At 55.0% G+C, this 57,671-nt stretch carries 53 protein-coding genes and 1 riboswitch (2 of these 54 running past the window's edge); of the genes, 28 read left to right on the top strand and 25 right to left on the bottom strand.

The window, feature by feature from the left end; translation table 11 throughout:
- Together AUQ41_RS02910 and AUQ41_RS02905 are read left to right on the top strand one after the other, a co-directional pair.
- Positions 1-353: the 3' portion of a GFA family protein gene (locus AUQ41_RS02910; RefSeq protein ID WP_063086584.1), read on the top strand. The gene continues 46 nt to the left of window position 1, outside the view; 353 of the gene's 399 nt are visible here — the last part of the coding sequence; the start codon falls outside the window, past its left edge; the stop codon is at positions 351-353.
- 171 nt (positions 354-524) lie between these two features.
- Complete coding sequence (locus AUQ41_RS02905) at positions 525-797, top strand: hypothetical protein (RefSeq protein WP_063086582.1); 273 nt, start codon at positions 525-527, stop codon at positions 795-797.
- 76 nt (positions 798-873) lie between these two features.
- Here AUQ41_RS02905 and AUQ41_RS02900 read toward each other — a convergent pair whose 3' ends face one another.
- Positions 874-1,338: a heme-degrading domain-containing protein gene (locus tag AUQ41_RS02900; protein WP_063086580.1), complete on the bottom strand. Its 465-nt coding sequence runs from the start codon at positions 1,336-1,338 to the stop codon at positions 874-876.
- Positions 1,339-1,469: 131 nt separating this feature from the next.
- Complete coding sequence (gene lepA, locus AUQ41_RS02895) at positions 1,470-3,275, bottom strand: translation elongation factor 4 (protein WP_063086579.1); 1,806 nt, start codon at positions 3,273-3,275, stop codon at positions 1,470-1,472.
- A 533-nt stretch (positions 3,276-3,808) separates the two neighbouring features.
- Between lepA and AUQ41_RS02890 the strand changes: the two genes are divergently transcribed.
- Positions 3,809-5,884, top strand: a complete 2,076-nt coding sequence (locus AUQ41_RS02890) for an ATP-binding protein (protein ID WP_063086577.1) — start codon at positions 3,809-3,811, stop codon at positions 5,882-5,884.
- A gap of 100 nt (positions 5,885-5,984) precedes the next feature.
- Entirely contained in the window at positions 5,985-6,458 is a 474-nt protein-coding gene (locus AUQ41_RS02885) for a hypothetical protein (RefSeq protein WP_063086575.1), read from the top strand.
- A gap of 79 nt (positions 6,459-6,537) precedes the next feature.
- On the opposite strand, the gene pheT is transcribed toward AUQ41_RS02885, so the two are convergent.
- From pheT to rpmI, 4 genes are all read right to left on the bottom strand, one after another.
- Positions 6,538-8,946: a phenylalanine--tRNA ligase subunit beta gene (gene pheT, locus AUQ41_RS02880; protein WP_063086573.1), complete on the bottom strand. Its 2,409-nt coding sequence runs from the start codon at positions 8,944-8,946 to the stop codon at positions 6,538-6,540.
- Between the two features lie 4 nt (positions 8,947-8,950).
- The gene (gene pheS / locus AUQ41_RS02875) at positions 8,951-10,021 is read right to left on the bottom strand and encodes a phenylalanine--tRNA ligase subunit alpha (RefSeq protein ID WP_063086571.1); all 1,071 of its coding nucleotides are present in this window, start codon (positions 10,019-10,021) and stop codon (positions 8,951-8,953) included.
- Positions 10,022-10,135: 114 nt separating this feature from the next.
- Positions 10,136-10,492, bottom strand: a complete 357-nt coding sequence (gene rplT / locus AUQ41_RS02870) for a 50S ribosomal protein L20 (RefSeq protein ID WP_008888574.1) — start codon at positions 10,490-10,492, stop codon at positions 10,136-10,138.
- Between the two features lie 17 nt (positions 10,493-10,509).
- Positions 10,510-10,707, bottom strand: a complete 198-nt coding sequence (gene rpmI / locus AUQ41_RS02865) for a 50S ribosomal protein L35 (protein WP_008888575.1) — start codon at positions 10,705-10,707, stop codon at positions 10,510-10,512.
- A gap of 253 nt (positions 10,708-10,960) precedes the next feature.
- On the opposite strand from rpmI, the gene AUQ41_RS02860 reads away from it, so the two are divergent.
- Positions 10,961-11,911, top strand: coding sequence for an AEC family transporter (locus AUQ41_RS02860; RefSeq protein ID WP_063086569.1), 951 nt, complete (start codon positions 10,961-10,963; stop codon positions 11,909-11,911).
- A gap of 64 nt (positions 11,912-11,975) precedes the next feature.
- Here AUQ41_RS02860 and AUQ41_RS02855 read toward each other — a convergent pair whose 3' ends face one another.
- The 4 genes from AUQ41_RS02855 to AUQ41_RS02840 all read right to left on the bottom strand — a co-directional run bounded on the left by AUQ41_RS02855 (position 11,976) and on the right by AUQ41_RS02840 (position 15,434).
- Positions 11,976-12,380, bottom strand: a complete 405-nt coding sequence (locus AUQ41_RS02855) for a response regulator (RefSeq protein WP_008888577.1) — start codon at positions 12,378-12,380, stop codon at positions 11,976-11,978.
- Between the two features lie 51 nt (positions 12,381-12,431).
- Complete coding sequence (infC, locus tag AUQ41_RS02850) at positions 12,432-12,947, bottom strand: translation initiation factor IF-3 (protein WP_008888578.1); 516 nt, start codon at positions 12,945-12,947, stop codon at positions 12,432-12,434.
- Positions 12,948-13,170: 223 nt separating this feature from the next.
- Positions 13,171-14,061 carry a glycosyltransferase family 9 protein gene (locus AUQ41_RS02845; protein WP_198155610.1) on the bottom strand — a complete coding sequence of 297 codons (891 nt, stop codon included), beginning with the start codon at positions 14,059-14,061 and terminating at the stop codon, positions 13,171-13,173.
- Between the two features lie 140 nt (positions 14,062-14,201).
- Positions 14,202-15,434 (bottom strand): glycosyltransferase family 4 protein, encoded by a 1,233-nt coding sequence (locus tag AUQ41_RS02840; RefSeq protein WP_232308290.1) that lies wholly within the window; start codon positions 15,432-15,434, stop codon positions 14,202-14,204.
- Between the two features lie 39 nt (positions 15,435-15,473).
- Between AUQ41_RS02840 and AUQ41_RS02835 the strand changes: the two genes are divergently transcribed.
- Positions 15,474-16,283 (top strand): alpha/beta fold hydrolase, encoded by an 810-nt coding sequence (locus AUQ41_RS02835; RefSeq protein ID WP_063086565.1) that lies wholly within the window; start codon positions 15,474-15,476, stop codon positions 16,281-16,283.
- Between the two features lie 38 nt (positions 16,284-16,321).
- Here the strand turns inward: AUQ41_RS02835 and AUQ41_RS02830 are convergent, their stop codons facing one another.
- The 5 genes from AUQ41_RS02830 to tsaD all read right to left on the bottom strand — a co-directional run bounded on the left by AUQ41_RS02830 (position 16,322) and on the right by tsaD (position 19,583).
- Complete coding sequence (locus AUQ41_RS02830) at positions 16,322-16,657, bottom strand: Rieske (2Fe-2S) protein (protein WP_063086563.1); 336 nt, start codon at positions 16,655-16,657, stop codon at positions 16,322-16,324.
- On the bottom strand, positions 16,654-17,067 hold the full coding sequence (locus tag AUQ41_RS02825) for an EVE domain-containing protein (RefSeq protein WP_063086561.1): 414 nt from the start codon (positions 17,065-17,067) through the stop codon (positions 16,654-16,656). Before AUQ41_RS02825 ends, AUQ41_RS02830 begins: the two co-directional genes overlap by 4 nt.
- A gap of 3 nt (positions 17,068-17,070) precedes the next feature.
- Complete coding sequence (locus AUQ41_RS02820; protein ID WP_008888584.1) at positions 17,071-17,349, bottom strand: YciI family protein; 279 nt, start codon at positions 17,347-17,349, stop codon at positions 17,071-17,073.
- A 102-nt stretch (positions 17,350-17,451) separates the two neighbouring features.
- On the bottom strand, positions 17,452-18,456 hold the full coding sequence (locus AUQ41_RS02815) for an NAD(P)H-dependent glycerol-3-phosphate dehydrogenase (RefSeq protein WP_063086559.1): 1,005 nt from the start codon (positions 18,454-18,456) through the stop codon (positions 17,452-17,454).
- Positions 18,457-18,524: 68 nt separating this feature from the next.
- Positions 18,525-19,583, bottom strand: a complete 1,059-nt coding sequence (gene tsaD / locus AUQ41_RS02810; RefSeq protein WP_063086557.1) for a tRNA (adenosine(37)-N6)-threonylcarbamoyltransferase complex transferase subunit TsaD — start codon at positions 19,581-19,583, stop codon at positions 18,525-18,527.
- A gap of 289 nt (positions 19,584-19,872) precedes the next feature.
- Between tsaD and hemC the strand changes: the two genes are divergently transcribed.
- Genes hemC through AUQ41_RS02790 form a run of 4 tightly spaced genes read left to right on the top strand, consistent with a single transcriptional unit; the run spans position 19,873 to position 24,554 of the window.
- Positions 19,873-20,817, top strand: a complete 945-nt coding sequence (gene hemC, locus AUQ41_RS02805) for a hydroxymethylbilane synthase (RefSeq protein WP_063086556.1) — start codon at positions 19,873-19,875, stop codon at positions 20,815-20,817.
- A gap of 24 nt (positions 20,818-20,841) precedes the next feature.
- Positions 20,842-21,561 carry a uroporphyrinogen-III synthase gene (locus tag AUQ41_RS02800; RefSeq protein WP_063086554.1) on the top strand — a complete coding sequence of 240 codons (720 nt, stop codon included), beginning with the start codon at positions 20,842-20,844 and terminating at the stop codon, positions 21,559-21,561.
- 57 nt (positions 21,562-21,618) lie between these two features.
- Positions 21,619-23,133 (top strand): COG4223 family protein, encoded by a 1,515-nt coding sequence (locus AUQ41_RS02795; RefSeq protein WP_063086843.1) that lies wholly within the window; start codon positions 21,619-21,621, stop codon positions 23,131-23,133.
- On the top strand, positions 23,130-24,554 hold the full coding sequence (locus tag AUQ41_RS02790; protein WP_063086551.1) for a heme biosynthesis protein HemY: 1,425 nt from the start codon (positions 23,130-23,132) through the stop codon (positions 24,552-24,554). Before AUQ41_RS02795 ends, AUQ41_RS02790 begins: the two co-directional genes overlap by 4 nt.
- Positions 24,555-24,630: 76 nt before the next feature.
- Here AUQ41_RS02790 and purH read toward each other — a convergent pair whose 3' ends face one another.
- The 4 genes from purH to AUQ41_RS02770 form a co-directional block, all read right to left on the bottom strand.
- A complete protein-coding gene (gene purH / locus AUQ41_RS02785) occupies positions 24,631-26,208 on the bottom strand; it encodes a bifunctional phosphoribosylaminoimidazolecarboxamide formyltransferase/IMP cyclohydrolase (RefSeq protein ID WP_063086549.1) in 1,578 nt (525 codons plus the stop codon).
- Positions 26,209-26,551: 343 nt separating this feature from the next.
- Entirely contained in the window at positions 26,552-27,964 is a 1,413-nt protein-coding gene (locus tag AUQ41_RS02780; protein WP_063086547.1) for a VOC family protein, read from the bottom strand.
- 199 nt (positions 27,965-28,163) lie between these two features.
- On the bottom strand, positions 28,164-30,113 hold the full coding sequence (locus AUQ41_RS02775; protein WP_063086546.1) for a nucleoside-diphosphate sugar epimerase/dehydratase: 1,950 nt from the start codon (positions 30,111-30,113) through the stop codon (positions 28,164-28,166).
- Between the two features lie 124 nt (positions 30,114-30,237).
- The gene (locus AUQ41_RS02770; RefSeq protein ID WP_063086544.1) at positions 30,238-31,251 is read right to left on the bottom strand and encodes a glycosyltransferase family 4 protein; all 1,014 of its coding nucleotides are present in this window, start codon (positions 31,249-31,251) and stop codon (positions 30,238-30,240) included.
- Positions 31,252-31,474: 223 nt separating this feature from the next.
- Here AUQ41_RS02770 and AUQ41_RS02765 point away from each other — a divergent pair, with 223 nt between their 5' ends.
- Together AUQ41_RS02765 and rpe are read left to right on the top strand one after the other, a co-directional pair.
- On the top strand, positions 31,475-32,821 hold the full coding sequence (locus AUQ41_RS02765; protein WP_063086542.1) for an RsmB/NOP family class I SAM-dependent RNA methyltransferase: 1,347 nt from the start codon (positions 31,475-31,477) through the stop codon (positions 32,819-32,821).
- Positions 32,822-32,953: 132 nt separating this feature from the next.
- Positions 32,954-33,619: a ribulose-phosphate 3-epimerase gene (gene rpe, locus AUQ41_RS02760; RefSeq protein ID WP_063086540.1), complete on the top strand. Its 666-nt coding sequence runs from the start codon at positions 32,954-32,956 to the stop codon at positions 33,617-33,619.
- Positions 33,620-33,705: 86 nt separating this feature from the next.
- Here rpe and AUQ41_RS02755 read toward each other — a convergent pair whose 3' ends face one another.
- Positions 33,706-33,969: a DUF1674 domain-containing protein gene (locus tag AUQ41_RS02755; protein ID WP_063086538.1), complete on the bottom strand. Its 264-nt coding sequence runs from the start codon at positions 33,967-33,969 to the stop codon at positions 33,706-33,708.
- A gap of 246 nt (positions 33,970-34,215) precedes the next feature.
- Here AUQ41_RS02755 and AUQ41_RS02750 point away from each other — a divergent pair, with 246 nt between their 5' ends.
- The 5 genes from AUQ41_RS02750 (at position 34,216) to AUQ41_RS02730 (ending at position 39,713) form a co-directional block, all read left to right on the top strand.
- Positions 34,216-36,579: a Tex family protein gene (locus AUQ41_RS02750; protein ID WP_063086536.1), complete on the top strand. Its 2,364-nt coding sequence runs from the start codon at positions 34,216-34,218 to the stop codon at positions 36,577-36,579.
- Between the two features lie 116 nt (positions 36,580-36,695).
- Positions 36,696-36,802: riboswitch (TPP riboswitch) on the top strand.
- 70 nt (positions 36,803-36,872) lie between these two features.
- Positions 36,873-37,682 carry a hydroxyethylthiazole kinase gene (thiM, locus tag AUQ41_RS02745; RefSeq protein WP_063086534.1) on the top strand — a complete coding sequence of 270 codons (810 nt, stop codon included), beginning with the start codon at positions 36,873-36,875 and terminating at the stop codon, positions 37,680-37,682.
- A complete protein-coding gene (gene thiE, locus AUQ41_RS02740) occupies positions 37,679-38,326 on the top strand; it encodes a thiamine phosphate synthase (protein WP_063086533.1) in 648 nt (215 codons plus the stop codon). Before thiM ends, thiE begins: the two co-directional genes overlap by 4 nt.
- 179 nt (positions 38,327-38,505) lie before the next feature.
- Entirely contained in the window at positions 38,506-38,811 is a 306-nt protein-coding gene (locus tag AUQ41_RS02735; RefSeq protein ID WP_008888602.1) for a hypothetical protein, read from the top strand.
- 296 nt (positions 38,812-39,107) lie between these two features.
- Positions 39,108-39,713 (top strand): superoxide dismutase, encoded by a 606-nt coding sequence (locus AUQ41_RS02730; protein WP_008888603.1) that lies wholly within the window; start codon positions 39,108-39,110, stop codon positions 39,711-39,713.
- 134 nt (positions 39,714-39,847) lie between these two features.
- On the opposite strand, the gene AUQ41_RS02725 is transcribed toward AUQ41_RS02730, so the two are convergent.
- Genes AUQ41_RS02725 through AUQ41_RS02715 form a run of 3 tightly spaced genes read right to left on the bottom strand, consistent with a single transcriptional unit; the run spans position 39,848 to position 43,943 of the window.
- Entirely contained in the window at positions 39,848-41,347 is a 1,500-nt protein-coding gene (locus AUQ41_RS02725) for an aldehyde dehydrogenase family protein (RefSeq protein WP_063086531.1), read from the bottom strand.
- Between the two features lie 60 nt (positions 41,348-41,407).
- Entirely contained in the window at positions 41,408-42,724 is a 1,317-nt protein-coding gene (locus tag AUQ41_RS02720; protein WP_083952703.1) for an aspartate aminotransferase family protein, read from the bottom strand.
- A 31-nt stretch (positions 42,725-42,755) separates the two neighbouring features.
- Entirely contained in the window at positions 42,756-43,943 is a 1,188-nt protein-coding gene (locus tag AUQ41_RS02715; RefSeq protein WP_063086528.1) for an FAD-binding oxidoreductase, read from the bottom strand.
- Between the two features lie 279 nt (positions 43,944-44,222).
- Between AUQ41_RS02715 and gcvA the strand changes: the two genes are divergently transcribed.
- Positions 44,223-45,155, top strand: a complete 933-nt coding sequence (gcvA, locus tag AUQ41_RS02710) for a transcriptional regulator GcvA (RefSeq protein ID WP_063086526.1) — start codon at positions 44,223-44,225, stop codon at positions 45,153-45,155.
- Positions 45,156-45,188: 33 nt separating this feature from the next.
- On the opposite strand, the gene AUQ41_RS02705 is transcribed toward gcvA, so the two are convergent.
- Both AUQ41_RS02705 and AUQ41_RS02700 read right to left on the bottom strand, forming a co-directional pair.
- Positions 45,189-46,445, bottom strand: coding sequence for an MFS transporter (locus tag AUQ41_RS02705; RefSeq protein ID WP_063086524.1), 1,257 nt, complete (start codon positions 46,443-46,445; stop codon positions 45,189-45,191).
- 75 nt (positions 46,446-46,520) lie between these two features.
- Positions 46,521-47,153: a LysE family translocator gene (locus AUQ41_RS02700; protein ID WP_063086522.1), complete on the bottom strand. Its 633-nt coding sequence runs from the start codon at positions 47,151-47,153 to the stop codon at positions 46,521-46,523.
- 159 nt (positions 47,154-47,312) lie between these two features.
- On the opposite strand from AUQ41_RS02700, the gene iadA reads away from it, so the two are divergent.
- The 10 genes from iadA to AUQ41_RS02650 all read left to right on the top strand — a co-directional run.
- On the top strand, positions 47,313-48,482 hold the full coding sequence (iadA, locus tag AUQ41_RS02695; protein ID WP_063086520.1) for a beta-aspartyl-peptidase: 1,170 nt from the start codon (positions 47,313-47,315) through the stop codon (positions 48,480-48,482).
- Positions 48,483-48,684: 202 nt separating this feature from the next.
- Positions 48,685-48,918 (top strand): hypothetical protein, encoded by a 234-nt coding sequence (locus tag AUQ41_RS02690; protein WP_008888617.1) that lies wholly within the window; start codon positions 48,685-48,687, stop codon positions 48,916-48,918.
- Entirely contained in the window at positions 48,915-49,502 is a 588-nt protein-coding gene (locus AUQ41_RS02685) for an RT0821/Lpp0805 family surface protein (RefSeq protein WP_063086518.1), read from the top strand. Before AUQ41_RS02690 ends, AUQ41_RS02685 begins: the two co-directional genes overlap by 4 nt.
- A gap of 234 nt (positions 49,503-49,736) precedes the next feature.
- Positions 49,737-50,033, top strand: a complete 297-nt coding sequence (locus AUQ41_RS02680) for an SCP2 sterol-binding domain-containing protein (protein ID WP_063086516.1) — start codon at positions 49,737-49,739, stop codon at positions 50,031-50,033.
- Positions 50,034-50,066: 33 nt separating this feature from the next.
- Positions 50,067-50,735, top strand: coding sequence for a DUF6134 family protein (locus tag AUQ41_RS02675; protein WP_063086514.1), 669 nt, complete (start codon positions 50,067-50,069; stop codon positions 50,733-50,735).
- 54 nt (positions 50,736-50,789) lie between these two features.
- A complete protein-coding gene (locus AUQ41_RS02670) occupies positions 50,790-52,100 on the top strand; it encodes an OmpP1/FadL family transporter (RefSeq protein ID WP_063086512.1) in 1,311 nt (436 codons plus the stop codon).
- 96 nt (positions 52,101-52,196) lie between these two features.
- Positions 52,197-53,888, top strand: coding sequence for a long-chain fatty acid--CoA ligase (locus AUQ41_RS02665; protein ID WP_063086510.1), 1,692 nt, complete (start codon positions 52,197-52,199; stop codon positions 53,886-53,888).
- 104 nt (positions 53,889-53,992) lie between these two features.
- Positions 53,993-54,397: a MerR family DNA-binding transcriptional regulator gene (locus AUQ41_RS02660; protein WP_063086508.1), complete on the top strand. Its 405-nt coding sequence runs from the start codon at positions 53,993-53,995 to the stop codon at positions 54,395-54,397.
- Positions 54,398-54,442: 45 nt separating this feature from the next.
- Positions 54,443-55,579, top strand: a complete 1,137-nt coding sequence (locus AUQ41_RS02655; protein ID WP_063086506.1) for a thiolase family protein — start codon at positions 54,443-54,445, stop codon at positions 55,577-55,579.
- A protein-coding gene (locus tag AUQ41_RS02650; RefSeq protein WP_063086504.1) for a 3-hydroxyacyl-CoA dehydrogenase/enoyl-CoA hydratase family protein crosses the window boundary here: on the top strand, positions 55,579-57,671 show its 5' portion. It continues 232 nt past the right edge of the window; 2,093 of the gene's 2,325 nt are visible here — the first part of the coding sequence; it begins with the start codon at positions 55,579-55,581; its stop codon lies off the right edge, out of view. The genes AUQ41_RS02655 and AUQ41_RS02650 overlap by 1 nt, the downstream gene beginning before the upstream one ends.

Genomic DNA, 57,671 nt, shown 5'->3' with positions numbered 1-57,671 from the left:
CGGTGCGCTTTGTTGCATCCGGGGACCCGATTGGCAGCAATCACTGCCATTGCGACATGTGCCGCAAGGATAGCGGTTCGGGTGTTTCGACCTTTGTCGCGTTCCCGACCAATGCCGTCACATGGGATGGCAAGCCGCGCGAATATGAAAGTTCGCCCGGCAAATATCGCGGATTTTGCCCAACATGCGGATCAAGCATCACCTGGCGCAAGGGCGATGATGACAGCTTCATCGATTTCCGATTGGGCACCTTTGATGACCCAAGCCGGTTCAAGGCCAAAAAGCATCTTTGGATGCGCACGGCACTGCCGAGCTTTGCCGGAATTGATCCGGAGATTGAGCATTTCGATTAAGCGCGACGATCCTTGGGGCATTTAAAGTACTGAAGCTCGTTTCTGCCAAACTGGTGACATTACAGGTACCGGACAAAAGAAACTTGTCTCTGGCCCTCGGGGCTCAATCATGACAGGCTGCAAAATTCTACCAAGAGTAGAATTCGCACATATCACCATCAGGGGAACGAAATGAGCGACCAGGATCAGGACGACCAACCGAACAGCCGCCGAAAAATGAATATGCGCAAACTGATGCTGTTTGGATCAGGTACGCTTCTGCTTGGAACCTTACTGATGATGGTGACATTCCAAACCACCTTTCAGATGATGATGCATGGACGTTCTGCCGGCAGCTTCATCATTGTCATTGGTACAGCGGTTGCGATCGGCCTTTTGGTCGCTGGTTCGACCATCATATCGAAATGGGTGTCCCGCAAGGTTGAGGCTATTCTGGAAGAGTAAGCTTGGCCTCTTGCGCGGCTTCGCCGTTCGACGTCAAGTATTTCACAAATATAGCGTCTAGAAGTTCGGCTATGTCTTAGAGCTTCACCGACACGCCAAGGTGCTCGGCCAAAACGCTCACGATCATGCCGTGATCTTCGTGCGATGCGAGGCCGGATACTGTAATCGCGCCTATCACGCCGACACCGGCAACACGGACCGGGAAGCTGCCGCCGTGATCGGCATAGTCGGCAAAATCGATCCCGTGATCGGCAAGGGTTTTGCCCTTGGCCTTAAGCTCCGCCCCAAAGCGCATCGAGCTTTGATGTTCACGTAGCACCAGATTGCTTTTGCGCCGTGCCCAAGCATCGTTGGCCGGTTTGGCCCCGGCAAGCGATGCGTGAAACAGGGTGCGGTCCGGGGTGCGGATATTGATGGTAACCGGAGCGTTTTTGGCCTGTGCGACGCCGACGAGTTTGGAGCCGATTGACCAGGCGGTGTCTTCGTCAAAGCGATCAAACACCAGAATTTCTTCCTGCTTGGCGAGCAATTCCAGATCCATCGGGGCCTCCTTGGGCAATTGGTTGGGCTGCGTCCATCCATAGCGCAGCAGGTTAGCCTCTGAAAACAGCAAAGAAAAAAGGCTGCATCAACAATGTGATACAGCCTTTGTTTAGAAATCGTAATTTCGACTTACTTGTCGTCGCCCATCTTGAGCGCGTTGATAAAGGCCGATTGCGGAATTTCGACCTTGCCGAACTGACGCATCTTTTTCTTACCTGCCTTCTGTTTTTCAAGAAGCTTACGTTTACGCGAAACGTCACCGCCGTAACATTTCGCCGTCACGTCCTTACGGAGTGCTGATACGGTTTCACGGGCAATCACCTTGCCACCGATGGCGGCCTGAATGGCGATGCGGAACATCTGGCGAGGGATCAGGTCCTTGAGACGCTTACAGATCTCACGACCACGGTATTCAGCCGCCGAACGGTGAACCATCAGGGCCAGTGCATCGACCGGTTCTTCGTTCACAAGGATGGAAACCTTGACCAGATCGCTTTCATCGTAACCCGCGATCTCGTAATCGAAGCTGGCATAGCCGCGAGAAATCGACTTCAGACGGTCATAGAAATCAAACACCACTTCGTTGAGTGGCAGTTTATAAACCGCCATCGCGCGGTTACCAACATAGGTCAGGTCAAGCTGAACACCACGGCGTTCGGTGCAAAGGGTCAGGATGCCGCCAAGATATTCGTCCGGCACCATGATGGATGCCTTGATCCATGGTTCTTCAATGGCCTTGATCTTGGTAACGTCCGGGAAATCAGCCGGGTTATGCAGCAGGATTTCTTCGCCCTTGCTCAGCGTGATCTTGTAGGACACCGACGGTGCGGTGGTGATCAGATCAAGCTCGAACTCGCGTTCCAGACGTTCCTGAATGATTTCCAGATGCAAAAGACCCAGGAAACCACAACGGAAACCAAGACCAAGTGCGGTCGAGTTTTCCGGTTCGAACTGGAAGGACGCGTCATTGAGATGCAGCTTTTCAAGCGCATCGCGCAGCACTTCATATTCACTGGTATCAACCGGGAAAATGCCACAGAACACAACCGGGATGGACGGTTTGAAGCCGGCCAACGGCTTTGCGCAGGGACGTTTTTCTTCGGTAATCGTGTCACCGACTTCACATTCGGCCACGGTTTTCATACCGCAGTTGATAAAGCCGATTTCACCCGGCCCCATTTCATCAATCGCAAGCGGCTTTGGCGTGAACACACCAACGCGTTCGATCTGATGGGTGACCTTGGCGTTCATGAAGCGGACTTTCTGACCCTTTTTCAGGGTGCCTTCCTTCACGCGCACCAGAATCATCACACCGAGATAGGTGTCATACCAGCTATCAACCAGAAGAACTTCAAGCGGTGCGTTCGCATCGCCAGTCGGCGCCGGAAGACGGTGCACCAGTGCTTCAAGCACATCAGGCACGCCCAGGCCGGTTTTGGCCGAGATCATCACAGCATCAGAGGCATCGATGCCGATCACTTCTTCGATCTGTTCCTTGACCTGATCGGGTTCGGCTGCCGGAAGGTCAACCTTGTTCAGGACTGGGACGATCTCGTGATTGTTTTCAATTGCCTGATAGACGTTGGCAAGGGTCTGGGCTTCCACACCCTGTGCTGCATCAACCACAAGAAGCGACCCTTCGCAGGCAGCGAGCGAGCGTGACACTTCATAGGCGAAGTCAACGTGGCCCGGCGTGTCCATCAGGTTGAGCGTATATTCCTGCCCATCCTTGGCGGTGTATCTCAGTCGCACGGCCTGGGATTTGATGGTGATGCCACGTTCACGTTCGATATCCATCGAATCGAGAACCTGATCGGCCATTTCACGTTCGGTCAGGCCACCGGTCAACTGGATCAGGCGGTCGGCCAGGGTTGATTTACCGTGGTCGATATGGGCGATGATCGAAAAGTTACGAATGTTCTTAAGGTCAGTCATTTTTGGCTGCTTCTGGCACTAAAATTGGCTGGCATTTCGCCGCGTGGCACATTGTTTCGAAACGGTGTGATCACCAGATACCCGGTTGATACATAACGCGCAAATCGCATTCTTTCCAATATCCCCTGCCCCGTCAGCCAGCCAATTTCGGCAGCGACATCAGGCCTTTCGCATCACGGATGCGAAAGAGCACGATCGGAAAAACCAGCATTGCGTGATCATTGCATCATTCGGGAAATCGGTTCTGATATATCCCGGATCAATCACCAGCGGGTTTATAGGGGTTTTTGCACGGAATTAGAAGCGTTGTGTTATGTTCACGGCGTCTGCGAATAACCTGCAGTCTGGCACGGCCATCACTTGTCGGAACGTGATCACGTTATGGGTCCTGGTCACAAGATGTCGGGTGCATCCCAAAACAAGCCTTTAACGCTTACATTCATTTGTTTGCATCCTTTTCAACCGCGCGAAAAGGTCTTAAATTTCAAGGTTGAGGAAACCATAACTCTGTCTGGCAGGGGCACGCCAATAACATGTTCATAATGTCAATCGAGCCATCCCTGTCCCGGCGCAGTCTTGTCAAGTTGCGCAAACGGCTAGCCGCCTTGACGCTGACGGGTGTGTTTGTCCTGCTGTTTTCCTTCTTTTTCATTCAGAAAACGCTTTATGACAGCGCGGTCGAGCACGCCAGTGCCCAACTTGAAGCAACCGCCTTTCGGCTGGGATCGATGTTGTTGCTTCATAATGATGTCGACCTGCAAAAGATCGTGGCGGACAATTCCGACATTACCGTTGGGCTGCTTGATAACCAGCTTAACCAGATCAAGGGCTTTATCCCGCCGCATCTGATCGGTGATCTGGGCGACTATATCAGCACCCAACAAACTGATCGCGATTCCCTGGTCTGTGTTCACAGCAGCGAAGTCATGGTTCTGGCTTATAGCAAACTGCCACAAATCGACCGGATCGTGGTGGCCTATACGCCGCGCAGCGCGCTTTTGAATAACTGGCGCGATGCTTTTATCCTGCACGCGCTGATGTTTGTCATGGCGATGACCATTCTTTGTGGCCTGGCGGTCTGGTTATGGCATCGCCTCAAACGGCAGCACATGCGTGCTGCCCATCTTGCCGAACATTTCAGCGACACGGAAAATACCTTGGCGGAATGCGGCTGTGCCGTGATCAGTTGGCCGGTGGAGACCACCGACGGAAAACTGACGGCGCAACTGAACTGGCCGGAAATCCTTGGTCCGACAGCCGAAAACATCGAACCGACCATGACGGATTTTCTTGACCGGTTGTCATCGGAGTCCCGCACAAAGCTTCGCGGACCGCTGATTGACAATGTCTGGCAGGATGCCCGGATTGGCACCATGGTCGATATCCGCACAGCCAAAAACCAGATGCAGCGTTTCTATCTGATGGCGCATCGCTACAGCGAAGACAGTCGGGAATTTATTTCGGTTTTGCTTCTGGAAACTGCGGCCCAACAGGAACTGTGCCATCCGTTTGAAACCTACCTGCGCCATACACCGGAACCGGCCATTGTGGTCAATCAGGATGGCATCCTTAAGGGGTTTAGCCCCGCCCTGGAAGAGCTGATGGGTTTGCCGGTGCATGACATCGTCAACAAACCTTTCTTTATGCTGTTCGTTCCCGAGGACCAACAAACCGCGATGACGGCCATGCGCCAGAAAAACGGCACTGCGACGATCAGTGATGGCAAATCAATCCTGCGCGTACTCGACCGCAAGGGCAATGTTCGCTGGCTGGCGTGGCATTGCGTGGGCCCATTTGACGAGATGATCTTTTGCAGTGCGCGTGATGTGACGGAGTTTGTCGAAAATGCCAACAAGCTGCGCGACACACTTGATCAGCTCAAGCGCAGCAACGAAGACCTCGAACAGTTTGCCTATGTGGCATCCCACGATCTGCAACAACCGCTGCGCATGGTCGCCAGCTATACGCAACTTCTGAAGCAGCGTTACAGTGGCAGCCTTGATCAGGAAGCCGACGAATATATCGACTTTGCCGTCGATGGCGCCAAGCGCATGCACAAGCTGATCAGCCACCTGCTTGAATATGCCAAGACCGGAACGCGCGAAGATTTCGCACCGATTGACTGCAATCAGGTGCTCAACGAGGCGCAAGCGGACCTCAAGGACGTGATTGGCCGTGAACATGCGACCATCACCCATGACGATCTTCCGACCGTCAAAGGTGACCGGATTGCCCTGTCGCGGCTGTTCCAGAACCTTTTATCCAATGCCATCAAGTATCGCCGCCCGGGCGTATCACCGCACATATCCATCACGGTCGAACCCGACCCGGTGATGCGCGACTATTGGCGTTTTTCAGTGCGTGATAACGGTATTGGCATTCACCCCGAGCATGCACAACGGATTTTCCGCCTGTTCCAGCGCCTGCATAAGGACGAGTTTTCCGGAACGGGACTTGGCCTGTCTCTGTGCCGCAAGATCGTTGAACAGCATGGCGGCCGCATCTGGCTTGATACCAGCCGACCGCTCAGCGACCCGGGCACGACCATCATCTTTACGCTTCGGGTTTACCAAGCCGAGGCATCCCGCATTGGGCAAAACAATCCTTGAACGGCTCATAACATTGCAGCATGGCAAGCATATTGCTTGAGACTGAGAGTTAGACGGGCAGACAGGTAAAAGCTGCCCTGTGCCTGTTATGGAGCGTTAGATGTTCAAGACCATGATCCTGTGCCGCCCTGTATTCAAATCTGTTCCGGTGATGCTGGGCCTTTTGGCGCTCAGCGCATGTGGATCGGACATGCGCACCATGAATGACAGCCACATGCAGAAACTGGCTTATTACTTCGCTGAACATGAGCCGAGCGAGCCACTGCCGCGGGGCTGGCGCCGGCTGGATGGCGCAGAAATCAATTACCGTTTTGCAAACGAAACATATGCCGTCTATTCAATTGACGAGGACGAGCAGCTTCTGGTTATGCATCTGTATGACGATGGTACGGGTCGACTGGAAGCCGATGATGATCGTGAACGTTGCGAATGGAACAGCATGGTCGATCAGCTGACCATCGAATGCGACGACACCGATATGGAATGGCATGTCTTTACCAATGGGCCGGATCTGATCGCGCTTGATCTGGATGAGGACGAATACGCCATCCTGCGCAAACGCCCCGGTCGGTAAATTTGACCGATACCCCACAAACAAAACGGGCTGCCCAACATTGGAGCAGCCCGTTTTTATTTGTATCTTTGGCGAAAGATCAGGCGCGCAGAGAGCCAGCCGTGGCTTTCTCAACCGCTTCGACAACCTTTTTGCAGACCGCTTCAATTTCTTCTTCGGTCAGAGTTGCCTTGGTCGGCTGCAGCGTGATCGAGAAGGCGAGTGATTTCTTGCCATCCTCAATCCCTTTGCCGGCATAAAGGTCAAAGATCGTCACATCCGTGATCAGATTACGATCGGCACCTTTGGCGGCCTTGATGATCGCCTCTGCCTTCACAGCTTCATCGAGCAGGAAGGCAAAGTCGCGTTCGACCGACTGGAAGCTTGATGCGTTCAAGGCCGGACGGGCCGTGCCCTTTTTCTTGGGCATCGGTACGTTTTCAACAAACAGTTCAAACGCGACAACGCGGCCTTTGACGCCAAGCGCCTTAAGCACTTTTGGATGCAATTCGCCGAAATAGCCAAGAACATTTTTCGGACCCAGCTGCAGGGCTGCCGAACGGCCCGGGTGATACCATTCCGGTGCACCATCGGTGTTGACCTGAACATTGGCGGCACTGGTACCCAGTGCTTCGATCAGGGCTTCGGCATCGGCCTTGACGTCAAAGACGTCGACATCACGGCGTGAACCGGTCCAGCTGCGCGGGGTTGTTGCACCGGAACGCAAGCCTGCGGCCACCAGACGCTGATCGCCCGGCTGATCGCCAAAGAATTCCGGACCAACTTCAAACAGCGCCAGATCGGAAAAACCACGGGCCTGGTTACGACCGGCCGCCGCAATCATGTTGATCAGGGCGTTCGGACGCATGATATCAAGGTCGGAACTGATCGGATTGGCCAGATACAGACCGTCTTTGAGTTCACCAAACAGCTTGGCCCAACGCGAGTCGGTAAATGACCAGGTCACGGTTTCATAAAGACCGCGTGATGCCAGAACGCGGCGGGTCAGGCCAACGCGTTTCTGGAACGGCGACAAAGCCGGAACTGGCAGGCTGGTTTCACGTTCCAGCGGGACAGTCGGGATTTTGTCATAACCGACAATGCGCAAGACTTCCTCTACCAGATCGGCTTCACCGATGATGTCCGGACGCCAGGTCGGTGCGACGGCGGTAACAACTGGTGCAGAACCGCTAATCTCAAAGCCCAGCGATTTCAGGATTTCAATCGCACGATCTGCTTCAACGGTCACGCCGCCCAGCTCACGAATACGATCAAAGCGCAGATCAAAGGCGTTGCGCGGATTTGGTACTTCGCCCGCCTTAACGACATAGGATACTTCACCCCCGCAGATCTCGGTGATCAGATGGGTGGCAACTTCCATGCCCCAGGCAACCGACTGCGGATCAACGCCACGCTCAAACCGATAGCGCGCATCGGAATTGATCTGAAGCTTACGACCGGTCTTGGCGATGCTGATCGGATCGAACAGTGCGCATTCGACAAACACATTGGTCGTTTCTTCAAGGCAGCCAGTTTCTTCACCACCGATGATACCACCAATGCCCAGTGCCTTTGCCTGATCGGCAATCACCACCATGGAGTCGGAAAGCGCGTATTCCTTGTTATCAAGGGCTGCGATCTTTTCGCCATTGGTCGCGTAACGCACATTGATGTCGCCCGACAGTTTGTCGGCATCAAACACATGCAGCGGACGGCCAAGGTCATGAGTCACAAGGTTTGTGATATCCACCAGAGCGGAAATCGGACGCAGCCCAATGGCTTCCAGACGGGCTTTCAGCCATTCCGGGCTTTCGGCGTTTTTCACACCGCGGATGTAACGGCCATAGAAGGCCGGAACTGCATTGTTGGATGCGATTTCGCTGCTGATCGTAACGCCAATCGGGCTGTCAAACGCACCAGTGACCGGCTCTTGGCGCGGATCGGCCTTAAGCGTTCCGATGCCCGCAGCCGCCAGATCGCGGGCGATCCCGCGCACACCGGTGCAATCCGGACGGTTCGGGGTCAGGCCGATTTCAAGGATCGGATCATCCGCACCAAGGACAGACGCAACCGGCGCACCGATTTCGGCATCTTCAGGCAGTTCGATGATGCCGTCATGGTCTTCACCAAGGCAGAGCTCACGGGTGGAGCACATCATACCCTGGCTTTCGACACCACGGATCTTGCCCGGCTTCAGTTTTGAGCCATCAATCGGAATGATCGCGCCCGGCTGTGCCAATGCGACCTTAAGTCCGGTACGGGCATTCGGCGCACCACAGACAACCTGAATGATCTTCTCGCCAGTATTGACGCGGCAAAGCTTCAGGCGATCAGCATCCGGATGTTGTCCGGCTTCTTCAATGTGGGCAACACGGATGTCGGCAAGGGCTGCCGCGCGGTCGGTCACGCCTTCGATTTCAAGACCGATATCGGTCAGTTTTTCCGCAACCACCTCAATCGACGCATCGGTATCAAGGTGCTGTTTCAGCCAATTCAGTGTGAATTTCATAGTCTCAGCCCCTTACCATGTTCGGTACATCCAGCGGCACGAAACCATAATGTTTCAGCCAGCGCAGATCGGTATCGAAGAAGGTGCGAAGATCGGGAATGCCGTATTTCAGCATGGCGATACGTTCGATCCCCATACCAAAGGCAAAGCCCTGATATTCTTCGGGATCAAGGCCACAGGCGCTCAGCACGCGCGGATGAACCATGCCGCAGCCAAGAATTTCCAGCCAGTCGTCGCCTTCACCAATCTTGAGCTCCCCACCTTTGCGCGAACAACCGATATCCATTTCGGCACTCGGCTCGGTGAAGGGGAAGAAGCTTGGACGATAGCGCACCGGCACATCATCAAGTTCGAAATAGGTTTTGACGAACTCAAGCAGACAGCCCTTGAGGTGACCCATATGGGTTTTCTTGTCGATCACCAGACCTTCGACCTGATGGAACATCGGCGTATGAGTCATATCGCTGTCAGAGCGATAGGTACGACCCGGCGCAATGATGCGGATCGGCGGAGTTTTGGACTGCATGGTCCGGATCTGCACCGGCGAGGTGTGCGTTCTCAGCACAAGGCGCGATCCATCTTCCTGTTCGGGCAGATAGAAGGTGTCCTGCATTTCACGCGCGGGATGTTCCGGCGGAATGTTCAGTGCGGTAAAGTTATGGAAGTCGTCTTCAACATCCGGGCCTTCGGCCAGGGCAAAGCCCATTTCGCCAAAGATCGAAACGATTTCATCAATCGTCTGGCTGATCGGGTGAATGCGGCCCGCGGTTTCATCCGGACGCGAGGACAGGGTGACGTCAATCCGCTCGCCCGACAGACGCGCCTCGAGGGCGGCATCTTCAAGGGCAGTTTTACGGGTTTCGATTGCGCCAGCGACCTGGTCCTTGACGGCATTAAGCGTCTGACCAAATTCACGACGCTGGTCAGGGTCCATCTTGCCAAGGTTTTTCATCAGGCCGGTAATGCGGCCTTTCTTGCCAAGGGCGCTGATGCGGACGTCTTCAAGCGCGGTCAGATCCGCTGCCTTTTCGACTTCCGCCAGAACCTCTTCGCGCAATGCTTCGATGTTTTCCATAACTTCCGACGCTTTGGCTTGGGTTTAAAAATCACAAAAAGAAAAGGGACGGCCAATATGGCCGCCCCTGATCAAATCAGGCAAGTGCCGATGAAACCTTTTTACAAAGGTTTATCAGTCCAGTGCAGCCTGCGCCTGGGTGACCAGAGCTTTGAAAGCTTCCGGCTCACGCACTGCGATGTCGGCAAGAACCTTACGGTCCAGTTCAACACCAGCCTTTTTCAGGCCATTCATGAACTGGGAATAGCTCAGACCGTTCTCACGTGCGCCAGCGTTGATACGCTGAATCCAGAGCGAGCGGAACTGGCGTTTCTTAACGCGACGATCGCGGTATGCATACTGCAGACCTTTTTCCACAGCCTGAACGGCGGTGCGGAAAGTATTGTTGCGGCGACCGCGGTAACCCTTGGCAGCCTTAATAACCTTGCGGTGACGAGCGTGTGAAGACACGCCCCCTTTTACACGAGCCATTTAACTCTCCTTCAACCTTAACCGTACGGCAGGAATTTTTTGACGATGCGGGCATCTGCGTCACAGAGAATCTCCGTGCCACGTGCCTGGCGCTTCATCTTGGTCGGTTTCGCAGTCAGAAGGTGGCGCTTGTTTGCCACGTTGTGACGGACTTTTCCGCTGGCGGTCAGGCGAAAGCGTTTTTTCGCACTCGCTTTGGTCTTCATCTTGGGCATTTTTCTATCCTTGCAAAAGCAATGAAAACGAAATCCCCTACGGCGGCTGGGCATGCCCTGAAGGATTTATATAAACCTTCCAGCCTCACCACCTGTTTTGGGGACGGGTGGTTATAGACTCCGACTTTATCTTTTTCAAGGGCCAATTCAGCCCTTTCCCCTTGCTTTTTGGGACATTGAGCCGCCATTGTGCGCAGGCACCACTTTTTCAGACCCAATCCATCATCGCGCATTTTGCCATCTGACTGATCACATGTCGCAAATCACATCAATCATTTTGCCATTCTTTGCACTGATCGGCCTTGGCTGGGTTGGCGGCAAGTTCAAGATCGTATCACCCGACGGGATGCGCGGCATCAACGGGTTTGTGTTCTATTTTGCGCTGCCCGCCCTGTTGTTCAAGGCACTTGCAACCCGAAGCCCGTCAGAGATTTGGCAGCCTGACATCATCCTCGCCTATGGCGGCGGTACTCTTGTGGTTTATGGCATTTCGCGGCTCATCGCCTCGCGCGTGTTCCACCTTGATCCGGCCAGCCAGACGCTATTTTCCTTTGCCGGAACCATGGGCAATGTCGGCTTCATGGGGCTTCCGCTTATCATCGGGTTGCTTGGCCCACTGGCGACTGTGCCGCTGATTGTCGCGCTTGCAGTTGATTTGATTGTGATGCTGCCGCTCTCCCTTTTGTTGCTGGAAGGGACAAAGCACGCCAAGGGCAGCCATCCGACAGGCAAGATCATCAGAGGCACCCTGACGAACCCGGTTGTGCTTGCAATTATCATCGGCGTCCTTGCAAGCTTGCTTGATCTTGAATGGCCCGACGGCGTCGACTACTTACTGGATTTGTTGGGGCAAAGTGCAGGCCCGGCGGCATTGTTTGCCATTGGCGTTGCGCTGGTTGGGCGACCGATTGCCGAAAAGCGCGCCGAACTTGCCACCATGTCGGTTGCCAAACTGATTGTGCATCCGATTGCGGTATTTATCGGGTTTTGGATTGTTGGCTCAGCAAGCGGGCTTGAAACAAAGGCCGTCTTGTTACTGGCAGCTCTTCCGACAGCGGGAAATGTGTTCGTGATAGCAACGACCTATGACCGCTATATCGTGCGCAGTTCCTCGATCGTGCTGGTGACCACCGCACTTGGCGTGGTCAGCTTTTCCATCTTCTCGGTCTATATTGAGACGGTTGTCGGGTGGCTTGGCCAGTAAAAGGGTCGAAGCAGCCTGAGATCAGAAAGAATATCCGAAAACATCATGAGGCTTCAGGCAACGGTCAGATTGCGGTCTTGATGGTATGAGCCCGACCGATCCATTTTTCGATTCGGCTCATCAGTTTTTCGCGATTGATCGGTTTCAGTACGAAATCATTGCCGCCGGCGGCAACACCACCCCGCAGGTCTTCTTCACCCTGACGCGCCGTGACATAAATGATTGCGCAGGCCAGATCGGGAAACTGGGTCCGGACATTAATTGCGGTCTCGAACCCGTTCATGTCAGGCATCATGATATCCATCAGAATGATGCGCGGACGTTTGGTCTTGAGAAGTTTGAGAAGATCCTTGCCAGAGGAAACACCCTGAAACGTAAACCCGCCGCTTTCGACGATTCGTTTCAGAAGAACCAGACTTTTGGGGTCATCATCGACGCCCACGATCAAAAGATCATTTCCGACTGGCATGGCATTCCCTCTTTGGCTTGAACCTTGGGGTAAAAGGCAAAACGCCGCGTCTTAACGCGGCGCCAGTACCATAATCATAACACGGCCTTCCATCTTTGGCATCATCTCCGGTTTTGCGAGGTCCTCAAGGTCCCCCGAAAAACGCTGGAGCATGCCAAGACCGAGGTCCTGGTGAGCCATCTCACGTCCGCGGAAACGCAACGTGACTTTCACCTTGTCTCCACCGCCAAGAAACTTCTGCGCTGCACGCAGTTTGACGTTGTAGTCATGGATATCGATGTTCGGACGGAGTTTGATCTCCTTGACCTCGATAACCTTCTGTTTCTTTTTGGCCTCGTTCTGCTTCTTGCTTTGTTCGTATTTGAACTTGCCGTAATCAATCAGCTTGCAAACTGGCGGCTCGGCATTCGGAGCGACTTCGACAAGATCAAGTCCAGCTTCCGCTGCCATTTCAATGCCTTCACGCACCGTCATCGGGTCGGACATGTTGCCTTCAGAGTCAACAACACAGATGGAACGGGCTTTGATATCCTCATTGACGCGCGGACCTTCCTTGGTCGGCTGCATCGGTTTGCGTGGTCGTGCTATGGATAATCTCCTATGGTCATCAAACAAATCGGTTAGAAACAGAAAAACACGCAAGGACGTTCAGGGATGTTTTCCTTGAAACCTGACCTAGCATATCCACGTGCGTTCAGAAAGCAATGATTTTAGGCAATTACAGCGCCCTCAAAGCGCCATTTTCCGCGCCTTTGTCCGAGATCGCCAAATTACGCGGAAACCTGAATTTTTAGTCTGTCAAATCGAGACGTTCGCGAATGACTTCCATCACCCGGTTAACTGTGAGTTGGCGCAGATCACTCTCGCGTACAATACTGACTGCATTCGGCCCATGACCGCGTGGCGCACTGAGTTTCGGATCTGAGTCACGCGAAAACAATACAACTGATGGAGCTCCGGCAGCGGCGGCGATATGCATTGGCCCTGTATCATTGCCAATCGCCAGAACCGAACGCGCTGCAAGCGATGCAATATCAAGAAACCCGGTACGACCCATCAAATTGCGTGCCTTCGGGCACATCTGATCAATCCGGTTCAGAACATCTGCTTCGCTATTGGTTCCGATCAGAACCGGGGTCAACCGATAGTCTGCAAGTTTCTTGGCAAGAAGACCGAACCGCTCAGCCGGCCAGCGTTTTGCAGGGCGATGCGGCGCGCCGCCTGGGCATATCAGAACAAACGGGCTTCGAATGCCAAATCGGTCAAGATCGATGTCCGGGCCAGAAATAAACGGCGCCGGAACATTCTTGATACCGGCGTCCGCAAGTTGCTCTGCAACGCGGTCAATCGTATGCATGGTGTCGCGGGTCGGATTGGCGTGCGGGTGAGAGCATCCGCGCGCAATCCCTGACCACTCAGGCCTGGGTCCCGGCCAAAACAGTTTATAATAAAAGCCGGTCCGGTCGGACGTTTGCAGATCGTACACCCGGTCAAAATTACCGTTCCGAAGAAAACGTCGCAGCGCCAAGACTTCACGCACGTTGCTCAGCTTCGGGCGACGGTCGATGGCGATTGAGTCAAAAAAACCACAGGCCTTTACCAGATCGACATAAGGCCGCATGGTCAGCACCGTGATATGCGCATCTGGATGGGCGGCACGGATGGCCGCAAATGGACCCATCGCCAAGACGACGTCGCCAAGGGCAGAAAGTTTGATGACAAGTATGCGTTCGCGTTTGTATTCTGCTTTTGCGACAACAGCGGAATCATCCCGATTGGAATTTTGCACGTCCTCAGACGAAGTTTCGGCCTTATTATCCATTATGCGGCGTTCCTACTGACGCGCTTCAGTGCCTTGGCATAGACGTTCAACGTTCTCTCAGCCATTTGCTCAAGCGAAAACTCGGCAATAACATGATCACGTCCCTTGGCCGCCAGCTTGGCACGTTTTTCAGGGGTCAGATTCAAGACTTGGACAAGAGCCCGTGAAAGTTGATCAACCTCACCCGGGCTAACCAGCCAACCGGTCTCTCCAGGCAAAACTGTTTCCATCGCCCCACCATGCGCCGTTGACACAACCGGGCGGCCCATAGCCTGCGCTTCAGAGGGGATACGACCAAAAGCCTCCGGCTGAGTTGATGGACAGGCCACAACATCAGCAAGCATGTAGGCAGCTGGCATATCGTTGCAGTGATCAACAATGTGAACGACATCTTGTAAACCAAGCTTACGCGTGATCTCCAAAACTTCCTCGCGATAGCCTGTGCGGCCCTGATCGGATCCGACAATGAGACAGCGAACCTTGCGGTGTCCAAGTGCCTCAAGAACGGCCGGCAGTGCCTTTATCAGGAAACCATGCCCCTTCCAGCGCGTGATCCGCCCCGGCAGCATGATGACATATTCCTCACCATTCAAACGCCACTGGTTGGAAAGCGCAATCAGGCGTTCCTGACTGACATTTTCCGGATTAAACAGATCCACATTCGTCCCACGCGGTACGATATTGAGGCGATCCGGATCGACCTTGTAATATTTGTTGATGTGATTGGCGATGTGCTTGGAAATCGCAATCACCTGATCACCCATGGTCATGATCGCGTTATAGCGACGCTTGAACGGGTTGTTGTATCCGGAATAGGTTCCGTGGAAGGTCGTCACAAACGGAATGCCGGTCTTGCGCGCCGCAAAATACGCACTCCAGGCCGGGGCACGTGAACGGGCGTGAATGATATCGACACCCTCTTCACGTATCAGCTTGACCAACGCATCGATATTCTTGCGCATGGTCAGGATGTTCTTTGATTTAAGCGGCAGGGTGATGTGCTTGGCTCCAAACCGATCCAGTTCGCGTTCGAGCCGGCCACCCTGGGATGCGACAAGCGCCTTGCCACCGCCATCAACAATTGCGCGCGCGATATCAACTGTTCCGCGCTCCACACCACCGGCATCAAGTTCGGGAAGCACCTGTAAAATAACGGCAGGCCGATAGTCCCCACCTTGCGCTTGGGGCTCTGATCGATAGACTGTTTCTGTCATTACTTCTGACGCGCTCATGCAACTCCAACCATCAACACCCAAGGACATACGCCCCGGATGACCCATGACCTGCCAACGCCACAGCCTGCAAAGCCCGAATATCTCAACCGTCCAGATGGCTTAAAAATCGCATACCATCACGTGCCGGGCAAGCCATCTGACGTACAGGCGCACAATACACCCAGTGTAATGTTCCTCGGCGGGTTCATGTCAGACATGACCGGCACCAAGGCAACCCACCTTGAGGCGCACTGCATTCGGCAGGGGGTGGCTTATACCCGCTTTGATTACACTGGTCACGGACAATCGTCGGGCAAATTTGCCGACGGCACCATCGGTCAGTGGGCACATGATGCCATTGCAGTTCTTGACGAAATCACCTCTGGCCCGCAGATTCTTGTCGGTTCTTCGATGGGCGGCTGGATCATGCTTCTCGCAGCCCTCGCCCGACCGGAACGCATTGCTGGATTGGTTGGCATCGCCGCTGCCCCTGACTTTACCGAAGACCTGATGTGGGCGCAGTTCAGTGAAGAACAGAAAAACACCATTACGGATAAAGGCGCACTGATCGAGCCGACCGAATACGGTGATGATCCTTATACGATCACTCACGATCTGATTGAGGATGGCCGAAACCAGCTTTTGCTGCGCAAGCCGATTGACCTGAAATGCCCGGTTCGACTTGTTCAGGGCATGCAGGACCCGGATGTGCCGTGGCAGACAGCGATCCGCCTGACCGAGGCGCTGGTATCTGAGGATGTCCGCGTGGATTTGATCAAGACCGGCGATCACCGCCTTTCTGAGCCAGATCAGCTTGACGTGATCACCAAGCATATCGACGACGTGATCGCAAAGACGGCGGGATAATGCGCCGTCTCGCATAAATTACGTATGGCGATAGACGATCAGGCCAGAACGACCTGATCGTCTTTTATTTTCACTGCAACCGGTTCAAGCGCATCGCCCGTGCACGGACCTGAAACGCATTCGCCATCCTCGATGCGAAAGCGTGCGCCATGGGTTGAACAGATGATTTCATCGCCAAAGTCGCTGATGAATTCGTCGGGCTCCATATCCAGCGGCACACCGATATGCGGACAGCTGTTGATGTAGCAAAAAACGTCATCGCCACTGCGGACAACGAAAATACCGGTACCACCAAGATTAAGACCCTTGGCGCCGGTGGCATCGAGATCGCTGAGCGCGCAAAGTACCGTGCCGGACGCAGGCAAATCACTCATGGGTCGACCCCGCCCATCTCGCAGATCGCCGCCCAAGACGCGTCATCAATTGGCATGACAGACAATCGTGATTGTTTGAGCAGGGCGAGATCAGAAAAGCGCGGATCGGCCTTGATATCGGCAAGGGTCACCGGCGTTTTCAACGGTTTGACCGTTTCGAAATCCACTTGAACAAACTTGCCCTTTTCGTCGGTCGGATCCGGGTAATATTCCCGGACCACTTTAACAATGCCGACAATGCGTTTTTCATTCACCGAGTGATAAAAGAACGCCTTGTCGCCGATTTTCATCGCGCGCAGGTTCTTGGCTGCCTGATGGTTACGTACACCATCCCAGCCTTCGACACCCTTCTTGACCTGATCGTCCCACGACCAGCTTCCCGGTTCGGTTTTGACCAGCCAATACGCCATGGATCAGAAGACCTTCTTGAACGGACGAATGACAACGGATTCGAACAGGCCAGCCTTGGCATAAGGATCATTGGCAGCAAATTCGCGCGCATCTTCGATGGCATCAAACTCGATGATAAAGACCGAGCCATTCATGCCTTCCATATCGGGATCAAGGGTCGGACCCGCTGCAACGATACGATCAGCAAAACCGCCCTTGATATAGGCCAGATGGTCTTCGCGATTGGCCTTGCGCACATCAAGATGGCCGGGCTTGTCAACACAACGGATGTAGAAATGCATGAACGGTTTCCTGCTTCTTTATGGGTTCAATATTCATAAATTGACAGAAGCCCCGCGCATTCTCAAGCCGAACTGCGCGGTCAATAACCGCAAGGCCAGAATTTAATCGGCGTTTTCAAGCTCATCACGGAACGGGCGCTGCAACAGGGCATTGATCGTACTGCGCAGATCCGCATTGTGATTGGCAACCTGATCAACCGCCGCACAAATCGGCATTTCGACACCATATTTGCTGGCAACAGCGGTGATGGATGCCGCGGTATGCACGCCTTCGGTCACGGACCGACGTTCGGCCAGAATGTCCTGTGCCTTGCGACCTTCACCAAGTGCGACGCCAAAGGTGTAATTGCGTGATAACGTGCCGGTGCAGGTCAGGGTCAAGTCACCAAGACCCGCAAGTCCCAGCATGGTTTCAACCCGGCCACCCATGGCAACCGCCAGACGTGACATTTCGGCAATACCACGGGTAATCAGGGCTGCACGGGCGTTGTCACCCAATTTCAGTCCGGCCACCACGCCACTGGCAATCGCCAGAACGTTTTTGATCGCACCAGCCACCTCAACACCAGCGACATCGGTACTGAAATAGGGACGGAATTCCGGCGTGCCGATCAACTCGACCAGGCGTTTGCCCAGGGCACGATCTTCACAGGCCAGCGTGATTGCGGCTGGCAGGCCGATTGCAACCTCCTTGGCAAAAGTCGGCCCCGAAAGGACCGCCACCGGCACGTTTCCGAGGGTTTCAGAAACGACCTGTGCCATCAGCGCACCGGTTTCCTTTTCAATGCCCTTGCAGCAAATTACCGCCGGGAGCTGATCTGGCCAATGCGATGACAATTTGATCAGGGTTTCACGCAAATGCTGCGCAGGCGTCACCAGCAAGACCGCATCAGAATCACGCAGACCTTCGTAATGCGTAGTGGCCCGCAAGGCACCCGGAAGCTCTATACCTGGCAGGTAAAGATCGTTCTCACCTTTGGTGTTGATCCGATCAGCCAGTTCTTCGTTGCGCAAAATCAGTTCAACGTCTTCACCGGCCCGCACAGCCTGCACAGCCAGGGCCGTTCCCCAAGCACCGCCACCCACAACTGTAATGCGCTTTTTCATGATGTTTGTCCGGCAAAAATGAAGTTGTTTCGAGGATCGGCAAATACGTCAAACGCGCTGGATGGGCCTTACGCCTTGACCCCGGCACCCGGGCGTTTGGGGGCCTCAGGATCCAGTGGCCAGCGCGGACGCGGCTTGAAATCAAGATCATCGCGCTCACCCAGACGGAACCGCTCCAGACCGGCCCATGCAATCATCGCGGCATTGTCGGTGCAAAGATGAAGCGGCGGTGCGACCAGTTCCATCCCGGCCTGATCGGTCAGTTCCACAAGACGCCCACGCAGATACTTGTTGGCCGCAACCCCACCGGCAAGCACCAGCGTTTTGCCACCGGGGTAATCGCGCATGAATTCAAACACGGCATTGCGCGCGCGATCAATCAGGGTATCACCCACCGCACGCTGGAAAGATGCGGCAAGGTCGGCTTTGACTTCTTCCGTCTGTTGTTCGACTGGGAAGCCATCCAGATAAGTCCGAACGGCTGTTTTGAGGCCCGAGAAGGAGAAATCGCACCCCGGCCTTCCACGCAATGGGCGCGGCAAACCGAACCGGTTCGGATCCCCCTTCGCGGCGATCTTTTCAAGCGCCGGACCACCTGGGTAACCAAGCCCCATCATCTTGGCGGTTTTGTCAAACGCCTCTCCGACCGCGTCATCAATGGTTGTGCCGATGCGCTTGTACTTGCCAACGCCCTCGACAATCAGGACCTGACAATGCCCACCGGACACCAGCAACAGCAGATACGGAAATGCGACGTCGTCGGTCAAACGCACAGTCAGCGCGTGACCTTCCAGATGATTGACGGCAAGAAACGGTTTTTGGGCGGCAAAGGCAATCGCCTTGGCCGTCATGGTACCAACCATCACGCCACCGATCAGCCCCGGCCCCGCGGTGCAGGCCACGGCATCAAGATCATCAAAATCAACACCGGCATCATCCATGGCCTCGGCCACCAGACGATCAAGATGTTCAAGATGGGCACGTGCGGCAATTTCCGGCACCACCCCGCCATAGGGTCGATGATCGTCAAGCTGGGACAGCACACGGTTAGCCAGAATTTCGCGCTTGTCGTTCACGACAGCAGCGGCCGTTTCATCACAGCTTGTTTCGATACCCAGAACGATCATGATCCTGATCCGTTTTACCAACTCTGCCGACACGGACGGCAATCGGAATCCTATTACAGGTGTGACGATGATGTAGCGGAAAGTTCATGCGCTTTCCACCCCCGTGCAGCGCAAATGCCATATGCAGTTATCGCGCTTCACGAAGGCAGCGAAGATTTTGAACCGCGACCTAAATCAATGCAGCCCAGTTTCGAGCGATTACAATAACCGAAAATTCAGCCTTTTGCCGATGGCAATAGGCTGCCCGCAGACCTTGTTTTTAAACAGTTTTAAGACTAAGACTTCACTCATGACAGATACAGTAAAACTTCGCATCGGTACCCGCGGTTCGCCCCTGGCTTTGGCACAGGCGCATGAGGTCCGTGACAAACTGGCAAATGCCCATCCGGAACTAGCCGAAGAAGGCGCAATTGCCGTCACCGAGATCACCACAACCGGCGACAAGATCCTTGATCGTGCCTTGTCGGAAATCGGCGGCAAGGGACTGTTTACCAAGGAAATCGATGACGCCCTTCTGGGTGGCGAGATCGACCTTGCTGTTCATAGCATGAAGGATGTGCCAACTGTTCTGCCCGATGGCATGATCCTGCCAACCATCCTGCCACGCGAAGATGTCCGCGATGCATTTATTTCGCTGAAATATAAAAGCTTTGCCGAAATGCCCGCCGGGTCCGTGATCGGATCAGCGAGCCTTCGTCGTCAGGCCATGATCCTGAACAAATATCCCGACCTCAAGGTCGTGACGTTCCGCGGGAATGTGCAAACCCGTTTGCGCAAACTCAGCGAAGAACAGGTTGATGCCACACTTCTGGCAATGGCCGGCCTGAACCGATTGGGGCAACCTGACATCGCCACAGCCCCGATTTCCGAAGACGATATGTTGCCGGCGGTTGCGCAAGGCGCCATTGGCATTACCATCCGCGAAGATGATGCACAGTGCAAAAAATGGGTTGCTGCGCTTCATTGCGAAACCTCTGCCATTCGCGTGGCAGCAGAACGTGCAGCGCTTAAGGCACTTGATGGATCATGCCGCACCCCGATCGCAGCACTGGCAGAGTTTCAGGATGATGGCTGCCTGCGCCTGCGTGTATCGATTGTGCGCCCGGACGGCAGCGAACGCCTTGATACCGAACGCATGATCGCCAAACCCGATATCGCAACGGCGATGGCGGCTGGCACGGATGCCGGTGAAGAACTCAAGCAACGTGGCGGACCGGACTTCATTTCCGCCTGATCTTGGTAACAGACTGGGACGCAGATGGGACCCTTGGTGCTAAATACCCGGCCCGATACCGACTCTGCCGACCTGTTGGCAGCACTTGATGAGCGCGGCTATCGTCACCTGTCTGCGCCAATGCTGAATATTATCTTTCGAGTGCCGACAAGCCTGCTTGATATCAAGAAATACCAAGCAGTGATTTTCACATCGGCGAACGGGGTCCGGGCATTTGCCAAACTGACCGGGGATCGGTCGCTTCCGGCTTATTGTGTTGGCGACGCGACAGCCAGAACGTGCGCCACATTTGGCTTTGATGATGTTTGTTCGGCAAATGGTGACATCAACGATCTGGCAGCCTTAATTCGCAAAGAAGTTGATTCCGCACATGGACCACTTTTCCATCCGGCCGCGCGTAAAACGGCAGGTGATCTTGGCCAGATGCTTTTGACTGATGGATATGACGTCGATCGGCAAACCGTTTATGAAGCACAAGAAAGCAAGTCGTTCCCAGAAGTCGTTTTAGAGGCGCTTCGTAATCATCATATTGAAGCTGTTTTATTTTTCTCTCCCCGCACTGCGGAAACCTTTGTTAAGCTGGTCCGCAGCTATAAGCTGGAAAGAGACTTGTCCGGAACAAGCGCGATTTGCCTAAGTCCGGCGGTGCAATCGAAGCTATCCGATCTTACATGGTATAGAACACGCGTTGCATCACAACCGACACAAGAATACCTTCTTTCCGAGCTAGGGTCCCTGTCGTAATGGCTTCCTGCGCCTGACGCCGTCTTGGGAATAACCGCAAACTGCAATGGTCTGATCGTGAAAACACCAGAAACGCCAAAAACCAATGCTTCCGCAAAATCGGCCGACACCAAAGAGTCGTCCGACACCATTTCCGTAGATAGCAAAGGCAATGCGAAATCGTCGGCCAAAGCGGCCGATACCGGCACAACTGCCAAATCCAGCGTGCCAAACTCAGGCACGGTCAAATCTGGTGACACCACTGCGAAAAAGGACGGAAGCCCTGCGGACAAAACCGCAAGCAGCACAACTACCGCAGCAACTGGCACGTCAAAACCCGACACCAAAGCCGGTGACGATAAAAAGGCATCGGCAACGAAATCGAGCGCGCCCGCAAAACAGAAAAGCGGTGGTGGCAAAGCGCTGTTTTTGTTTGTGATTATTATCGTCGGTGCCCTGGCAGCAGGCTGGCTGACACGCGCAATCTGGTGGCGCGATGCAGAACCGGTTCTGACCCAGTATGTACCAAGCAACATTCTTGCCGAAATCGCACCTGAGGGCTACGGCCCGGATGCAAGCAATGGCAGCGAGATTACAGTCACCAACACCCCGTCAGACAATGGTTCATCTGATGGTACAACTCCTCCTGCCCCCAACGAAGATGCCGCCATGACCGAAAAGGATGACGGCGTGTTGGCGACCGAGGGGATGCTTCCGACTGTTACGGATGAAAGCGCCTCAACCGCGAACTCCCAGCCCATCCCGGATGGGTCTGTCGTCATTGACCCGGACCTGACCGAACGCCTTTCGCGTTTGGAAGGCACGATTGATGCGCTTCGCGAACGTCTGAACAATGAACGTGGCGATACACTGAACAACACGGTTGCACGTCGCATGGCAGAGATCGAAACCCGTACCGCCCCGATTGAGGAGCTGGCACGGGTCGAAAGCGAACTGGCTGGTGTCGCCAATGAAATGCGCGAGCTGTCTGCCCGCCTGTCGACCATGGAGGAAGAAATCCGTGCGACCAGCGGCCTGCGGGTTGAAAGCCGTGGTCAGGCCATTGCCATGGCCGTTACCATTCTGCGTGATGCCCTTCAGCGTGGCGGGCCGTTTGTCATTGCCCTGAACCAGCTTGAACGCAGTGCAGGCGATGACGAAGTCATTGCAGAACAGATCGCAACCCTGAAACCATTGGCAGATCAAGGTGCACCGACGCTTGAAAAACTGCGTCAGTCCTTCCCGGCGATGGCACAGGAAGCAGTTGCAGCTGCCACAGATGATCATTCGGGCAGTGTCCTTGATGCGACTTGGGCGAACATCAAGAAGCTGGTCCCGATCCGGCGTGTTGATGCCGCAGGCGAAGAGTCGCTTGAAGGCCGTCTGGTTCTGGCGGAAAACGCGTTGGCGCAGGATGATCTTGATGCCGCCGTTGCCGCCCTTCAGGGGGTCGAAGGTGACCATGCTGCGGCCGCGGTAAGTGACTGGCTCCAGGCTGCCGAAAACCGTCAGACCCTTAATCAGGCAATTGCGACGCTTAGTTCACACGCGATTACCATTCTGACCAGTACCAGTTCGGAGGGCAGTCAATGATCCGCCTTCTGATCTTTATCCTAATTACGGCAGCACTGGTTTTCTGCACCGTCTGGTTTGCTGATAATCCGGGCCGCATGACGATTGTCTGGCTGGGATATCGTTTTGATGGATCGATCGGCATGGTCGCGCTGGGCCTTTTGGCGCTAACCGCCGTGCTCGTTCTACTGTGGCGCGGCTGGACGATCATTGCCAATTCCCCGGGCTGGCTTGGCCGTCTGCTGGGCAGCCGTCGTCGCAAAAAAGGCCAGCAAGCCCTGACCATGGGATTGCTGGAACTGGCGTCAGGCGATGTGCGCCAGGCGCTGAAACATACCCGTGCGGTCGACCGTTATCTTGAAGACGATACCCTGACCCGGCTTTTGACAGCACAGGCAGCAGAATTGGACGGCAATAATGACGCAGCCAAACGCCAGTTTGAAGCCATGCTGGAAAAACCCGACTCCGCATTCTTTGGCCTGCGGGGCCTTTTGCAATTGGCGTTGAAAGCCAATGACCGCGAAGCCGCCCTTGATTATGCCGAACGGGCACACCGTTTGCGTCCACGCAATCCTGCAGTCATCGTGACACTGTTTGACTTGCTGCTGACCTCAAGACGCTGGGATCGGGCGCTTAGCCTGTTGGTTGATGCTGAAAAGGCCGCCGTCTTTAGTGAAACCGAACTGACACATCGCCGTGCGCTTTTGATCACGGCCAAGGCAGAAGACGCGATTGCCGAAGGCGAAAACGCAGAAGCCACCAAGCTTTTGCGCAAGGCGCTGAATTCTGCACCCGATTTCACTGGTGCGGCTGTTCTTCTGGCCGGGCTCTATCGTGATCTGAAACAGGATAGCAAGGCACGCGACGTCGTAATGCAAAGCTGGCGCACAGCACCGTCGGCAGCATTGGGTGCGATTTTCCGCGAAACGTTGACCGGCGATCCATTGGCAAAAGTCAAAGCGGTCGAAAAACTCGTCGCGACAAACCCCGGCCATGTCGAAAGTCAGATTGTTCTGGCCGAAGCAGCGCTTGAAGCCGATCTTTGGGGGATTGCGCGCGGCAACCTTGAAAAGGCCATGGCAACCAAGGCCGAAGCCCGACATTACCGGCTGTTGGCCGATCTTGAACTGCGTGAAAATCAGGATGGCGCGAAGGCCCGTGAATTGCTGATCAAGGCAAGCCACGCCAACCCGGATCCGGATTGGCGTTGCGGGGCCTGCGGGGCCGAAACTGATCGCTGGGTTGTTTCCTGCCCGTCCTGTCATTCATTTGGCAGTGTCGACTGGCGCGCACCGCTTCGTGTTCATCAAGATGACGCCGCCAAGAAAAACGCAGAAGCGGAAACCGCAAAACCGTCTGCGATTACACAGACTGGCGTCCTGATTGATCAGGATACAGATTCGGATGAAGCCAAAGATGCCAAGGCAACCGTCCGAGGCTGATGTTTCGTTCTGATGCTATCAACACAAAACCCCGCAAGGATGCCTTGCGGGGTTTTGCTTTTTAAGTCCGAAACGCCTAATGGCGGAAATGACGCATGCCGGTAAAGACCATCGCAATGTCATTTTCATCGGCTGCGGCGATGACTTCTTCGTCACGCATAGAACCACCTGGCTGGATCACTGCGGTCGCACCTGCCTTAACTGCTGCCAGAAGGCCATCGGCAAACGGGAAGAACGCATCCGACGATACCACTGATCCCTGTGTGCGCAGATCGCTCTCGCCAGCATTCTTGCCAGCTTCTTCGGCTTTCCATGCGGCAATGCGCGAGCTGTCGACACGGCTCATCTGACCGGCACCGATACCGACGGTCTTGCCGTCTTTGACATAGACGATGGCGTTTGATTTGACGTGCTTGCCAACGCGGAAGGCAAACAGAAGGTCATCAAGCTCTGCCTCGGACGGCTTCCGCTTGGTCACGACCTTAAGCTCTTCGCGTTTCACACGACCCGCATCGCGGTTCTGAAGCAGGTAACCGCCTGCCAGCGAACGCAGGGTCATGTCTTCACCTTCCGGATCGGCCATGCCACCGGTGACCAGAAGACGCAGGTTTTTCTTCGCTGCCAGAACTTCCTTGGCCGCGTCATCTGCATCCGGGCAAATCACGACTTCGGCAAACAGTTTGGCGATTTCTTCGGCCGTCTGTTTATCAAGCGTACGGTTGACAGCGATGATGCCACCAAACGCCGATACCGGATCACAGGACAGTGCTTTGTTATAGGCATCAATCAGGCTGTCACCCTCGGCAACGCCGCACGGATTGGCATGCTTGATGATCGCAACAGCCGGCTTTTCATCGAACTCGGATACCAGTTCGAACGCGGCGTCGGTGTCGTTCAGGTTATTAAACGACAGTTCCTTACCCTGAAGCTGGGTCGCGGTTGCTACACCCGGGCGGTTTTTGCCGTTGGTATAGAACGCTGCCTGCTGATGCGGGTTTTCGCCGTAACGCAGCGTCTGTTTCAGTTCGCTCGAAACATTCAAACGCTGCGGGAAGGTTTCACCAAGTTCACCGGCAAACCAGCTTGAAATCGCCGAGTCATAAGCACCTGTGCGGGCAAAGGCCTTTGCAGCCAGAACACGGCGGGTTTCAACGGTGGTGGCACCACCATTGTCATTCATCTCGGCAACGACGCGGTCATAATCGGACGGATCAACAACCACTGTCACCGACTCATGGTTCTTGGCCGCAGAGCGGATCATGCTTGGCCCGCCGATATCGATGTTTTCGATGCAGGTATCAAAATCGGCACCCTTGGCAACGGTTTCTTCGAACGGATAAAGGTTCACACAAACCAGATCGATCGGGGAAATATCGTTATCTTCCATTGCCTGCATATGGCTGGAAAGAGATCGGCGACCCAGAAGGCCGCCGTGAATCTTCGGATGAAGAGTCTTGACACGACCGTCCATGATTTCGGGAAAACCGGTGTGATCGGCAACTTCCTTGACTGGCACGCCAGCGACTTCAATCGCCTTGGCAGAGCCACCGGTTGAGAGGATTTCAACACCCTGTGCGTGGAGGGATTTGGCAAATTCGACCAGACCGGTCTTGTCAGAAACGGAAATAAGCGCGCGCGCAATACGAGCAGTCATTGGGTTCGCTTTCATGCATCAATGTGATGAAGGTTGCGGACCCATTGATGATATATCGGCCCACAAAATCAGGAATGCGCATGGCTGCTCGTGCATGCTAAATGAAAGTGTGCGGGCAAACCGGCCTTCAAACGGGACCGGACAACAATGCATCCGATCCGGGCCGACACATGATCAATGAGTCCGAACCATGTTTCGCGCGGAGCTTTAGCATGTGCGACGCAAAATGTGGACCCCGAATTCTTGCATGGCGGCTTTTAACAATCAGGCCAGCAAACCTTATCACCCAGCGAAAACGGGGCGGCATCGCTGCCACCCCGTTCCGATTTTACCAAGTGTCGGATCAGGCAACGTTTTTACGCACGCCCAGTGTTTTGAGCGCATCAGAAAGTGAGGCGTGCTCAAGCCCGGCATAAAGCGCAAGTTCGTCACGAACCGGCGCACCAAGGCATTGCTCGAACACATCCTGGTTGGATTGTTCGGAATAGTTTTTCTGCTCGTCACTACCAAGATTCGATTGGAAAATCCCGGCAGCACTGACTGGCAGGAAATCCTCGTAAATGATCGGGTCGGCGCGCAGATATCCCTGATCGACCAGTTCATTGATCGTAGTTGCCGGATCAAGATCGCATTTCTTGGCCGCATTCAGGCCAGCCTTGGTCGGGCTATAGCGGAAGAAAGCCAGCTTTTCGACGCGCAGGGTCTCATAATCATCCGGGAAGGCGCGGAAACACTCTGCCAGTTCGGTTTCATAATCGAGCGCATTCGACCCACCGGCATTGATCTGCACCGCTTGGCGGGTCGCGGCCAGAAGCGTGTCATAAAGCTTGCGACCCTCGCCGGTCAGGGCAATACCGCGCTGCTCGATCTCGCCAAAGCGGGCGGTATGGGTGCCGACCGTTTCATCACGACGATTACCGATAAAGTTCACCCGTTCTTCAAGCGCCTTGAAGCTGGTCTGGCGCAGCAGGATCGGACAGGACCGCGCGGGCGGGCCTTCGACAATTGCCTTTGGCGTGATGCCGCGTTTGGGCATGTCCTGCTGCACGGCATCGATATCCAGCGTACGTGGCGTCAGGTGGTTGATATGCGGCCCCTTGAAGCAGACCACATCAGCTATCAGGCGATGAGCGTCATGAAGCTTCTGATAGGTTTCAAGCGTTACTGTCGCATTGCTGTGCCAACGGAATGTTTCCAGCGCCTCGGCAACGAATTGTTCGGCCTGTACACGGGTCAAGCCGCCATTCTTCTCTGCCAGATAAATCAGCTTAGTGGCATCCGGGGTGAAGATGTCGCGCTTTGCAAGAATGCTCTCGGCCTCATTGCGCAGATCTTCGTCTTCGATCAGCTCCAGACGCAAAAGCGAAGTAAAGACACGGAACGGATTGCGTTTAAGCGCTTCCTCGTCAATCGGGCGAAATGCGGTTGAATGCACCGGCACACCGGCAACAGACAAATCATAATAGCCCACCGGATGCATACCCATAACGGCAAACAGTCGGCGCATATTAAACAGCTCTTCTGGTTTGCCGAGCCGGATCGCGCCGTGTCGTTCAAGGTCGATACGCTCAAGCTCGCCATTATATTCAAGGCTGTCGGCAAGTTTGGGATCGGATTCAAGTTTGTTCTGATTGATCTCGGATACCAGTTCCATCAGGGTGCCGTATTGTGGCACTTCGCTGCGATACATGTCGGACATCGCGCTGGAAAACATCGAACGAATTTCATCGGGATGGACAAAGGCGTCTGTCGACATGGGGCCTCCAAAAGACGGGATCACATTGAACCTGTGGAATGGCCTTATTCGGCAAGATCATTCCCGTTCATCATCAGGATGGCAAAATATGGTCCGGTTTCGGGCATGACAAACGACAATTTTGCACGAATTCATTCCATCAAAGAATGAACGTGCAGATCATTGAAACAACAATTGGAAATGCGGTGAAAAGCAGCTTTTAGGAGGCTGCCTCGGTTTCGCTGCCATTGCTGTCTGCAAAGATCGACTTCACACCGATCTCGGGCGGCTGGAATTCCGGCACCAATTGGCTGATCAGCTCCAGCGTTTTAGCAGTATTGCGGTTGGTAGCACTGTCTTCCAGCGCATCAAAGACCTGCTTGATCAGGCCATAATCAACCACACGCGGGGCCGCCAAAAGCACCCCATCGGTCTCGGTCGGGACAGGCGGTTCGGAATCGTGGAAAAGCTCTTCATAGAGCTTCTCACCCGGGCGCAAACCGGTGACCTTGATTTCCACATCCTTGTCCGGCTGCAAGCCAGACAGCAGGATCATCTGTCGCGCCAGATCTATGATTTTGACCGGCCGGCCCATATCAAGGACGAAAATCTTGCCGCCCTCGGTCACCCCGTGGCGCCCCAGCTCCGCAGATTGCAAAACAAGTTCCACGGCCTCGGCAATGGTCATGAAGTAGCGGGTGATGCCTTCGTGGGTCACGGTCAGCGGGCCACCGGCCTCAAGCTGGCGCTTGAACAGGGGCACCACAGACCCGGTAGAACCCAGAACGTTGCCAAAGCGCACGGTGACAAACCGGGTCGATCCACGCTGGTCAAGCGGGAGAGTTTCCAACGCCTGACAATAACATTCCGCCAGACGTTTTGATGCCCCCATGACATTGGCCGGATTCACCGCCTTATCAGTTGAAATCAGAACCATTGTGCCAACACCAGCGGCACGGCAGGCCTCGGCCACATTGCGCGTGCCCAGCGTGTTGGTCAGAATACCTTCATTGGGGTTGTGTTCGACCAGCGGGACATGCTTGTAGGCCGCGGCATGGAATACTATTTCGGGCTTGTAGAGATCAAAAACCTGACCGATGCGGGTTTGATCGCGAACATCACCAAGAATGCTTTCACGCGGCAAATCGGGGTACTTTTCCGCCATCTCCATATCGATGGCGTAAAGCTGGAATTCCCCGGCATCCAATAAGGTCAGGCTGTCCGGACCATAAGATGCGATCTGACGCACCAGTTCCGAACCGATTGATCCGCCGGCGCCGGTCACCAGCACCCGCTTGCCAGCAATCATTTCGCGCACACGATCGCGATCCAGTCTGGCCTGCGGGCGACCGAGCAAATCTTCAATCGCCACCGGGCGGATTTGCAGCGGATCGGCCAAGCCTTCGCGCAGATCGCCCAGCTTGGGCAGACGGGCCAGGGTCATGCCATAGCGATCAGCAATCTCGACCCACTTGGCGTTGTCCTCGTGGCGAAGGGCATCACCACTCAGAACCAAACGCCGCGGCAAGCCGTGCCTGCCCTTTTGTAATTTCTGAATGACATCTTCAAGCTGATCGACAGTCGCCAGAACGTCAACACCATGCATGTTGCGACCGACCCGACCTTGAGTCAGCGAAACGATACCAATGACCTTGAACGGAGTATTAGCAGATCGTTCGGTCTCGCGGATAAAGGCTTCTGCCTCATCGCCCGCGCCGATCAACAAGACCGGAACACGTGCTGTTCCCTGACGCACCAGTGCACGTGCAGTCGATTTGTCCTTGGCAATCCGATAGGTCAGGCGTGCCCCGCCAAGCAAGGCCATCAGAAGGAACCACTGAATGATTGGCGCCGAACGTGGCATCCAGTCCAGACGTGTGGTCAGAAACAGAACTATGAAAAGAACCGCGACAGCAACCGATACCGCCTTGGCAATACGGATGACATCGTTGAGCGATGCATAGCGCCAAATGCCGCGATACAGACCGAAATACCAGAAGGACACGGCTGCGATCAGCGTGAAAATGCCAGAAGAAAACAGAATATTTTGCGGCGCATAATACACCACGCCATCCCCGACCCGCAGATACAAGGCTAACGGGAAGGAGATTGCCGCCATGATGATGTCATGGACAAAGGCAATATGGCTTCGCTGAAATAATCGCAGCATGCGGTCCCTTACCGGCAGATTTCTGTTTTTATAAGGATATACCCGCTTGGCGACAGGCGGATAAGGGTTTCTTTTCGCGCCCCGCCCACGTCAAGTCAAGCAATGCACGCAATCGTCTGATCGATCAGGTGCCGGGTGTTTCGCGAACCGGCATTCTCACCATCATACCGACAAGCCCCAACACAACGATCAGTGCTGCAATCACCCGCATCCAGTCCGGTGTATCACTTTGGGCAAAGCAAACAGCAATCAGAATAAGGTTGCTGACAAGGATCATGAGCGACACCCGTGCATGCGAAAACCCACGCTGGGTGGCTTTCTGATAGAAATGTTCGCGATGCGCTTGCCAGATTTTCTCGCGCTGCAGAGCCCGTTTGATCAGGGTGAATGTCGCATCAAACAGATAATAGGATGGCAAAATCAGCGCGATGGCCCAAGCCCCTTCGGAGGCGACCTTTAACAACAGCCACCCCAGAATAAAGCCAAGCGGGATTGATCCGACATCGCCAAGAAACAGCTTCGCCGGATGCCAGTTCCAGATCAGGAACCCGATCATGATTGCAAGAATGCCAAGCCCGATATAGCCAAGCCCGATGAATTGCGGCAACGGCACAAAAAGGGTGAGCACAAAAATCCCAAGGCCGATTGAACCGGCTTCGACACCGGTAATCCCGTCAATCCCATCCATGAAATTGAACAGATTGATGAACCACACCCATGCCAAAACCACCAACACGTGATCCAGCCACATCGGCACCAGTCCGCCAAGAACCGGTTTATCAAGGGCCAGCATGCCAATAATCACCGCAACAAATTGCAAGGCAAAGCGCTTAGCCGCGGACAGGTCATGACGATCATCAAGCCAACTGAGCAAACCAAGCCCCGCGCAAGCGGCCAGCATCAGCCAGTCACCAACAGCCGAAACACCGGTGAAGACAAAAACACCTGCCACCAGCAAAATCAGAAGCGGCGTCACGGCAAGCCCGCCACCACGCGGGGTCGGTACAGCGTGACTGGAACGGTGATTTGGCATATCAAGGATCGCCTTGCGCCGCAGATAATTCAGCACCACCCACGTCAGCAACATCGAGCCGATCAGAAAGATGCTTGCAAAGGTCGCAAGTCCGGCAAAAGTCATCGTTGGATCGCCCTTGTCTCAGTCCCCATCAGATTGATCCGTCTGGATTAGCCGGACCTACCCCCTATCGCAAGGCTTTTCACCCTGTCAGCCCCACCATCCTGCCACCATTCCCGACACAGCCGCACAGAGCAGCCATGCCACGCAAAACCATGCTTGATGCTTTACAGTTTGCCATGCTGCGCTTAACTACTGCACATAAACCGAAACCGGAGATATCCCTTTGGCAGAACGTCGTTCCCGTCCATCCCAGCGCAATGCCCCCCGCAAACAGGCGGTAGAGGCACCCGATCCGCGCATGCTTGCGCTTAAAACCCTGCAGGAACTGCGCGGCGGTGAAGTGACGTTGGACGAACTTCTGTCAAAGCATGGCTATGGTCTGCCGTCGCTTGATCGTAATTTCCTGCGTCAATTGCTGGGCACCACGCTGCGTCATCTGGGCGAAATTGATGCCGTGCTTGCCCCGCGTTATCAACCACCACAGGACCGGGTCGCAGCACGCTTGACCAACATCCTGCGGCTTGGTGTGGCACAGCTGTTCTTTATGGATACGCCTGACTACGGTGCGGTCGACAGTACGGTCAATCTGGCGCGTGATGCGGGTTTGCATAAATACACCAAACTGATCAATGCCGTTCTGCGTGGCTTGCAGCGTGATGGCTTTGAATGGCCGGAAGGTGTTGAAGACTGGCAGCTCAACATCCCGGCATGGCTGCGCGGATCCTGGAAAAAGGCCTATGGCGCCGAGATCGCCCAAGGCATTGCCGAAGCAAGCCTTGGCCACGCGATGCTGGATCTGTCGATCAAGGATCGCAGCCAGACCGCCGAGTGGGCCGAAAAGATGGATGGCATTGTCCTGCAGACCGGATCGGTGCGACTTGAACCGGGTCGCCGTATCCGTGATCTTCCGGGTTACAAGGATGGCGACTGGTGGGTGCAGGACGCAGCCGCTGCCATTCCGGCAACCCTGTTTTCGGCCTACAAGGACAAAACCATCTATGACCTGTGCGCCGCACCGGGCGGCAAGACCATGCAGCTTGCATCCCTTGGTGCGAGTGCAATTGCGGTCGATAAATCCGAAGGTCGCCTGAAACGCGTTTTTGAAAACCTTGAACGTGTCTCGCTTGGCGCAGCAGTCGTCACCGGCGATGCCACCGATCTTGCACCTGATACGCCACGCGCCGATGCGGTTTTGCTTGATGCGCCCTGTTCAGCCACAGGCACCATCCGCCGCCATCCGGACATTCTGCTACGCCAGAATGACAAGCTGATGCAATCGCTTCTTCCCATTCAGACCAAGCTGCTTAATCAGGCGGACAAGCTTTTGAATGTCGGGGGAGAGCTGATCTATTGCACCTGTTCGCTGCAACCCGAAGAAGGCGAACATCAGGTCAAATCGTTCCTGGCGGATCATCCGAACTATGAACGCAAAGCCATCACCGCCGACGAACTGGGTGGCTGGGATGAAGCAATCAACGATGCGGGTGAATTGCGCATTCTCCCCATTCACATGGCCGATTTTGGCGGCATGGATGGATTTTTCTGTGCACGGCTTGTCAAAAAGTCCTGATTTTCAACCACAAAATCACGGTTTAACGCACACAAGGCAGCCATGAGTCCCATTCGGGTGACATAGGGGGCAATCTGGGGTATGAAGGCCGCGCATTTCCCATATCCCGCATTGCTTCAGGACCTGTGACGCATGACCACGTCAAATATTAAAATTGCACCTTCGATCCTTTCGGCGGATTTCGCCCAGCTTGGCGTTGATGTACGCGCTGTTGACGAAGCCGGCGCTGACTATATCCATATCGATGTGATGGATGGCCACTATGTGCCAAACATCACGATTGGCCCGGACGTGGTCAAGGCACTCCGCCCGCATAGCGACAAGGTGTTTGACGTGCATCTGATGATCGCACCGGTCGATCCATACATCGAGGCATTTGCCAATGCCGGTTCTGACATCATCACCATCCACGCCGAAGCCGGCCCGCACCTGCATCGCTCGCTTCAATTGATCAAGTCACTGGGCAAAAAAGCCGGTGTCTCGCTCAACCCGTCGACCCCGGAAAGTGTGATTGAATATGTCATGGACATGGTCGATCTGGTTCTGGTCATGACCGTGAACCCGGGCTTTGGCGGCCAGAAATTCATTCCAAGCCAGCTTGAGAAGATCAAACGCATCCGCAAGATGATTGATGCCACCGGCCGTGATATCGACCTTGAAGTCGATGGTGGCGTAAACCCGGAAATCGCCCCACAGGTGATCGAAGCCGGGGCCAATGTTCTGGTGGCTGGTTCCGCGACCTTCAAAGGCGGCCCGTCTGAATATGCCAACAACATCAAGGCTATCCGCGGCGCGTAACTCGCTGCCTTGCTGATCGCAAAAACAAAAAAAGGCCGGGGCACAATGCTCCGGCCTTTTTCGTGTCTGCTTTAAGCGCGTTCAGATCAGAAATCGATGCAGCGGCCCTTGTTTTCCCAATCGCCAAAGCGGGTCGGCTCAGGCCCCTTGGGTCCGCCGATTTCGCGGGCCTTGGCGGCGGCTTCCTTGGCGGCCTTGGCTTCGGCAAGCGCATTGATCGCGTCTTGAGACAATTGTGGTGCGGCTTCTGCTCCCGCAATCTCGTCAGATGCCGGATTGGCTTCTGCCTGCGGCTCTGCCTTTTCCGTGGGAACTTCGTGGATGACGGTTTCGCGGAACTTTCCGGCCATTCGTCTTCTCCTGCTTTGGGCACGGCCCGGTAAATCACATTTGCCAAAGAAATAACGTCCCAAACCAGAATCGGCAAGTCCGCTTGGCTTCGGGGCAAAGTGTCGACAAACCCACATGATTTCAGACCTTTGGAATCAAACAGGGAATCCTGGTGTGGATGCGGACAAAAATTTGGGAAAAACAGACTCTTTCCCGGCGCGTCCAAAGCCGCTATTCCAAGCGTACGAGCAAAACAAGGAGAAACCATGCGTCCAATTCCCCAGCGTATCGCCGAAGAACTTTCGGTTCGTCCGGAACAGGTCATTGCCACCATCGAGATGCTCAATGAAGGCTCCACCGTTCCGTTCATCGCCCGTTACCGGAAGGAAAAAACCGGCGGGCTTGATGACACCCAACTTCGTACGCTGGAAGAACGCCTGCGCTATCTGACCGAGCTTGAAGAACGCCGCGCATCCGTGCTTGAAAGCATCCGCGAACAGGAAAAACTGACGCCGGAACTCGAAGCCGCGATCAACGAGGCAGACACCAAAACCCGCCTTGAAGATCTTTACCTGCCCTATAAGAAAAAGCGCCGCACCAAGGCCCAGATTGCCCGCGAAGCCGGATTGGAGCCGCTGGCCGACAGCCTGTTTAACGACCCAACGCTTGACCCCGAAACCGAAGCCGCAAAATTTGTTGATGCTGAAAAAGGCGTTGAAGACACCAAGGCCGCCCTTGATGGCGCGCGTCAGATCCTGATGGAACGTTTTGCCGAGGATGCCGACCTTGTTGCCAAACTGCGTGACCACTTGTGGAATGAAGGTGAAATCACCGCATCAGTGATCGAGGGCAAACAGGCCGAAGGTGCCAAGTTCTCGGACTATTTCGAACATTCCGAAAAAATCAAAACCTGCCCGTCACACCGGGCACTGGCGCTTTTCCGCGGGCGCAACGAAGATATCCTTCAGCTTAAACTGACCCTTGGCAAAGAAGACGAAGACCGTCCGCGCAGCCAGCCGGGCCGCGCCGAGGTGATGATTGCCGCCCATGTCGGTATTGCCGACAAGGGCCGGGCGGCGGATAAGTGGCTGATGGACACTGTCCGCTGGACCTGGCGCGTCAAACTGTCGCTGTCGATTGAGCTGGATCTGTTTGGCACCCTTCGTGACTCCGCCGAGGAAGGTGCGATCAAGGTCTTTGCCGATAACCTGAAAGACCTGTTGCTCGCTGCCCCCGCCGGGCAAAAGGCGACCATGGGTCTTGATCCGGGCGTTCGAACCGGTGTCAAGGTTGCGGTTGTCGATGCCACAGGCAAACTGGTCGATACCGCAACAGTTTATCCCTTCCAGCCGCGCAATGACGTCGAAGGCGCGATCAACACCATGGCTGCGTTGGCGGCCCGCCATCAGATCGAACTGATCGCGATTGGTAACGGGACGTTTTCACGTGAAACCGACGAACTTGCCGGTCAGATGCTTAAACGCTTCCCGGCACTCAAGGCGACAAAGGTCATCGTCAACGAAGCCGGTGCGTCTGTTTATTCCGCATCGCAGTTCGCAGCCGAAGAATTCCCCGACCTTGATGTGTCGCTTCGCGGTGCAGCCTCCATCGCACGCCGCCTGCAAGACCCGCTGGCAGAACTGGTGAAGATCGAGCCGAAATCCATCGGTGTCGGGCAGTATCAGCATGATGTATCGGAAACCAAACTGGCCCGGTCGCTTGATGCCGTGGTTGAGGATTGCGTGAACGGTGTCGGCGTTGACCTTAATACCGCCTCCATCCCGCTTTTGACCCGTGTGGCCGGCCTGACCGAGACGCTGGCGCGCAATATTGTCGGGTATCGCGACTCCAATGGGGCGTTCCAGTCGCGTGCAGATCTTAAAAAGGTTGAGCGTCTCGGACCAAAGGCGTTCGAGCAGTGCGCGGGCTTCTTGCGTATTCGCGGCGCAAACAATCCGCTTGATGCATCGGCTGTTCACCCGGAAGCCTATCCGCTGGTCGAAAAGATCAGCGCCAAGGCCGCCAAGCCGTTGGCAGAACTGATCGGTGACTCGGCCTTTATCAAGACACTCCGCCCCGAAGATTTCGCCGACGACACATTCGGCGTTCCGACCATCCGCGACATCATTGCCGAGCTTGATAAGCCCGGCCGTGACCCGCGCCCGGAATTCAAGACCGCCAAATTCACCGAAGGTGTGAATGAGATCAAGGATCTGCGTACCGGCATGAAGCTTGAAGGCACGGTCACCAACGTCACCAATTTTGGGGCATTCGTTGATATCGGCGTGCATCAGGATGGCCTTGTCCATATCTCGCAGCTGGCCGACAAGTTCGTCGAAGACCCCCGTCAGGTGGTCAAGGCCGGTCAGATCGTGTCGGTCACCGTCATGGAAGTCGACGCGCCGCGTAAACGTATCGGGCTTTCGATGAAATCCGCACCGGATTACGAAGGCACGCGTGAAAAACGTGCAGACAATCGTGGCGATGCATCGCGCGGCAACCGTCCGCAGCATTCATCAGGCCCGCGCCATCAGGGCGGCCAAAGCCGTGGCAATGCCGGTGGTAACGCTGGCGGCGATGGCGGTGCGATGGCTGCCGCACTCAAGGCCGCGATGGAACGTCGCAAGTAACATATCGCAAAAAGGCTTCGAAACGGCGGGATGGCACATACCATTCCGCCGTTTTTCTTTTGCCCAATCATGCCGATCGGATGAATTGACAGAAGACGGTTTAAAACCCATGTTGAGCACTCACCAAGGGGAGCCCCGACAAGGGGGCTGAGAAACTGCCGCGCAGTGACCCTTTGAACCTGATCCAGTTCATACTGGCGTAGGGACGGTGCGAACGCGGATCACGACGTTCTCCATCTTTCCGACTTCGAACTGGGTCTCCATACGCAAAGTTTCTGCATTGGAGCCTCGACATGACGACCAAAATTTCCCAGACCGCAACCGATCTTTTTGAACGCATGCGTGCGACCAATCCGTTGGTCCAGTGCATCACCAACTATGTTGCAATGAACTATGCCGCCAATGTTTTACTGGCAGCGGGTGCATCGCCCGCAATGGTTCACACACCAGAAGAATCCGGTGAATTTGCCGCGATTGCCGGTGCGCTGACGGTCAATATCGGCACTCTTTCACCCAACTGGGTCGAAGGCATGATTGCCGCGGCCAAGTCGGCCAATGCAGCGGGCAAGCCCTGGGTGCTTGATCCGGTGGCGCATTTTGCCACCGGGTATCGCCGCGAGGCCGTGGCGGAGCTTTTGAAACTCAAACCCACCGTCATTCGCGGCAACGCATCGGAAATCATTGCGCTTGGCGGCGGCCAAAGTGCCGGTCAGGGTGTCGATAGCGGCGATCCGGTCGAACAGGCTGAAGAAGCCGCACGCGGCCTTGCCATCGCACAAGGTGCCATTGTTGCCGTTACGGGCGAGGTTGATTTTGTCACCGATGGCACAAGTTCGGTGCGCATTGCCGGTGGATCGGACCTGATGCCGAAAATCACCGCCACAGGCTGTTCGCTAACCGCGCTTGTTGGCGCCTATCTTGCGGTTGCACCGGATCAGGCGTTTGAAGCCACCGTTGCCGCCCTTGGCAATTTTGCCGTGGCGGGTGAAATCGCTGCCAAAACCGCAAACGGCCCGGCTTCCTTCATGACAGCCTTTATCGATGGCCTTTATCGCCTTGATGCCGCGACCTATGCCAAAAATCTTCGGGTCAATGTTCTATGAAGTCGTTTGATCTGTCGCTTTATCTCGTGCTTGATCCCGATCTGTGTCGCGACCATTCGATGGTGGAAACCACGATGGCCGCGATTGCAGGCGGTGCCACCCTCATTCAGCTGCGCGATAAAAAGGCCGGGACCGAGGGCCTCATTCGCGTTGGTCGGGAATTGATGAAGGCGATGGAAGGCACCAACGTACCACTGATCGTGAATGACGATATTGATGCCGCCATTGCCATTGGCGCACATGGCCTGCATGTCGGTCAGGATGATCTGCCTTCGCAGATTGCCCGCGACCGCCTTGGCCCGGACAAGATCATCGGCCTGTCGATTGAAAGCGAAGACGTCGCGCAAAAGGTGGACCGCACGATTGTCGATTATGTCGGCATCGGCCCGATATTTGCCACCGCAACCAAGCCCGACCATAAACCGGCAATCGGCTTTGACGGGCTTGAAAAACTGGTGCGGATGGTCGGATTACCATCGGTTGCGATTGGCGGGCTTAAGGGTGAACACGCCCTGCCGGCACTTGAAAGCGGTGCTGATGGCATTGCCGTTGTCTCGGCGATTTGTGGGCAGCCCAATCCAAAACAGGCCACCGCATATATCGCTAAAAAAATCAAATCAGCGCGGGCTTATCTGTCGCAGTAACCTTGGGCTTTCGCGGTGCAGATCTCCAATGACCAGAGCTGTTATGGGGCGCAAAACGCATGGCTGTTGCGCCCAAATAACAATGACCGGCACGGAAATGCCCCATTTGCGCCGTTAATTTTTCGGCTTCGTAGCGCACGTTATCAGGCATCAACCAAGAACAACCGCGCGAGGAAGCCATGCTTAGATCTCTGCGTAGTAAGCCGGTTGCCATTGCCCTGATTGGGCTTATGACGATCACGACAGCCGGGCTGGCTGCAATCAAGGTCGCACCCAAACCGACCACCGACAGCGTTACCATCCATTCCGAAATGGTGCGCGGTGAAGTGACCCTGCGCCACCCGGATGGCACCATCGCCATCAGGCGTGATTGCGTGCGGTTCCCGTGCAAGATTGACATCTCGTCGCTTGAACGCGGGGACTATGACGTCACACTGACAAATGGCGATGAAAGCCAGAAGATGGTAGGACTCTACAAAGAGTAGGCATCCCGCCTGCCCCACGACCCAAACCGTTCAAATTTTTCCGGAAAATCCGGGAACGTTTTGATGGCCTGAATGTTCATCATATATCGAACCATTCAAAGGTAATGTGGCGATGCGTTGCATAAACGCTCGTGCGTGCTAGATAAAGTAGCACGGGTAACGACCCGGATGCGCCAGTCGGCCCAGCAACAAAGGTTTCCAAGATGTTGCACGGGATTTTCACTTTTATCGACGGCGCAAAAAGGGATATGTTGCGTTACCGCACAGATTAATAATGAAAGTCGAGGAACTGTATCATGGCATTTGAACTCCCAGCACTTCCGTATGCATATGACGCGCTTGCGCCGGTCATGTCCGCTGAAACCCTTGAGTTTCACCATGACAAACATCACAACGCCTATGTTGTGAACGGCAACAAGCTGCTCGAAGGTTCGGGCCTTGAAGGCAAGTCGCTTGAAGAAGTTGTTGTTGCATCTTACGGCGACGCTTCCAAAGCAGGCCTGTTCAACAACGCTGCTCAGCACTGGAACCACATTGAGTTCTGGCAGATGATGAAGGGCAATGGCGGCGGCGCCATCCCGGGTGAACTCGAAAAGAAAATCGTTGAAGATTTCGGCTCTGTCGATGCCTTCAAAGAAGCCTTCATTCAGGCTGGCGTAACCCAGTTCGGTTCTGGCTGGTGCTGGCTTGCGATGGACAAGTCCGGTAAACTGGTTGTCACCAAGACCCCGAACGCGGAAAACCCGCTTGTTCACGGTCAGACCCCGCTGCTCGGTTGTGATGTTTGGGAACACTCCTACTACATCGATTACCGCAACGCGCGTCCGGACTATGTCAAAGCCTTCCTCGACAGCCTGGTTAACTGGGAATATGTCGCAGAGCGCTTCTCCAAAGCTGGCTAATCAGCCGACGCTTTGAGACTGAATTACAAAAGCGGCTCCTTCGGGGGCCGCTTTTTTTGTTTGCGCAACATAAACAATGAAAAACCCCGCCGGCAAACCGGCGGGGTTTGGATCGAACATGATCAAACGCGTGATCAGATATCGAATTTGATGCCCTGCGCGAGCGGCAACTCGCGGGAATAGTTGATAGTATTGGTTGCGCGGCGCATATAGCCTTTCCATGCGTCCGAACCGGATTCACGACCGCCACCGGTTTCTTTTTCACCACCGAACGCACCACCGATTTCCGCACCGGAAGGGCCGATATTGACGTTGGCGATACCGCAATCGGAACCGACCGAGGACAGAAACAGTTCGGTTTCGCGCAGATCGGTCGAGAAGATGCACGATGACAGACCCTGCGGCACGTCATTCTGAAGCGCGATGGCTTCTTCAAGGTTCTCGTACGTCATGACATACAGGATCGGTGCGAAGGTTTCGTGGCGCACGGTCTCGGTCTGGCCCGGCATTTCAACCACTGACGGGGTGACATAAAACGCGTTCGGATATTCCGATTCCAGGGTACGTTCGCCACCATGCACGGTGCCACCGTCTTTCTTGGCATTGGCAAGGGCGGCCTGCATGTTGGTAAAGGCTTCTTCATCGATCAGCGGACCAACCAGAACACCATCGGCCAGCGGATCGCCAATTTTCACCGACTTGTAAGCCGCAATGATTTTCGGCAGCAGCTGATCCTTGACATCCTTGTGAACGATCAGGCGACGAAGCGACGTGCAACGCTGACCACAGGTGCCAACAGCGGAGAACACAACCGCACGAACGGTCATATCCAGATCGGCAGACGGGGTCACGATCATGGCATTGTTGCCGCCAAGTTCAAGAATGGTGCGGCCAAAGCGCTGCGCAACACGCGGGGCAACTTCGCGGCCCATGCGGGTTGAACCGGTGGCTGAAATCAGCGCAACATCGCGGCTGTCGGTCATGATTTCACCGATTTCGCGATCACCAACCACAACCTGATGCAGGTTGGCCGGTGCATCACCAAATTTGGCAATCGCCTTTTCGAGGATCTTCTGGCAGGCAAGGGCTGTGACCGGGGTCTTTTCCGACGGCTTCCAGATCACGGCATTGCCGCAAGCCAGTGCAAGCGCTGTGTTCCACGCCCACGGCGCGACAGGGAAGTTGAACGCGGTGATCAGGCCAACAACACCCAGCGGATGCCAGTTTTCCATCATCTTGTGGCCCGGACGTTCGGACGCGATGGTCAGACCGTAAAGCTGGCGCGACAGACCGACTGCGAAGTCGCAGATGTCGATCATTTCCTGCACTTCGCCAAGACCTTCCTGATAGATCTTGCCGCATTCAAGCGACACCAGACGGCCCAGCGGTTCCTTGGCCGCGCGCAGTTCTTCACCCAGAAGACGCACCAGCTCGCCACGACGCGGACCGGGAACCTGACGCCATGCGCCAAACGCCTTTTTGGCGTTGCCGATAACATCGGTCATCTCGGCCGGGGTGGTTTCGGTGACACTGGCGAATTCCGAACCGTCAACCGGGGTCTGGACACTGAGGGTGCCATTGGCAATCTCTGCTTCGGACAAACCAAGTTCGGTCAGAATGGATTTGTAGCTCACAGTAAAACTCCCTTCGTTTTAAACTTTCCGGCGCGGATCACCGGCAAATTCGATCTCTGTTCAATCCCTGATATCCGCCACCTTGGGCAGCAGTTTGGCGATGATGGCAAAGGCCTCATCAACCTGATCAAACGGAATGGTCAAAGGTGCCAGCAGGCGCACCACATTTGCGTGCTCACCACTTGGCATTAACAATAGCCCGTTATCACGGGCCAGTTGCAACAAGCATTGCAAACGTTTGGGTGACGGTTTGCCGTCATCTGCAATCAATTCAAAGGCGCGCATCGCCCCGATGCCGCGCATGTTGCCGATCACATGCCCGCCGGGCAGATCGCGCAACCATGCGATATGGGTGGCGTATTTTTCACCAAGCTGCTTGGCCCGTGCAGTAAGCTTGTCGGTTTCCAGAACCTCAAACACGCCGGTTGCTGCCGCGCACGCGACAGGATTGCCGGAATAGGTGCCCCCAAGCCCGCCCGGAGCCAGCGCACTCATGACATCCTCGGCACCGGTGATGGCTGCCAACGGGAAGCCCCCGCCAATGCCCTTGCCCATGACAAGGATATCGGGCGCAACACCGGCATGCTCAATGGCAAACATCTTGCCCGTCCGGGCAAAGCCCGACTGGATTTCATCGGCAATCAATACCATACCGTTTTCATCACACAGGCGACGCAGGGCGACAAGAAACGCGCCATCCGCAGCACGAAAACCGCCTTCGCCCTGAACGGGTTCAATCACCACCGCCCCGACCGACGCCGGATCGGCGGAAACAGCAAACAGCTTGGCGATGGCGGCCATCGCATCATCAACCGATACACCGGTTTCGGGGCAGGGATATGGCAGATGCCATACCGGCCCCGGCAATGGACCCAGCCCGGTCTTATAGGGTTTGGTTTTACCCGTGAGCGAAAGGGTCGCAAGCGTCCTGCCATGGAAGCCGCCCTCAAAGGCGATTACGCCGGTGCGACCGGTAAAGGCGCGCGCAAGCTTCAGCGCATTTTCCATCGCCTCTGCGCCGGAATTGGTCAGCATTGATTTTGCCGGACCTTCAATCGGGCAGTTTGCTGCCAGCCACTCCGTGACCGCGACATAGGGCTCGTGCGGCAACGCATTATAGCAGCTGTGGGTAAAGCGTTCGCACTGGGCGGCAACGCGTTCCATCACCACCGGGTTGCGATGACCGACAGTCAAAACACCGATCCCGCCAATGAAATCGATATAGCGTTTGCCTTCGACATCCCATGCCTCGGCATTGAGCGCACGATCAAGATAGACCGGATGCACATTGCGCACCCCGGCCGATACCGACGCGATTGCGCGCTCGCGCATCTGCGTGCTGTCTTGGGCTGGTTTGGTGTTTTCGTCACGGGGCATGTGGGGCTGCTCCGACCTTTTTGTTGATGATTTAAATGACGTTCAGTTCAAGCACTGGGGCATTGTCACGGATGCGTTCATAACCAAACACCGACAGATCAAGAGTTTCATAGCCGTTTGTTGCGATCAGTTCGGCAATACCACGACCAACCGCCGGGCTTTGTTGCAGGCCATGGCCCGAGAACCCGTTGGCAAAGATGAAGTTTTTAACGTCCGTGTGACGGCCCAGAATCGCATTCTGATCGAGCAGGTTATAGGAATAGTGACCCGCCCAGGCATTGACGACCTTGATCGCCTCAAACCGTTCGCACCGCTCATACAGACCCGGCCAGATGATGTCGTCAAACAGGCTGTGATCGACGTCGAAATCCCAGCATTCTGGATCGCGATCCTTGGGTGGGGCAATGCCGGTAATAAAGAACTCGCCTTCCGGACGCACATAAAGGCCGCTTGGGTCAATCAGCATCGGGCAGGATGCGCTGATGTCTTCCGCGTCCCGGCAATTGAATACAAAGATGCAGCGTTTGCGTGGCTCGACCGGAATTTCAAGGCCGACCATCCGGGCAACCTTTGATCCGCCGGTGCCCGCCGCATTGACAAGCTGGCCACAGCCAAAACGACGACCGTCCTTAAGAACCACACCCGTAACCTGATCACCATCGCGCTGGACCTCGACGACTTCGCCGTCAATGTATTCGGCAGCGCGACGGCGGGCCTGTTTGCGGAATGACTGCATCAGGCAATAGGCATCAAACCAGCCTTCGCCCGTGCGTCCCCAGCAACCGGCCGCCAGATCGGATGTGTTCATCCACGGGTATTTCGCGGCAAGGTCATCAGGTTCCATCCAGATAATGTCACCGCCAAACTCGGTTTGCGTCGCATGGTTCTGACGCAGGATATCGCGCCCCTGATCGGTGGCCAGAATGAGGTAGCCCTTTTCATGCAGGGCAATGTCGACGTCGGAATCAAGATCGCGGTTGAGATTGCGCAGGAACTGAATGCCATAGGCCGACATTTCAATATTGATCGGGGTTGAAAACTGTTGGCGGATTGAAGCCGCCGAAAGTGCGGTCGAACAGAACTCATAGGTCGAGTCTTTTTCAATCACCAGAACCCGACCCTTGAAATCATCACGACCGGTCAAATGCCATGCGATGGAACTGCCGATAACCGCACCACCGACGATGATCACATCATAATTTTCGTCAACAGAACCCATTCTTGCCTTCTACCCGATGCAAATTGTTGCTTTCCGGCCGCTGATGAACCGGTATTTTGCGATGGTGCGCTGGAAACCGTTACCCGAATGAAGGGGGAGCCATCCTTCCAAAACATTCCAAAGTAACAGCATTCCAGCGCAGATGGCTGTCAGCCCAAACGCTTCTTGGGGTGGCGCGAGGGGGCTTTGAACCGTTTAAAACCGTACGCCTTGGCTGCACAGCAAACAAACGATATATTCGCACCATATCATTCCGTTTTGTTATGAACTGGTTTTGCCATGCGTCGCGTCCTGCCATCCCTTACCGCCCTGCAATTCTTTGAAAGTTCGGCCCGTCATCTGTCTTTCACCCGCGCGGCAGAGGAACTGAATGTGACGCAAAGCGCAATCAGCCGTCAGATCCGTGCGCTTGAGGAATATCTCGGGCGTGATCTTTTTCGCCGTGTGAAGAAACGCCTGAAACTGACCGCGGCCGGCGAAGCCTATGCCGCGCAGGTCCGTGACCTTCTGGATCGGGCCGAGGCCGCCACCTTGCAGGTCATGGCCTATTCCGATGCGGGCGGGATGCTCAATGTTGGGACGCTACCGACCTTTGGCGCACGCTGGCTTGTGCCGCGTCTTGGTGATTTCAAGGCAACCTGGCCGGACATTCAGCTCAATCTCATTACCCAGACGCGGGAATTCAATTTTGACCGCGAGGGTATCGATATCGCCATTCACTTTGGCGAAGACAACCTGCCGGGCTGCGTGACCCACCGTTTGATGGGGGAAACCCTGATTGCGGTCTGTGCGCCCAAGCTGCTTAAGGAAAATGACGATCTGCCGATTGCCCGCGAACGCGTGCGCAACTGTACTTTGTTGCAGCATTCCACCCGCCCGCGTGCATGGCAGGACTGGCTTGCGGCCACCGGCGTTGCCGTGGTCGATGAACTGGCTGGCCCCCGGTTTGAGCATTTCCACATGGTCATTCAGGCCGCTGTCGCAGGTCTTGGGCTGGCACTTTTGCCGGAATTTCTGGTACGTGAAGAGCTTGAAAACGGGCGTCTGGTCGCACCCTTTGATGTATCGATCCCCAACCAGCACGCCTATTACGTGGTTTATCCCAAGGAAAAGGAAAACAACTTTGCAGTCCGCGCGTTTCGCGACTGGCTGATTGCAACCTGTCGCACCGAACAGGATGACCGCCCCATCCCGTCGGGCACCGCCGCCTGAGAACTGGTCAAATTGAGCTAAGCGGCTGGTGATCTAGTCAGCGCCAATCTTTTCGGACGATCCAGCACGCATCGCTGCACAAAGTTGCACCGCCACAACAACAAACAGGAAGTAAAGTGCGACCTGCCAGTCGCCCAGAAGGTCATGCAAGGCCCCAAACAAAACCGGGCCGATGGCCGCAAACAGATAGCCCACCGATTGCGCCATGCCCGACAGTCGAGCAGACGTTTGCGGATCTGCCCCACGCATGCCGACAAGGGTCAGAGCAATACTGATCATGCTGCCTTGCCCAAGCCCCATGCATACCGCCCACACATAGGGCAATTCGGTGGTGGCAAAGACAAAGCCCGGAATGGCGATGATCAACGGAATATGAAGCACCAGCATCGCCAGTTTCTTGTTGGCAATCCTCGAATAAATCAGCGGCGCACCAAAGGCAGCCGGAATGCCGAATACGTTAAACAGGGTCAGAAGCGTGGCGGCTTCGGCCTCGGAAATGCCGTGATCAATGAAGACTTTGGCAACCCAGGCGGTGCCGGTATAGAACATCAGCGACTGACAACCAAAGAACAGTGCCAGCCACCAGGCTTCGACATTTTTCCAGAGCGAAATACGCGTAACCGGTGCCGGTGCCGCGCCGACATGGCGATAGCGCAACATCGGTAGCCAGCAAACAAAGGCAATCGCGGCAAATACCGCCCAAACGCCGAGCGACCAGCGCCAATCACCATCCGCCGCGTTTCGGAGCGGGATCGAAACAAATGCCGCGATCGTCGCACCACTGGACATGGTGAAGGTGTAAAGGGCAGTCACCAGTGCCACATGGGTCGGAAAACTGCGTCGTACCAGTGATGGGGTCAATACGTTCAGAACCGCAATTGCCGCGCCCAAAATAATGGTTCCGACCACCATGATGTCATAGGCCCCGCTGGCGCGAAGCCCCTGCCCGATGGCGATGAACAGCAACATGGTCAGAAGAGTCGCTTCGAGACCGAATTTCTGCCCCAGACGCGGCGCAAACATTGAAAGCACGCCAAAGCTCAAAACCGGCAGCGTTGTCAGCAAACCAAGCTGGGTCCCTGAAAGCGACAGATCAGTACCGATGATTTCCGCCAAAGGCCCCAGACCGACAATACTGCCCCGCATGTTCGCCGCCAAAAGCAAGATCGCCAGCAAAAATCCGATATGCGCCCCCAAATGATGGAAGCCACGCCCGGCATTCGATGCGGCATTCTTTCCCGGCGTTGTCTTCTCGGAAGGATTGGTGTGTGGGGCCGTCTTGTCAGTCATCTGGATGATCCATGTTGTGTCGCGATGGTGGCGCGGACAGAAATTCAGTTCGGCATAAATTCAAAAATCGGGCTTTCAGACCGCAACAACACCCCACAATACCCGGAGCGCAACCAGCACAAACAGAACGGCAATGATCCGCTCAATCCAGGCAGCGTGATCGCGCAACCAGGGCAACACCGCCCCGTGCGACAATCCGACGGCGACAAGGCAATACCACGCCCCGTCGATTACGGCGGCGGTAAACGCCAGAAGGAACTTGCCGCCCCATTCAAACTCGGGCGAAACAAACTGGCTGAAAAGGGCCAGGAAAAACAACGCGATCTTGGGATTGAGAAACGCAATCATGAACCCGTCTCGGGCGGCCTGCAGGATCGAACCTGATACCTTGCCCGCACTATCCACATCAAACTTCGCACCCGCCTTGGCACCGCGCCACGCCTTGATCGCAAGCCAGATCAGATAAAGCGCACCAAGGATACTGACGGCATTGTGAAAGACCGGTACAGTCTGAAACAGAATGCCAAGTCCGGTCATGGTGATCACAGCATAAAAGCCGATACCCAGTGCATGCGCCAAGGCGCAGGCAAATCCGGCCTGGCGGGAATGACCAACAGAATAGCGCAATACAACGGCCAGACTTGGACCCGGTGTCATTGCGCCAAGTACACAGATGGTTGCAACCGACAACCAGGCGGCGAAGCTCATAACGTTTCCTTTGGGTGACGCAGGTTTATTCCCGCTTGGTTTTATCGAAAGCTATCTGCTTGCCAGAACCGTTTCAACGGAAATGAACTGTCGCTATGATGCGCATCCGCGCCAACCCGCCACCTGAACACAGCATTTCGTAAAATACGGTTTTAAAACATGTTTCTGTTGCTCAAGAATGCCAATGTCTTCGCCCCGACGCCGCTTGGCATCAATGATATCCTGATCTGTGACGAGAAAATTGTCGCCATTGCGCCGGATCTGGTGGTTTCTGTTCCGGCCGAAATCAAGACCATCGACCTTGGCGGCAAGATGACCGTACCAGGCTTTATCGACGGACATGTCCATCTGATCGGGGGCGGTGGCGAAGGCGGATTTGCGACGCGTACGCCAGAAGTTGCGGTTGGCAAACTGATCGAGGCTGGCATTACATCCGTTTGTGGATTGTTGGGCACAGACGCCGCAACCCGCCACATCGCATCGCTTTACGCCAAGACCAAGGCGCTTCGAACCGAAGGTATTTCCGCCTGGTTCTTCACAGGTGGTTATCGCGTGCCGTCACCAACCCTGACCGGCAATATCGGGGATGACGTGACGTTTCTGGATGCCTGTATCGGGTTGAAAACAGCGATTTCAGATCACCGCAGCAGCCAAAGCACGGTTGAGGAGCTCGCCCGCATCGCATCCCAATCGCGCATTGGCGGCATGACATCGGGCAAGGCCGGATCGGTTGTGGTTCATCTGGGCGATGGTGACGGGCACTTTGATCCCCTGATTGCTGTGATCGAGCAGACCGAAATACCCATCGGCCAGTTCATCCCGACCCACGTCAACCGCAAGCGCGCCTTGCTTGATGCGGCCAAACTCTGGGCAAAGCGTGGCGGCAATATCGATTTCACCACCGGGATTGATGCTGAACCCGATCCCAAGGGGGCGACCAAAACATCGACCAGCATTGCCGAATGCCTGGCCGATGGCGTTCCGCTGGATCGCATTTCAATGACATCGGATGGCAACGGGTCACTGCCGGATTTTGATATTGATGGCAATATGGTCGGGCTTTCGGTGGCTGGCTTTGAAACCGTACCGCGCGAATTTGCCGATCTGATCGAAGTCGAAAAGCTTGATATCCCGACCGCCTTGGCCCCGATTACGATCAATCCGGCACGCATGCTGGGCCTTGCGGCACGCAAAGGGCAGCTAAAAGTCGGTTATGATGCCGATATCCTGGCTTTCGATGAAGCTTTAACCCCCGATAGCGTCATTGCACGCGGAAAACCGGCCATGATTGGCAAGGAACGACTGCTCCGCGGTACTTTTGAGGACTAATTTGGTTTTTGGACCGGATTACGGCAGTTAAAAACGCACTAGAAACCAATAATTTGCGAATTTGGTGCCTTTTTATCGTCATATCTGCCCCAAATAGCCCCCAATACAGCCAAACCTCGTGCCTATTTCCCCGGTAAGCTTTGCGATCAGACACAGGTCCACGAATGACCTGTGCCCAAAAACCTTGGAAAGGACACGAGAGATGCGACAGACAGCCATGATTTTGGCCGTTGCAAGCGCATTGGGGCTTTCGGCTTGTAGCGGATTGAATGACCGAGACCAGAAAATGCTGAGTGGCGGCGCAATTGGTGCCGGTGTGGGTGCTGTTGGCACCGTGATCACCGGTGGCTGTGTTACCTGTGGCGCGGTGATTGGCGGCGCTGTGGGCACCGGTGCGGGCTATATCATGCACGAGAATGAGAAGGCCCGGAAATGATGAAACGGATCATTCTTCTGGTCGCTGCGTTCGGCCTAACCCTGCCTTTCGCGGCACCTGCGCCCGTTAAGGCCGACCCGCCGTCATGGGCACCTGCCCATGGCTATCGTGCCAAGCAGCACAAAGGCCACAAACGCAATTATAGCCGCCACGGTAACGAGCTTTTTGTCTCCGACGGTGGTTTCCTGCGCTGTAACCGTGATGTGGTTGGTGCCATCATTGGTGGCGGCACAGGCGCGGTTCTTGGTTCAACCATCGGCAAAGGAAGCGGCCGGGATGCAGCCATGATTGGTGGTGCCATTCTTGGTATGCTCAGTGGCTACTCGATTGGTCAGAGCCTTGATCAGGGTGATCTGGCTTGTACCGGCTATGCCTTGCAACGTGCCCCTGATGGGCAGGCCGTCCGGTGGCAAAACCCCGATTCGCAACACAGCTATAATGTTGTGCCGACCAACAGTTGGCAGAACGCCGACGGACGCTATTGCCGCGAATATAGCGCAACAGCCCGTATTGGTGGAGAACTGCGGAAAACATACGGTACGGCATGCCGCCAGGCTGATGGTTCATGGCAGATCGTGTCCTGAGAACCGAACGCGCGCCAAGCATATTTCAATCTGGGGCCATGCCCCGCAAAAAGCCCGGCACTGCCGGGCTTTTTTGTACGTTATCTGATACGTAGCGCATCTTAAATTATTTCAATTCAATGTCTTATAGGTGGCTATACTCTCGCAACCGTTATTTGTTTTACGTTAACGTCACTTTGGGTTACAGTCCTGTCATAATCAAAACAAAATACCTGCTGACTGAGGGAGGCGTTCGTGGATGACATCCTCGAAACCGTAAAAGAAAAACTGCCGCAACTGCGCGGTCTGAATGCTGTCGTCGCCTTCGACTGTGGCGATGACGGACATATCGTGATTGATGCCACAGGCGACGAGCCGGAAATCAGTGATGATGATCTGTCCGATGCCGATTGCATTCTCAAGATCAAAAAAGCCAACCTCGAAAAGCTGATCGCCGGAAAGCTTGACCCGATGCTTGCCTTTACCATGGGCAAACTGAAGATCAAGGGCTCCATGGGTGTGGCAGCAAAGCTGTCATCGATGCTCGACTAGCTTTGTCGGTATGGTCTGTTTGACGAGGGAAACATGCGTAATCGCATTGCAAAAGGCAGCATATCGGCCCTGATTGCCGGCTTTACGATTCAATATGCCACCGCGTCGCTGGCATCCGGATCGGAAACGCTCAATTTCCGTGTCCTCAAGGACGGGGAGCCGATCGGTTATGAAACCGTCGAAATTAAACCAACAGCGACCGGTCAAACCGTGACGATCAAAACGCTGACCGATGTGCGGGTTTTGTTTTTGAAGTTCCATTACGACCATCAGCGCACCGAACAATGGCAGGACGGAAAGCTGGTCTCGGTCGAAACCACCACCAATGATGACGGCACACACTACACCTGGCAGGCCAGTTATGACGAAGATTGTTATGCGCTGGCGGGCGAAGGTGTCGGGAAACGTGATGCCTGTGATGCGGCCTGGCCGCTGACCCTGTGGCACGAGGATGTCACGGGTAAAACCGATCTCTTTAGCGTCATCAATGCTGAACCCTACACTGTGCACACTCAAAGGGTTGGCGAAGAAAACGTCATGGTCGAAAGCCGGGAAAAACCGGCAGTCCATTACGAAATGTCTGGCGATGTCGAACGGCACCTCTGGTACGGCACCGACGGAAAACTGCTCAAAACGAGTTTTAAAAGGAAGGGTTACGACATCGATTTTATCAGGGTCGATGCGATAAACCCTCAGCAATAAAAGCGGGCGTTTTAAATCAAAGATTTGAAACGTTTAAAGATTAGGGAGAAATAGATGTCCTACTTCAAGAAGAGCTGCCTTTGGGGTGCAGCTTCGGGTACTGCACTTCTATGCGCACTCGCTAGTGTTGGCACCGCGCAAGCGTCCGGTTTTCAAGTCCGTGAAACCAGCGGCACCCTTCAGGGTTCAAGCTTTGCCGGTATGACCACACTGTCAACCGACGCATCGACGATGTCCTACAACCCAGGCACAGTTGGGCAGTACAAAGAAACCAGCTATAGCGCAGGTATTACGGTCATTCGCCCGGTGGCGAAAGCGACCAACACCGTTGCAACCAATGGCGCACGAACGGTGATCGCACAAACCGGCGGTGGCTACAAGGATATGGCACAGGATGCTGCGGTACCAAACGCACATGCTGTCTGGAAGCTAAACGATCAGATCAATCTCGGTGTTTCGATTACGGCACCTTGGGGTCTCGTGACCGACAACGATTCAGATTTCGCCGGACGCTTTTTTGGTACGACATCAAAAATCAAGACAGTAAATATCAAACCAGTTGTTGCCTATCGTTTCGACAATGGGCTGAGCATTGGTGCGGGACCGCAGGTTCAAAGATTCGAGGCCGCCCTTAGTAAAGCCGTTCCGTCGCTTGGTGGCGCCGTTGCAGAGGGTAACTCTACGATTGAAGGCGACGACATCGGCTACGGCTGGACAGCCGGGATGAACTGGGAAGTCACGAAAACCACCCGTGTTGGTCTTTCTTATATCTCCGAGGTTGAACATAAACTCAAAGGCGATATCACCTTCGACAATGCCGCAAAAAACTTGGCCACGCCCTACACGGACCGAGATGCAAATGCCAAGATCACCACGCCGGAGTCTATTGCTTTCGGTATTTCTCACGACCTGTCTGATAAGTGGACTGTCATGGGTGACGTGCAATGGACCAACTGGAACTCAGTTGGCGATCTAGTCTTTAACTACAGCGGCTTGATTAACTCCGCCTCGACTGCCACTGGGAGTACAACTGAAAATTATCAGTGGGGAACGTCGTGGTTTGGTGCCCTCGGTGCACGTTACCAGTATGACGAAAAATGGTCGTTTACCGGTGGCGTGGCCTATGATGAGACCCCGATCCAAACCCGTAACCGCAATGTGCGCTTGCCGGATTCAGATCGATACTGGGTCTCATTTGGCGCAACATACAAGGCTGCTGATTGGGCTGATGTGACACTGGGTTATACTCATATCTTTGCTGATGAAGCACGCGTAGATCACGCGTCTTCGCTCGTTGGTAATTATGCTGCCGACTACGAAGCCAAAGTCGACATCATCGCGTTGCAGGCGAATTTCAAGTTCTGATTTACTATACTGTCCGGTGCGGGGTGCTTTGGCGCACCGCATCGGGCTCCCTTTTTTTGCCCGCAAAGTGACGTTAACGTAATGGAGTTAACGCAAGTGAACAAAGTAAACGTCCAAGAATCCCCGATCCTGCGCGATGGCGTTGATATCAGCTCGCCGGTAAGAACCTGCCCGGTCCATGAGATTTTCGATAAAGCGGCGGCACGGTTCCCGTTGCGCCCGTGTCTTGATTTCCTCGGTCGAGTCTATGATTACAAGACCATTTCCGAGCAAATCGACCGTGCTGCCGAAGGCTTTAAACAGCTTGGCGTGCGCAAGGGTGACAAGGTCGGGTTGTGCCTGCCCAATACGCCCTATTACGTGGTTTGCTATTACGCGATCCTGAAATGTGGCGGTGTAGTCGTGAATTTCAATCCACTCTATGCCAAGCGCGAGATCGCCTATCAGATTGAAGATTCAGGCTGTCGCCTGATGGTGACGCTGAACCTCAAACAGATCTATCCCAAGGTGGCAGCATGCCTTGATGAAACCTGCCTCAAGCGGATCGTCGTCTGCGAAATGAGCGGCATCTTGCCGCCGGTTAAAAGTGTTCTGTTTTCACTGTTCAAGCGTAGCGAACTGGCCGATGTGCCAACAGATTTGCGTCACATCCCCTATTCACGGGTCATCGGATGCAAACCGATTGATCGCGTGGTGGATATCAATGTCCATGATCTGGCGGTTTTGCAATATACCGGCGGCACGACCGGACGCCCGAAGGGGGCGATGCTGACCCATGCCAATTTGAGTGCAAACGTTGATCAGCTAACCCGCTGGATGCCAGACGCCAAGCCGGGCCACGAAGTGACCCTGTGCGTTTTGCCATTCTTCCATGTTTTTGCGATGACCGTGGCGCTCAACACATCAGTCAATCTCGGAGCGGAAATGGTGTTGCAGCCCCGCTTTGAGTTGGGTTCCCTGATCAAGGCGTTGGACAAGAAAAAGGCCACCATCTTCCCGGGTGTTCCGACGATCTATACGGCGATCAACAATTCGCCGGAAACACTCAAATACGACCTCTCACACATCCGTTGCTGCATTTCGGGCGGTGCGCCGCTGCCGATCGAAGTCAAACACCGGTTTGAGGAAATTACCGGCTCAAAGGTGGTTGAAGGATATGGCCTGTCAGAGGCCAGCCCGGTCTGTACTTGCAACCCGCTTAAGGGTGAGAACAAGGAAGGCTCGATCGGGCGACCGTTGCCCGGGACCGAGATCGAAATCCGATCGCTGGATCGGCCTGATCAGGTCGTGCCACTTGGCGAAAAGGGTGAGGTCTGTATTCGTGGCCCGCAAGTCATGCCTTGCTACTGGCAAAACGAAACGGCCACCAACGAGACATTTGTCGATGGTTGGTTGCGGACCGGTGATGTCGGTTATCAGGATGAGGATGGCTACACGTTCCTGGTTGATCGTCTTAAGGATGTCATCCTGTGCAGCGGCTACAACGTTTATCCGCGTGCCATCGAAGAGGCACTTTATCTGCATGACAAGGTTGCCGAGGTCACCTGCATCGGGATCCCCGATCAATATCGTGGTCAGGCGCCAAAGGCGTTTGTTCGCCTGAAAGACGGTGTCACCGATGTGACCGCCGAAGATCTGCGGGCATTTCTTGATGACAAGATTTCAAGAATCGAAATGCCGCGCGAAATCGAAATTCGGGAAGAACTTCCCAAAACCATGGTCGGCAAACTGTCGAAAAAGGAACTGGTCGAAGAAGAACGACAAAAGAGAGAAGGAAATACGGTTTAGTTACAATGCGTTGGCGTCACCATACACACACTGAAAAAACTTAAGTGACGTTAACGTAAACTAATTGACGTATACTGAAAAATAGATACCATAAGGGGCGAACAATGACAAAAATTGACGAACGGTTTTATACCGTTCCCGAACTGGCCGACGATCTTGGCATCACGCCGCGCACCATCCGGTTTTACGAGCAAAAGGGGCTTTTAAACCCGCAACGTGCCGGCACCACCCGGGTCTATACCCGACAGGATCGCGCCAAACTGCTCCTCATTTTGCGGGGCAAGCGACTGGGCTTCAGCTTAAGAGAGATCGCGGACTACCTTGATCTTTACGGCGCAGACCCAACCCAGGCAGAGCAAATCAAAATGCTGCTGGAACGCGTTCGGGAACGGATTACTGACCTGGAAGAACAGCGTCAGGCACTGGACGTCACTTTGGATGAACTGCGTGATATCGAACAGCAATCGGTTGATGCACTTAAAGAAAAGGGACTCGATCCGGTATCGTAACAAGTTGCCCGGATCAGAGGACAGCTCAGGAAGGAAGACAAAGCCATGACCAACGCCGTAATTGCCGGATATGTCCGATCACCCTTTACCCCGGCCCGCAAAGGGGCCCTTGCAAAGGTCCGCGCTGACGACCTTGCGGCACAGGTCGTCAAAGGTCTGGTCGAAAAGACCGGCATTGATCCCAACGCGATCGAGGACCTGATCCTTGGTTGTGCCTTCCCGGAAGGTGAACAGGGCTTGAACGTTGCCCGCCTGATCACCTTTATCGCCGGTCTGCCACGTTCTGTTGGTGGCGTGACGGTCAACCGTTTCTGCGGATCGTCCATGCAGTCGATCCATCAGGCGGCTGGTGCAATCGCGATCGGTGCCGGTGATGTCTTTATCTGTGCCGGTGTCGAAAGCATGACCCGGGTACCGATGATGGGCTTTAACCCCCTGCCCAACCCGGAGCTTTATAAAGCCATGCCCGAGGCCTATATGGGCATGGGCGATACGGCCGAAAATGTTGCTGCCAAATACAGCCTGACCCGTGCCGATCAGGAAGCCTTTGCAGTTGAAAGTCACAAACGTGCTGCTGCGGCACAGGCCGCTGGCAAGTTCACCGATGAAATCATTCCGATCCAGACCAAGGATGGTGTTGTTTCCGAAGATGGCTGCATCCGCGCAGAAACAACCGCCGAAGGCTTGGCCGACCTCAAACCCGCCTTCAAGGCAGACGGTGTTGTTACTGCGGGGACCTCTTCACCGCTGACCGATGGTGCGTCGGCTGTTCTGGTCTGTTCCGAAGACTATGCTGCGAAAAACGGCCTGACCCCGATTGCACGTATCAAGTCGGTTGCGGTTGATGGTTGTCTTCCGGAAATAATGGGCATTGGCCCGATTGGCGCATCGAAAAAGGCGCTTTCGCGTGCCGGTCTGAGTGCGGCCGATATTGATGTCACCGAACTTAACGAAGCCTTCTCGTCCCAGGCCATGGCAAGCATTTCCGAACTTGGTCTTGATGGTGCCAGGGTCAATATTGATGGCGGTGCGTTGGCGATTGGTCACCCGCTTGGCGCGACCGGTGCGCGTATCGTTGGCAAGGCCGCAAGCATCCTCAAACGTGATGGCGGCAAATATGCGCTGGCATCCCAGTGCATTGGCGGGGGTCAGGGAATCGCGACCATTCTGGAGGCGATGTAATGACCACCATTAAACAGGTCGCCGTTATTGGTGCCGGTGTTATGGGGGCGGGGATCGCTGCCCATATCGCCAACTCCGGGACACCCGTCCTGCTGCTTGATATCGTGCCCGAAGGTGCCAAAAACCGTAATGCGGTTGCCGAGGGCGCGGTTGCCAAGATGCTGAAAACTGACCCGGCTCCGTTCATGTCCAAACGGGTCGCCAAGTTGATTACGTGTGGCAATATCGAGGATGACCTTGATAAGATCGCCAAATGTGACTGGGTGATCGAGGCCGTCATTGAACGCCTTGATATCAAGCAGGATCTGTATCGCAAGATTGATGCAGTCCGTGCCAAGGGATCGGTGGTGTCGTCAAACACATCGACCATTCCGCTCGCAACCCTGATTGACGGGATGGACGAAAGCTTCGCACAGGACTTCATCATTACCCACTTCTTCAACCCGCCTCGCTATATGCGTCTGCTGGAGCTGGTTGGATCAGGTGTTACCCGCGATGGTGTGATTGATGCGGTTGCCGATTTTGCTGATCGCAAACTGGGCAAGACATGTGTCACCTGTCATGACGAACCGGGCTTTATCGCCAACCGTCTGGGTGTCTACTGGATTCAAGCCGCCATGATTGAGGCCATGGACCGCAAACTGACCGTCGAAGAAGCCGACAGCGTCATTGGCCGTCCGTTCGGCATTCCCAAAACCGGCGTCTTTGGCTTGATGGATCTGGTCGGTCTTGATCTGATGCCCCATGTGCAGTCAAGCATGGCTGGCCTTCTGGATAAATCCGACCCGTTCCATGCGATCTATCGCGAAAGCGAACTGGTCAGCAAACTGATTGCCGATGGCTATACCGGGCGCAAGGGCAAGGGTGGTTTCTATCGCCTGAACCGTGAAGGCGGTGAGAAAGTCAAAGAATCGGTTGATCTGCAAACCGGTGAATTTGCCAAATCCGAAAAGGCGCGTTTGGGCAGTGTCCGGGCCGCAGGCAAAGATCCGCGCAAGATGATGGAAGCATCTGACAAGGGTGGCCAGTATGGTCGCGCTGTCATGGGCAAGACGCTGGCCTATGCGGCCGTTATTGCCGAGGTCGCTGCAAATTCCATTGTCGATGTCGATGATGCGATGAAGCTGGGTTATGCTTGGAAAACCGGGCCGTTTGAACTGATTGATGCCATTGGCGTCGATGCCCTGATTTCGATGCTCGAAGAGGACGGCGTTGAAGTCCCCGCCTTGCTGAAAAAGGCCGCAGGCAAATCGTTCTACAAGGTCGAAGACGGTGATCTTTATTACCTAGGCTTTGATGGCAGCTATGCCAAGGTCACCCGCCCGGATGGCGTCATCCTGCTTGAAGACATCAAACGCAAATCCGAACGGGTTGCCGGTAACCGTGCCGCATCGCTTTGGGATATCGGTGATGGCGTTGCCTGCCTTGAATTCCATACCAAGATGAATGCGCTTGATGCCGATGTGCTTGGCGCGATCAAGACATCCATCCGAACTGTCAAAAAGCAGTTCAAGGCGATGGTCATCTATAACGAAGCAAGCAACTTCTCAGCCGGGGCAAACCTCGGTCTGGCGCTGTTTGCCGCCAATATCGCCGCTTGGCCAGAGATCGAAAACCTCGTTGAAACCGGTCAGGAAACCTACAAGGCGCTTAAATATTCGCCCTTCCCGGTCGTTGGTGCACCCAGCGGCCTTGCCCTTGGTGGCGGTTGTGAAGTCTTGCTTCATTGCGATGCGGTTCAGGCGCACGGAGAAACCTATATCGGGCTGGTTGAGCCCGGTGTGGGTCTGATCCCGGCCTGGGGCGGATGTAAGGAAATGATCCGTCGTTGGGCGGAAAATCCGAAGTTTGTCAGAGGCCCGATGGCCCCAAGTGCGAAGGCGTTCGAGATCATCTCGGTCGCGACCGTTGCCAAATCGGCGATGGAGGCCAAGGAAAACCTGTTCTTCCGCGAAACTGACGGCATCACCATGAACCGCAACCGTTTGCTGGCCGATGCCAAGGAACGCGCACTGTCGATGGTTGATGGTTACGAAGCACCCGAAGAATTTACCTATCGTCTGCCGGGCGAAGCGGCGCGGGTTGCCTTTGA

Source organism: Thalassospira sp. MCCC 1A02898, assembly GCF_001618185.1.
Lineage (GTDB): Bacteria > Pseudomonadota > Alphaproteobacteria > Rhodospirillales > Thalassospiraceae > Thalassospira > Thalassospira tepidiphila.
This window is presented reverse-complemented; position numbering and strand designations above follow the sequence as displayed.

Bases quoted from the DNA above. Each gene is read 5' to 3' on its own strand.
- AUQ41_RS02905 (WP_063086582.1), top strand. From the start codon at position 525: ATGAGCGACCAGGATCAGGACGACCAACCGAACAGCCGCCGAAAAATG.
- AUQ41_RS02900 (WP_063086580.1), bottom strand. From the start codon at position 1,338: ATGGATCTGGAATTGCTCGCCAAGCAGGAAGAAATTCTGGTGTTTGAT.
- lepA (WP_063086579.1), bottom strand. From the start codon at position 3,275: ATGACTGACCTTAAGAACATTCGTAACTTTTCGATCATCGCCCATATC.
- AUQ41_RS02890 (WP_063086577.1), top strand. From the start codon at position 3,809: ATGTTCATAATGTCAATCGAGCCATCCCTGTCCCGGCGCAGTCTTGTC.
- AUQ41_RS02885 (WP_063086575.1), top strand. From the start codon at position 5,985: ATGTTCAAGACCATGATCCTGTGCCGCCCTGTATTCAAATCTGTTCCG.
- pheT (WP_063086573.1), bottom strand. From the start codon at position 8,946: ATGAAATTCACACTGAATTGGCTGAAACAGCACCTTGATACCGATGCG.
- pheS (WP_063086571.1), bottom strand. From the start codon at position 10,021: ATGGAAAACATCGAAGCATTGCGCGAAGAGGTTCTGGCGGAAGTCGAA.
- rplT (WP_008888574.1), bottom strand. From the start codon at position 10,492: ATGGCTCGTGTAAAAGGGGGCGTGTCTTCACACGCTCGTCACCGCAAG.
- rpmI (WP_008888575.1), bottom strand. From the start codon at position 10,707: ATGCCCAAGATGAAGACCAAAGCGAGTGCGAAAAAACGCTTTCGCCTG.
- AUQ41_RS02860 (WP_063086569.1), top strand. From the start codon at position 10,961: ATGTCGCAAATCACATCAATCATTTTGCCATTCTTTGCACTGATCGGC.
- AUQ41_RS02855 (WP_008888577.1), bottom strand. From the start codon at position 12,380: ATGCCAGTCGGAAATGATCTTTTGATCGTGGGCGTCGATGATGACCCC.
- infC (WP_008888578.1), bottom strand. From the start codon at position 12,947: ATGCAGCCGACCAAGGAAGGTCCGCGCGTCAATGAGGATATCAAAGCC.
- AUQ41_RS02845 (WP_198155610.1), bottom strand. From the start codon at position 14,061: ATGGGTCCATTTGCGGCCATCCGTGCCGCCCATCCAGATGCGCATATC.
- AUQ41_RS02840 (WP_232308290.1), bottom strand. From the start codon at position 15,434: ATGAGCGCGTCAGAAGTAATGACAGAAACAGTCTATCGATCAGAGCCC.
- AUQ41_RS02835 (WP_063086565.1), top strand. From the start codon at position 15,474: ATGACCCATGACCTGCCAACGCCACAGCCTGCAAAGCCCGAATATCTC.
- AUQ41_RS02830 (WP_063086563.1), bottom strand. From the start codon at position 16,657: ATGAGTGATTTGCCTGCGTCCGGCACGGTACTTTGCGCGCTCAGCGAT.
- AUQ41_RS02825 (WP_063086561.1), bottom strand. From the start codon at position 17,067: ATGGCGTATTGGCTGGTCAAAACCGAACCGGGAAGCTGGTCGTGGGAC.
- AUQ41_RS02820 (WP_008888584.1), bottom strand. From the start codon at position 17,349: ATGCATTTCTACATCCGTTGTGTTGACAAGCCCGGCCATCTTGATGTG.
- AUQ41_RS02815 (WP_063086559.1), bottom strand. From the start codon at position 18,456: ATGAAAAAGCGCATTACAGTTGTGGGTGGCGGTGCTTGGGGAACGGCC.
- tsaD (WP_063086557.1), bottom strand. From the start codon at position 19,583: ATGATCGTTCTGGGTATCGAAACAAGCTGTGATGAAACGGCCGCTGCT.
- hemC (WP_063086556.1), top strand. From the start codon at position 19,873: ATGACAGATACAGTAAAACTTCGCATCGGTACCCGCGGTTCGCCCCTG.
- AUQ41_RS02800 (WP_063086554.1), top strand. From the start codon at position 20,842: ATGGGACCCTTGGTGCTAAATACCCGGCCCGATACCGACTCTGCCGAC.
- AUQ41_RS02790 (WP_063086551.1), top strand. From the start codon at position 23,130: ATGATCCGCCTTCTGATCTTTATCCTAATTACGGCAGCACTGGTTTTC.
- purH (WP_063086549.1), bottom strand. From the start codon at position 26,208: ATGACTGCTCGTATTGCGCGCGCGCTTATTTCCGTTTCTGACAAGACC.
- AUQ41_RS02780 (WP_063086547.1), bottom strand. From the start codon at position 27,964: ATGTCGACAGACGCCTTTGTCCATCCCGATGAAATTCGTTCGATGTTT.
- AUQ41_RS02775 (WP_063086546.1), bottom strand. From the start codon at position 30,113: ATGCTGCGATTATTTCAGCGAAGCCATATTGCCTTTGTCCATGACATC.
- AUQ41_RS02770 (WP_063086544.1), bottom strand. From the start codon at position 31,251: ATGACTTTTGCCGGACTTGCGACCTTTGCAAGCATCTTTCTGATCGGC.
- rpe (WP_063086540.1), top strand. From the start codon at position 32,954: ATGACCACGTCAAATATTAAAATTGCACCTTCGATCCTTTCGGCGGAT.
- AUQ41_RS02755 (WP_063086538.1), bottom strand. From the start codon at position 33,969: ATGGCCGGAAAGTTCCGCGAAACCGTCATCCACGAAGTTCCCACGGAA.
- AUQ41_RS02750 (WP_063086536.1), top strand. From the start codon at position 34,216: ATGCGTCCAATTCCCCAGCGTATCGCCGAAGAACTTTCGGTTCGTCCG.
- thiM (WP_063086534.1), top strand. From the start codon at position 36,873: ATGACGACCAAAATTTCCCAGACCGCAACCGATCTTTTTGAACGCATG.
- thiE (WP_063086533.1), top strand. From the start codon at position 37,679: ATGAAGTCGTTTGATCTGTCGCTTTATCTCGTGCTTGATCCCGATCTG.
- AUQ41_RS02735 (WP_008888602.1), top strand. From the start codon at position 38,506: ATGCTTAGATCTCTGCGTAGTAAGCCGGTTGCCATTGCCCTGATTGGG.
- AUQ41_RS02730 (WP_008888603.1), top strand. From the start codon at position 39,108: ATGGCATTTGAACTCCCAGCACTTCCGTATGCATATGACGCGCTTGCG.
- AUQ41_RS02720 (WP_083952703.1), bottom strand. From the start codon at position 42,724: ATGCCCCGTGACGAAAACACCAAACCAGCCCAAGACAGCACGCAGATG.
- AUQ41_RS02715 (WP_063086528.1), bottom strand. From the start codon at position 43,943: ATGGGTTCTGTTGACGAAAATTATGATGTGATCATCGTCGGTGGTGCG.
- gcvA (WP_063086526.1), top strand. From the start codon at position 44,223: ATGCGTCGCGTCCTGCCATCCCTTACCGCCCTGCAATTCTTTGAAAGT.
- AUQ41_RS02705 (WP_063086524.1), bottom strand. From the start codon at position 46,445: ATGACTGACAAGACGGCCCCACACACCAATCCTTCCGAGAAGACAACG.
- AUQ41_RS02700 (WP_063086522.1), bottom strand. From the start codon at position 47,153: ATGAGCTTCGCCGCCTGGTTGTCGGTTGCAACCATCTGTGTACTTGGC.
- iadA (WP_063086520.1), top strand. From the start codon at position 47,313: ATGTTTCTGTTGCTCAAGAATGCCAATGTCTTCGCCCCGACGCCGCTT.
- AUQ41_RS02690 (WP_008888617.1), top strand. From the start codon at position 48,685: ATGCGACAGACAGCCATGATTTTGGCCGTTGCAAGCGCATTGGGGCTT.
- AUQ41_RS02685 (WP_063086518.1), top strand. From the start codon at position 48,915: ATGATGAAACGGATCATTCTTCTGGTCGCTGCGTTCGGCCTAACCCTG.
- AUQ41_RS02675 (WP_063086514.1), top strand. From the start codon at position 50,067: ATGCGTAATCGCATTGCAAAAGGCAGCATATCGGCCCTGATTGCCGGC.
- AUQ41_RS02670 (WP_063086512.1), top strand. From the start codon at position 50,790: ATGTCCTACTTCAAGAAGAGCTGCCTTTGGGGTGCAGCTTCGGGTACT.
- AUQ41_RS02660 (WP_063086508.1), top strand. From the start codon at position 53,993: ATGACAAAAATTGACGAACGGTTTTATACCGTTCCCGAACTGGCCGAC.
- AUQ41_RS02655 (WP_063086506.1), top strand. From the start codon at position 54,443: ATGACCAACGCCGTAATTGCCGGATATGTCCGATCACCCTTTACCCCG.